This window comes from Rhodothermales bacterium (genome assembly GCA_034439735.1).
Lineage (GTDB): Bacteria > Bacteroidota > Rhodothermia > Rhodothermales > JAHQVL01 > JAWKNW01.
Genome location: JAWXAX010000167.1, coordinates 1 through 56148, shown reverse-complemented (window position 1 = coordinate 56148; position 56148 = coordinate 1). Strand labels below are relative to the sequence as shown.

General features: G+C 63.0%; 55 protein-coding genes (1 of these 55 only partly in view). 18 read left to right on the top strand and 37 right to left on the bottom strand.

From position 1 onward, the window contains the following. From SH809_13035 to SH809_12950, 18 genes are all read right to left on the bottom strand, one after another. Positions 1–1257: the 5' portion of a chemotaxis protein CheA gene (locus SH809_13035; GenBank protein MDZ4700626.1), read on the bottom strand. It extends 1038 nt beyond the left edge of the window; 1257 of the gene's 2295 nt are visible here — the first part of the coding sequence; the start codon lies at positions 1255–1257; the stop codon falls past the left edge of the window. A 36-nt stretch (positions 1258–1293) separates the two neighbouring features. Continuing rightward, on the bottom strand, positions 1294–2100 hold the full coding sequence (locus tag SH809_13030; GenBank protein MDZ4700625.1) for a protein phosphatase CheZ: 807 nt from the start codon (positions 2098–2100) through the stop codon (positions 1294–1296). Between the two features lies 1 nt (position 2101). Further along, a complete protein-coding gene (locus tag SH809_13025; protein MDZ4700624.1) occupies positions 2102–2473 on the bottom strand; it encodes a response regulator in 372 nt (123 codons plus the stop codon). A 173-nt stretch (positions 2474–2646) separates the two neighbouring features. Further along, positions 2647–3504 carry a CheR family methyltransferase gene (locus SH809_13020; protein ID MDZ4700623.1) on the bottom strand — a complete coding sequence of 286 codons (858 nt, stop codon included), beginning with the start codon at positions 3502–3504 and terminating at the stop codon, positions 2647–2649. 8 nt (positions 3505–3512) lie between these two features. After that, positions 3513–4004, bottom strand: coding sequence for a chemotaxis protein CheW (locus SH809_13015; protein ID MDZ4700622.1), 492 nt, complete (start codon positions 4002–4004; stop codon positions 3513–3515). Positions 4005–4172: 168 nt separating this feature from the next. Continuing rightward, positions 4173–5444, bottom strand: a complete 1272-nt coding sequence (locus SH809_13010) for a flagellar hook protein FlgE (GenBank protein ID MDZ4700621.1) — start codon at positions 5442–5444, stop codon at positions 4173–4175. A gap of 156 nt (positions 5445–5600) precedes the next feature. Further along, positions 5601–6272 (bottom strand): flagellar hook capping FlgD N-terminal domain-containing protein, encoded by a 672-nt coding sequence (locus SH809_13005; GenBank protein ID MDZ4700620.1) that lies wholly within the window; start codon positions 6270–6272, stop codon positions 5601–5603. A gap of 29 nt (positions 6273–6301) precedes the next feature. Further along, entirely contained in the window at positions 6302–7744 is a 1443-nt protein-coding gene (locus SH809_13000; GenBank protein MDZ4700619.1) for a hypothetical protein, read from the bottom strand. A 30-nt stretch (positions 7745–7774) separates the two neighbouring features. Further along, a complete protein-coding gene (locus SH809_12995; protein ID MDZ4700618.1) occupies positions 7775–8455 on the bottom strand; it encodes a hypothetical protein in 681 nt (226 codons plus the stop codon). After that, positions 8452–8913, bottom strand: coding sequence for a hypothetical protein (locus SH809_12990; GenBank protein MDZ4700617.1), 462 nt, complete (start codon positions 8911–8913; stop codon positions 8452–8454). Before SH809_12990 ends, SH809_12995 begins: the two co-directional genes overlap by 4 nt. Before the next feature lie 172 nt (positions 8914–9085). Beyond that, positions 9086–10414 carry a FliI/YscN family ATPase gene (locus tag SH809_12985; GenBank protein MDZ4700616.1) on the bottom strand — a complete coding sequence of 443 codons (1329 nt, stop codon included), beginning with the start codon at positions 10412–10414 and terminating at the stop codon, positions 9086–9088. A 6-nt stretch (positions 10415–10420) separates the two neighbouring features. After that, on the bottom strand, positions 10421–11311 hold the full coding sequence (locus SH809_12980; protein MDZ4700615.1) for a hypothetical protein: 891 nt from the start codon (positions 11309–11311) through the stop codon (positions 10421–10423). Positions 11312–11372: 61 nt separating this feature from the next. Continuing rightward, positions 11373–12494, bottom strand: a complete 1122-nt coding sequence (gene fliG / locus SH809_12975; GenBank protein ID MDZ4700614.1) for a flagellar motor switch protein FliG — start codon at positions 12492–12494, stop codon at positions 11373–11375. Between the two features lie 65 nt (positions 12495–12559). Next, a complete protein-coding gene (gene fliF, locus SH809_12970; GenBank protein MDZ4700613.1) occupies positions 12560–14203 on the bottom strand; it encodes a flagellar basal-body MS-ring/collar protein FliF in 1644 nt (547 codons plus the stop codon). A 91-nt stretch (positions 14204–14294) separates the two neighbouring features. Continuing rightward, positions 14295–14618, bottom strand: coding sequence for a flagellar hook-basal body complex protein FliE (fliE, locus tag SH809_12965; GenBank protein ID MDZ4700612.1), 324 nt, complete (start codon positions 14616–14618; stop codon positions 14295–14297). A 55-nt stretch (positions 14619–14673) separates the two neighbouring features. Continuing rightward, positions 14674–15054, bottom strand: a complete 381-nt coding sequence (locus tag SH809_12960; GenBank protein MDZ4700611.1) for a hypothetical protein — start codon at positions 15052–15054, stop codon at positions 14674–14676. Positions 15055–15097: 43 nt separating this feature from the next. Beyond that, the gene (flgC, locus tag SH809_12955) at positions 15098–15598 is read right to left on the bottom strand and encodes a flagellar basal body rod protein FlgC (protein MDZ4700610.1); all 501 of its coding nucleotides are present in this window, start codon (positions 15596–15598) and stop codon (positions 15098–15100) included. 34 nt (positions 15599–15632) lie between these two features. Beyond that, a complete protein-coding gene (locus SH809_12950) occupies positions 15633–15998 on the bottom strand; it encodes a flagellar basal body protein (GenBank protein ID MDZ4700609.1) in 366 nt (121 codons plus the stop codon). 732 nt (positions 15999–16730) lie between these two features. Here SH809_12950 and SH809_12945 point away from each other — a divergent pair. Together SH809_12945 and SH809_12940 are read left to right on the top strand one after the other, a co-directional pair. After that, positions 16731–18137 (top strand): sigma-54 dependent transcriptional regulator, encoded by a 1407-nt coding sequence (locus SH809_12945; GenBank protein MDZ4700608.1) that lies wholly within the window; start codon positions 16731–16733, stop codon positions 18135–18137. A gap of 196 nt (positions 18138–18333) precedes the next feature. Further along, positions 18334–18798, top strand: coding sequence for a response regulator (locus SH809_12940; GenBank protein MDZ4700607.1), 465 nt, complete (start codon positions 18334–18336; stop codon positions 18796–18798). Between the two features lie 64 nt (positions 18799–18862). Here the strand turns inward: SH809_12940 and SH809_12935 are convergent, their stop codons facing one another. The 4 genes from SH809_12935 to SH809_12920 all read right to left on the bottom strand — a co-directional run bounded on the left by SH809_12935 (position 18863) and on the right by SH809_12920 (position 21748). Then, the gene (locus SH809_12935) at positions 18863–19237 is read right to left on the bottom strand and encodes a hypothetical protein (protein ID MDZ4700606.1); all 375 of its coding nucleotides are present in this window, start codon (positions 19235–19237) and stop codon (positions 18863–18865) included. Between the two features lie 306 nt (positions 19238–19543). Continuing rightward, positions 19544–19885 (bottom strand): flagellar protein FliT, encoded by a 342-nt coding sequence (locus tag SH809_12930; GenBank protein ID MDZ4700605.1) that lies wholly within the window; start codon positions 19883–19885, stop codon positions 19544–19546. Between the two features lies 1 nt (position 19886). Then, on the bottom strand, positions 19887–21371 hold the full coding sequence (gene fliD / locus SH809_12925; protein MDZ4700604.1) for a flagellar filament capping protein FliD: 1485 nt from the start codon (positions 21369–21371) through the stop codon (positions 19887–19889). Between the two features lie 41 nt (positions 21372–21412). After that, on the bottom strand, positions 21413–21748 hold the full coding sequence (locus SH809_12920) for a flagellar export chaperone FliS (GenBank protein MDZ4700603.1): 336 nt from the start codon (positions 21746–21748) through the stop codon (positions 21413–21415). 392 nt (positions 21749–22140) lie between these two features. On the opposite strand from SH809_12920, the gene SH809_12915 reads away from it, so the two are divergent. Both SH809_12915 and SH809_12910 read left to right on the top strand, forming a co-directional pair. Next, positions 22141–22647 (top strand): hypothetical protein, encoded by a 507-nt coding sequence (locus SH809_12915; protein ID MDZ4700602.1) that lies wholly within the window; start codon positions 22141–22143, stop codon positions 22645–22647. Between the two features lie 75 nt (positions 22648–22722). Continuing rightward, positions 22723–23877: a glycosyltransferase gene (locus SH809_12910; protein ID MDZ4700601.1), complete on the top strand. Its 1155-nt coding sequence runs from the start codon at positions 22723–22725 to the stop codon at positions 23875–23877. A 128-nt stretch (positions 23878–24005) separates the two neighbouring features. On the opposite strand, the gene SH809_12905 is transcribed toward SH809_12910, so the two are convergent. The 12 genes from SH809_12905 to SH809_12850 all read right to left on the bottom strand — a co-directional run bounded on the left by SH809_12905 (position 24006) and on the right by SH809_12850 (position 34993). Beyond that, a complete protein-coding gene (locus SH809_12905; protein ID MDZ4700600.1) occupies positions 24006–24833 on the bottom strand; it encodes a flagellin in 828 nt (275 codons plus the stop codon). 211 nt (positions 24834–25044) lie between these two features. Next, positions 25045–25878 (bottom strand): flagellin, encoded by an 834-nt coding sequence (locus SH809_12900; protein ID MDZ4700599.1) that lies wholly within the window; start codon positions 25876–25878, stop codon positions 25045–25047. 234 nt (positions 25879–26112) lie between these two features. Beyond that, positions 26113–26964: a tetratricopeptide repeat protein gene (locus SH809_12895; protein MDZ4700598.1), complete on the bottom strand. Its 852-nt coding sequence runs from the start codon at positions 26962–26964 to the stop codon at positions 26113–26115. Between the two features lie 111 nt (positions 26965–27075). After that, entirely contained in the window at positions 27076–28023 is a 948-nt protein-coding gene (locus SH809_12890) for a flagellin (GenBank protein MDZ4700597.1), read from the bottom strand. A gap of 55 nt (positions 28024–28078) precedes the next feature. Then, positions 28079–29479, bottom strand: a complete 1401-nt coding sequence (gene flgK, locus SH809_12885; protein ID MDZ4700596.1) for a flagellar hook-associated protein FlgK — start codon at positions 29477–29479, stop codon at positions 28079–28081. A gap of 48 nt (positions 29480–29527) precedes the next feature. Then, positions 29528–30085, bottom strand: a complete 558-nt coding sequence (flgN, locus tag SH809_12880; GenBank protein ID MDZ4700595.1) for a flagellar export chaperone FlgN — start codon at positions 30083–30085, stop codon at positions 29528–29530. 4 nt (positions 30086–30089) lie between these two features. Then, on the bottom strand, positions 30090–30467 hold the full coding sequence (locus SH809_12875; protein MDZ4700594.1) for a peptidoglycan hydrolase: 378 nt from the start codon (positions 30465–30467) through the stop codon (positions 30090–30092). Between the two features lie 64 nt (positions 30468–30531). Beyond that, complete coding sequence (locus tag SH809_12870) at positions 30532–31668, bottom strand: flagellar basal body P-ring protein FlgI (GenBank protein MDZ4700593.1); 1137 nt, start codon at positions 31666–31668, stop codon at positions 30532–30534. Between the two features lie 217 nt (positions 31669–31885). Continuing rightward, complete coding sequence (locus SH809_12865) at positions 31886–32500, bottom strand: flagellar basal body L-ring protein FlgH (GenBank protein ID MDZ4700592.1); 615 nt, start codon at positions 32498–32500, stop codon at positions 31886–31888. Between the two features lie 3 nt (positions 32501–32503). After that, positions 32504–33304, bottom strand: coding sequence for a flagella basal body P-ring formation protein FlgA (locus tag SH809_12860; protein MDZ4700591.1), 801 nt, complete (start codon positions 33302–33304; stop codon positions 32504–32506). A gap of 10 nt (positions 33305–33314) precedes the next feature. Then, the gene (gene flgG / locus SH809_12855) at positions 33315–34100 is read right to left on the bottom strand and encodes a flagellar basal-body rod protein FlgG (protein MDZ4700590.1); all 786 of its coding nucleotides are present in this window, start codon (positions 34098–34100) and stop codon (positions 33315–33317) included. Positions 34101–34213: 113 nt separating this feature from the next. Next, positions 34214–34993: a flagellar hook basal-body protein gene (locus tag SH809_12850; GenBank protein ID MDZ4700589.1), complete on the bottom strand. Its 780-nt coding sequence runs from the start codon at positions 34991–34993 to the stop codon at positions 34214–34216. 225 nt (positions 34994–35218) lie between these two features. On the opposite strand from SH809_12850, the gene SH809_12845 reads away from it, so the two are divergent. From SH809_12845 to SH809_12805, 9 genes are all read left to right on the top strand, one after another. Then, entirely contained in the window at positions 35219–36235 is a 1017-nt protein-coding gene (locus tag SH809_12845; GenBank protein ID MDZ4700588.1) for a glycosyltransferase family 2 protein, read from the top strand. Positions 36236–36271: 36 nt separating this feature from the next. After that, positions 36272–37678 carry a glycosyltransferase gene (locus SH809_12840; protein MDZ4700587.1) on the top strand — a complete coding sequence of 469 codons (1407 nt, stop codon included), beginning with the start codon at positions 36272–36274 and terminating at the stop codon, positions 37676–37678. Positions 37679–37682: 4 nt separating this feature from the next. Continuing rightward, positions 37683–38102: a hypothetical protein gene (locus SH809_12835; protein MDZ4700586.1), complete on the top strand. Its 420-nt coding sequence runs from the start codon at positions 37683–37685 to the stop codon at positions 38100–38102. Between the two features lies 1 nt (position 38103). Beyond that, positions 38104–40050, top strand: coding sequence for a tetratricopeptide repeat protein (locus SH809_12830; protein MDZ4700585.1), 1947 nt, complete (start codon positions 38104–38106; stop codon positions 40048–40050). A gap of 130 nt (positions 40051–40180) precedes the next feature. Next, positions 40181–40549, top strand: coding sequence for a nuclear transport factor 2 family protein (locus tag SH809_12825; GenBank protein ID MDZ4700584.1), 369 nt, complete (start codon positions 40181–40183; stop codon positions 40547–40549). A gap of 81 nt (positions 40550–40630) precedes the next feature. Beyond that, positions 40631–42037 (top strand): phospholipase D family protein, encoded by a 1407-nt coding sequence (locus tag SH809_12820; protein MDZ4700583.1) that lies wholly within the window; start codon positions 40631–40633, stop codon positions 42035–42037. A gap of 29 nt (positions 42038–42066) precedes the next feature. Beyond that, a complete protein-coding gene (locus SH809_12815) occupies positions 42067–42447 on the top strand; it encodes a DUF1801 domain-containing protein (protein ID MDZ4700582.1) in 381 nt (126 codons plus the stop codon). 94 nt (positions 42448–42541) lie between these two features. Next, positions 42542–43246, top strand: coding sequence for a DUF1080 domain-containing protein (locus SH809_12810; protein ID MDZ4700581.1), 705 nt, complete (start codon positions 42542–42544; stop codon positions 43244–43246). A gap of 528 nt (positions 43247–43774) precedes the next feature. Further along, positions 43775–44278, top strand: a complete 504-nt coding sequence (locus tag SH809_12805) for a hypothetical protein (protein ID MDZ4700580.1) — start codon at positions 43775–43777, stop codon at positions 44276–44278. A gap of 117 nt (positions 44279–44395) precedes the next feature. Here the strand turns inward: SH809_12805 and SH809_12800 are convergent, their stop codons facing one another. The 3 genes from SH809_12800 to SH809_12790 form a co-directional block, all read right to left on the bottom strand. Next, positions 44396–47038 (bottom strand): glycosyltransferase, encoded by a 2643-nt coding sequence (locus SH809_12800; GenBank protein ID MDZ4700579.1) that lies wholly within the window; start codon positions 47036–47038, stop codon positions 44396–44398. A 244-nt stretch (positions 47039–47282) separates the two neighbouring features. Next, entirely contained in the window at positions 47283–49451 is a 2169-nt protein-coding gene (locus tag SH809_12795; GenBank protein MDZ4700578.1) for a TylF/MycF/NovP-related O-methyltransferase, read from the bottom strand. A gap of 3 nt (positions 49452–49454) precedes the next feature. Beyond that, positions 49455–50285, bottom strand: coding sequence for a class I SAM-dependent methyltransferase (locus SH809_12790; GenBank protein ID MDZ4700577.1), 831 nt, complete (start codon positions 50283–50285; stop codon positions 49455–49457). Between the two features lie 275 nt (positions 50286–50560). Between SH809_12790 and SH809_12785 the strand changes: the two genes are divergently transcribed. Genes SH809_12785 through SH809_12765 form a run of 5 tightly spaced genes read left to right on the top strand, consistent with a single transcriptional unit; the run spans position 50561 to position 56095 of the window. Further along, the gene (locus SH809_12785) at positions 50561–52561 is read left to right on the top strand and encodes an N-acetylneuraminate synthase family protein (protein ID MDZ4700576.1); all 2001 of its coding nucleotides are present in this window, start codon (positions 50561–50563) and stop codon (positions 52559–52561) included. After that, positions 52545–53003 (top strand): GNAT family N-acetyltransferase, encoded by a 459-nt coding sequence (locus SH809_12780; protein ID MDZ4700575.1) that lies wholly within the window; start codon positions 52545–52547, stop codon positions 53001–53003. Before SH809_12785 ends, SH809_12780 begins: the two co-directional genes overlap by 17 nt. Beyond that, positions 53000–53902: a TIM barrel protein gene (locus tag SH809_12775; GenBank protein ID MDZ4700574.1), complete on the top strand. Its 903-nt coding sequence runs from the start codon at positions 53000–53002 to the stop codon at positions 53900–53902. The genes SH809_12780 and SH809_12775 overlap by 4 nt, the downstream gene beginning before the upstream one ends. Further along, positions 53883–55373, top strand: coding sequence for an aminotransferase class I/II-fold pyridoxal phosphate-dependent enzyme (locus tag SH809_12770; protein ID MDZ4700573.1), 1491 nt, complete (start codon positions 53883–53885; stop codon positions 55371–55373). Before SH809_12775 ends, SH809_12770 begins: the two co-directional genes overlap by 20 nt. Before the next feature lie 5 nt (positions 55374–55378). Further along, on the top strand, positions 55379–56095 hold the full coding sequence (locus tag SH809_12765) for an acylneuraminate cytidylyltransferase family protein (GenBank protein ID MDZ4700572.1): 717 nt from the start codon (positions 55379–55381) through the stop codon (positions 56093–56095). The last annotated feature ends 53 nt before the right edge of the window (positions 56096–56148 follow it).

Sequence of the window (56148 nt, the reverse complement as noted above, 5' to 3'; positions counted from 1 at the left end):
CGTCGTGATGAAGTCCAGCTGTGCGCTCGTTTCGAGCAGCCCACGCAGGAGCTCGTCGCTGAGCGACGAGTTCAGGTCCTCGGTGATCTGGACGAGCCGGTTGCGGTTCAGCACCAGCTCGCCGACGAGGTTCATCAGCGTGTCGAGGCGGTGGACTTCCACGCGGATGGTCTCGGTCGATCGGTCGAGCGCGCGGTTCGGAGTCGCCGCGCCGGCCGGCCGGCCGGCCCCCCCATCCGTCCGCGATGCGTCGGCGGCAGGTTCGTGTTCTTCGGGGGCCGCATCATCCGAGGCGTCCGGTTCGCTACTTTTCCGGCGCAGTCCGGCGGCCTTCTCGGGCTTAAACGTGCCGGAGGAGATGGCGGATAATTTCTTGATGAGGTGCCCCTGCTTGACGACGGCGAGTTTCTGGTTCTTGACCTGGAGGGCAAGCACCTTCATCTGATCGTACGCCTCGAACATCACGTCCATCATGGCCGGATGGAACTCGATGTCGCCGCGACGCAGGCGATTCAGCACGTCCTCGAAGTGGTGGGTGATGTGGCTCAGCTGCTGCAGGTTCATGAAGCCGGCGGAAGCCTTCACCGTGTGCACGTCCCGGAAGATTTCGTCGACCAGGACCTTATCCTGCTGATGCTCCTCGAGGATGAGGAGCTTATTATCCAGGTTATCGAGGATCTCGGTGGCTTCCACCACGAAGCTTTCGACGATTTCGCGAAAGTCCTCCGAGTGGATCGGGTGCGTGCCGTCGACAAGTACGTTCTCGAGCTCGGGCGCGTCTTCTTGGTCGGGATCTACCGCCGGCTCGGCCGCTTTCGCCAGCGTCGCGTCCGGCGCGGGCGCCTGAGGAGCGCTGCGGGTTGGCAGGGCATCCAGGTCGGCGACGAGCGAGGTGATAAACACCGGCTCTTCGTTCCCGGTGCGCATGTGCTCGATCAGTTCGGCAAGGGCGTCGAGGGCTGTCAGGAGTGTACGAGCTTCGGCCTCATCGAGGCCGGCTCCGGCATCGCGCAGGGCCGTGGCGGCGTTGCAGAAGCTGCGGGTGAGCGTTTTGATCTGCTCGAGGTCGAACAGTTCGGCGGCTCCGTTCAGCGAGAAGATCGCCCGGGCGACATCGCCGAAAGCGCCGGCGGTTTCTACCCCCTCCGCGAGTCGGATGAGGACGTCGCGCGCGTGCTCGATTGTCGTGAGCGCTTCGTCCGCAAACCGATCTTCGATCGATGGGGTTACGTCGGTCTTCGGGTGTTTCTCAGCCATCGGAATCTCGTCGGCGTGCGCACAGCGGAAGGCCGATTACTGGTTGGCGAAGAGCGCGTCGATATCGCCCATCGTGGCGAAGTCGCCGGCTGAGTCGAATTCGGCTAGCTCCGGTTCGGTGACCTCGCGCAGCCCGGGGAGGTCGTAGCGGGCGTTGGAATCGAACGTGGCGCCGCTCTGGAGCCGGAGGTTGACATCGTCATACTCGTCGACCGACCGTGCACCGAGGTTCTCCGTGAGCTTGTTGAGCCGCTCCCGCGTGGTGTGGATCAGGTGGTTCACCGATGCGATCTGCTGGGACGTGATGTCCTGCACCTGGAGCGACATCATGATTTGCGTCATGCCTTCCTTGAGTACATTGACGGCTTCTTGCTGGGTGCCAAGGCTTTTTTCCATCGCGCGCAGCGAGGATTCCTGGACTCCGGCGTGGGATTCGTAGGCCGCGGCAACCGCCGGCCATGCCAGGCCGAGCGTATCCTCCAGCACCTTTTTGAACGAGAGGTTCTCGCCGCGCACATGGGCCACGTGGGCGCCGGTCGCTTCTATCCGTTTGCCCAGTTCGTTGCACTTCATCAGCGCAAGGTCGACCAGGTTGAGGATCTCCGTGGTGGCCATCTCGGTAGCCTGCGAGACGCTTTCGAGCTGAGAAGACGCGCTGGGAAGTTTGCTGGCGCTATCCTGTAGTGAGCCGTTGATGTTCTCCAGAAGGGGGGACATGTCCTTGATCAGGAGCACTACCTCTTCGATGAAAGGGACGGCACGCTGGCCCAGGACAAAGATCGATCGCAGCTCGTCGAGCCGGTCGAGGGTCCGCTGTATGTCTGTCGCGTTATTCATTGCCATCTCACGAACCGATTTTAAGAATCATGTCGATCTTGTCCCGCAGAATGTCGGGCGTGAAAGGCTTGATGACGTAGTTGTTCACTTTGGCCTGCATGGCGGAGAGGACATCCTCTTTCAAGCCGCGCGTTGTCACCATGAGGATCGGGAGATTGCCCAATGTCTCGTGTTTGCGGATGCTCCTTGTCAGCTCCAGGCCGTTCATGACCGGCATATTCCAGTCTGTGATCACGAAGTCGACCTCTTCGGAGGTCAATTTATCCATCGCCTTCTGGCCATCTTCCGCCTCGGTGAGGTCGGTGTATCCGATTTCCATCAAGGCATTGCACACAATTCGGCGCATCGTGGGCGAATCGTCTACGACTAGAAACTTCATAACTGTCTCCATTAACAGGGGTTCAGGCAATTCGTGATGGATCTCAGGCGATCACGGGTGGACGCTGCCGTGTTTCGACGCAGACGGTCTTCCATAGGACGGGTATCGGACGCTGGCGGGTTGGAATAACTTGTTTCGGGGACAATTCTGGCGCCGCCGCGCCGGCCGGCGCGTCAGCGTTCCCGTCGGTAAATCATGATGCCGTCCATGCGGAGCGGGACGAAGCCATGCTCGATCCCGTACAGATTTTCCGAGTAGCCGAGGAAGAAGCACCCTTCCGGGTTTATGCTGTTATATATGGAGGTGACGGCCTGGCTTTTGGACTGGCGGTCGAAGTAGATGAGCACGTTGGCGCAGAAGGCGATATCGATGCCGGACATGCCGAGCATCTCGGCCCGGTCGAACAGGTTCAGCCGGCGAAAACGCACCATCTTTTTGATCTCCGGCGAGAGGTGGTACAGGTCGTTTTCCTTCTTGAAATAGTTGGCCAGATACGCCGGCGGGACGTTTCGGATGGCATACGCGCTGTACACTCCTTCTTCGGCGCGGGCCAGCACCTCCGTGTTGATGTCCGTGCCGACGATGTCGAAACGCACCTGTGGGAAACGCGTCTTGAAGCGCTCGTTGAGAATCATGGCCAGCGTGTAGGCCTCCTCTCCGCTCGAACAGGCTGCGCTCCAGAGGCGCACCACATTTTTGGTTTGCTTGAGCCGCGAGGCGACGATTTTGGGGAGGATCTCCGTTTCGAGGATCTCGAACTGGCGGATGGCACGGAAGAAAAACGTCTCGTTGATCGTGAGGATGTTCACGCACGTCGGGATTTCTTGCGGGTTGTTGCGCCGGCTCAAGAGATCGAAATAGGTCTTGAAATCCGGATAACCGAGTTCGAGCAGGCGCTTGCCGAGGCGTGTTTCGAGCAGGTAGCGTTTGTTGTCCTGAAAATAGATCCCCGTCTTCGAGTAGATCAATTGCCGGAATTGCTCAAACAACTCGTCGGTCAGCGTGAGGGCCAAGTGGTCGAGTGTAGACATGAGGAATCTCAGGCGGCGGCGCGTTGCGGGACGGAATCTAGCACGGCCTGCGTGTCGTCGCGCAGCAGTACTTCGAGGTCGATAAGGGTGAGGAGACGATCGTCCAGGCGCGCCACGCCGCGGATGTACTGGGCGCCTTTGCCCGTGGCGAGTTCGGGGGGCGGCTCGATGGTGCCACGGTCCAGGCGGATGACTTGTCGGACCATGTCGATCATGAAGCCGACCACCTGGTCCTGGATTTCGATGACGACGATGCGGGTATTCTTGTCGCGTTCGCGCCGCGGCATCCCGAACCGTTTTCGCAGGTCGACGACGGGGACGATCTTGCCCCGGAGGTTGATCACCCCGACGACGAAGTCGGCCGTATTGGGCACCCGCGTGATCTCGACAGGGCGGATGATCTCCTGTACGTTGAGGATATCTACGCCAAACTCTTCTTCTCCGATGACGAAGCTGACGATCTGAAGGAGGTTGGAATGGTCGTCGGGATGCGGGCTCATAGGAGTACCTGGTAGGCGTCGTCCGGTTGTCCGGGGGTCGGGGGCATGATAACCGGGGGTATCGTCGGGGGTCGTGGACCGCTTAATGCGTCAGATGAGATTCCGCCGGCCATAAAAAAAGCCCCGCATCCCTGGAGATGCGGGGCCGGCCTGGCGCGAACGCCCGGTCTACCGCTTCAAGTTCACGATTTCCGTCAGCAGTTCGTCCGCCGTCCGGATCACACGCGCCGCCGCCTGGAAGCCGCGCTGCGTTTTGATCATCTCGGCGAATTCGTTCGTGAGGTCCACGTTGCTCATCTCAAGCGCCCCGGACACAATGTCCGCGCTCATTTCGACGCCGGCACGGCCGCGTTTGATAATGCCGGAGTTCTCGGTGGCGCTATACAGGTTATTGCCCAGGGTCTCGAGGCCCCTGATGTTGTTGGCGTTGCCCATCGCAAGCTGGAACACCTCCACCTGATGGCCATTGTCGAAGTTGAGCTCGAGTATACCATCGAGGTTGAACCCGAAGCCCACCAACTTGCCGGAGGACGTGCCGTTCTGATCGGTCACGACCACCGAACTGGTCTCACGGAAATGAGTTATGCCCGAGAGGTCGATCTCGATCGCGTCCGCGCCTGTGATGTTTACAAAGGCTGGGTCCCAGCCAATCGTCGGGAGGGCGAAGGCCGGGTCGGTCGTGGCGACGCCATCAACCGATTGGAGCAGGCCGTCTGTGCCGAACTCGACCGTGAAAACGGTCGATGCACCGCCAAACGGCGCCGCCGCTGGGTCGCCGGTGACGGTGACCTGGAACTGGTCGGGGTCCGCGCCGTCCGCGCTTATCTTCTCGAAGGAGAAGACCATCGGGTACTTGTTGCCCTGCTCGTCGAAGACGATGGTAGACATTTCGTACGTTTCCGGGGCGACGCCACCGTTGTCGGACATCGCGGCGTCCAGGTTGCCGGCGACGGACACCTCGGATGTGAAGCGCGGCGGCGATCCGGCCGCCAGGTCGATGGAGACGTCGCTCAACTGGGTCATGTCGGGGAGGCCGGTGGTCTTGTCGATCGCGAAGCCCTGTACTTTGAGGCCGCTGGGGGTGATCAGTTCGCCGGCGCGGTTAAAGGTGAAGTTGCCGGAACGCGTCAGCAGCTCGCGCGGCCCGTCGCGGACGATAAAGAAGCCGTCGCCGCTGATAGCGAGATCGGTCGGATTGTTCGTCGTCTCGAGTGCGCCCTGAGTCCAGCTCACGTCAATCGCGTTGAGTCCTATTCCGAGCCCGACGTACGAGGCGTTAAACGAATTGCTGGATACCTCTTGGGCAAGCATCTCATTAAATGCGGTGCGGCTCCGCTTGAACGCAATGGTGTTGACGTTCGCAATGTTGTTACCAACGACATCCATGCGTGTCTGGTGATTCACAAGTCCGGAGACTCCGCTGGTTAATGAACGTATCATGTGTATGGTGTTTTAATGGGTGAGGTGCGAGTTAGAAGAAGTGCAAAAGGGAAAAGGCAAAAGGCAAAGTGAAAAGTGAAACGTGCAACGTGTGAGTTGGTGTTATACGTTTAAACCTTAAACCTTAAACCTTAAACCTTAAACGTATTATTGCCGTCAGCCGATCACGGATCGTACGTTGCCCATCACGATGGACTCGTCGCCGATCCAGAGCAGAATGCCGCCCTGGCTGAAGCTGACGCGGTCCACGGTGCCGCGCATGAGCTGTGTGGCCGTAATGCTGGCGCCAGTACTATCGGTGGCGTTGACTTTGAACGTGTATTTCCCGGCGGGCACCGTCTCGCCGGCCTCGTCCTTGCCGTCCCAGGCGCCGCTACGTTCGCCCTTGCCTTGAGGGCCGGCGTCGATCGTCCGCACCTTCCGGCCCGCTTCGTCGAACACATCGATTGAAACGGCCGCCGCCGCATGTTCCAACTCGTAGTGCATCGTCTGGCTCTCCTCTCCGTTGAAGGTGAAGGTATCGCCGACGGCTTCGACCTCCTTGCCGATCAGGCCGGCGGCGACACCCGAGTTGATGCTCTGGGCCAGCAACCCGTTCAGCTGGGCGTTAGTCGCCATGCCGTCGTTGATGTTGATCAGCTGTTCGAGCGAGGAGAACTGCGCCAGCTGGGCCGCGAACTGTTGCCCGTCCATCGGGTTCAGCGGGTCCTGGTTGCTTAGCTGGGTCACAAGGAGCAACAGGAAGTCGTCCCGGTCCAGCGTGTCGTTGCTGACCGGCGAAGCGGCCGACCGCGGATCGAGCGAGTTACTCAATTCTGGGATTAACATGGGGATGATGTGTCTGTGATGAAAAGTCGTCAGCCTACCCACACGTACTGGCCGTCGATGCCGGCCCTGGCCGGTTCGGGTGTTTTCGCCTCGGGGCCGGCTGTCGCGCCGCGCTCGCTGTCGTGTCGCCCGGCCCGCGCTCGCGCCGGCGTCTGATCGAAGACCGATCCGCTACCCGACTGGGTGAACGAAAAATCTACATCGGCTTGATAGTGCATCTGGAGCGCATCGACGATCTGGGCCGTCTGTGCTTCACTCTGGGCCCGCATCGCCGGGTCCGAAAACTCGACGCTGACGACGACTTTCTCCGGGTTGCGCAACACGTTGATGGTGACGGTGCCGTCGCCCTGATCGAGTTGCATTTCGAGGGTTTTCCAGCCGCCGGCTGCCGCGGGCTCTGGCGTGCGGTCCAGCAATGCCTGCACCCACTCGGGCACTTGCGTGGCCCTGGCGCCACCCGAGCGAGCCGCTTTTTCAGTGCCCATAGGGGCCTGCAAGTCGCTGCCGCGTGAAGAGGACAGCGTGGATCCCGCCGGTCGCTCAGCTTGTTTTTCGCCCCGCGCATCCGGGCGTTCGGCAGCCATCGTTGCCCTGGACGCGTCCGCTGGCGTTTCCTTCGGCGCGGTGTGCGGCACCGGCGGCTGGGCGTGTTCGACGTACGGCGCGCGCCGGTCGTCTTCCACGCGCGAGACCCGGGGCTTAACAGATACGGAAGGGTCCGTCACCAGGGGCGCGGGCGCTTTATCCATCCCGGATTGTGGCCGCAGAGCCTGCGTCTCGGGCCGGCCACGTGCCAGCGCCCTTTTCTCGGATTGACCGTCGGGAACGCGTTTGGTCGTTCCGTCGGCAGTCGTTGTTGCATCGGGGTGGACCGGGCCGTGGACCATGGCCTCGGTCATGCGCGAGAGTGCCTGCGCCATGGGCATCGTAGTCCGCAGCGCTGCTAGCTGCCTGAGCATCGCGTTATCGTTCGGAGTGGCCACATCGCCTGTTGAGGGGGCCGTAGCAGCTTGTTCATGGGCCACTCGAATCGTGATGCCCGGGATGATGCGATCGCCTTCGCGTAACCCTCTGGTTTCACGCCATCCGGCAGCTTCACGCAACACGGCGCGAGCCTCCCTCAACGTGCTCTCCGTTGGAGTCAAAGGCGCCCCGGCGCGCGCGGCAGTTTTGTCGGGTGACGGACCCGCCGGCTCGCGCGTCGTGCGAAGCGCCTCGAGGAGGCTTTCAGGATTCTGGCCGCTCGAACGTTTCGTCTCGGGTGTCGCCTGTTTTGAGGAGGGCATGACGGATTCCCGAGCGGCGACTTCGGCCGCTCGTTTCGAACTCGTATCGGCCGGGATCGGAGGCAAGGCCTGGACCGCCTGGCCGAACAGGGCATCGAAGCCACCAGCCGGGGCCTCTTTTTGGGGCTCCGCCTGGCTGGAAGCGTGCGCCTCGTCGAAGGGCTGGAGGGGTAATAAGGAATCCATGGCGTATAAGGGACGGGAAGGGGAGGTCGGCTAATTGACCGGCGTCGTCGCCTGAGAGGTTTGCTCTGCAAGAGTCGGCTGGGGAGAGGCCAGTTTGTTGACGAGGATCGAGGCTTTCTCGGCCGGCAACATCTGGAGGAGGCGCGTTCGATTTCGGGCTGACGCCTCCAGGTATATGGCTTCGATGACGCCCATGTCCAGTTTGCCGAGCAGGGCGCCGAGTTCGCCATCCTCCAGCTTCACCAGGGTACCGCTCATCTGCCGCGCCTCATCAAATCGCTGTTGTAGCACTTCCCACCGGGCTTCCATCTCGCCGATCCGCTGTTGGAGCAGCTTCTGGGTCTCCTGCTCGATGGACAGTCGGAAATGGATATCCTGAAGAGAATCGCGCAGTGCAGCGATCACTGTGTCGAGCGATGGATCCATAGACGCTGGAAACGCGAAGGCCGTTGAGTCCAGCAGTAAATTGCCGAGTGAGTCCACAAGGACGTTGCCGAGCGAGTCCCTCAGGGCGACAGGCATGGGCATCGGATCGGGAGGATTATGGACCAGGTCGAGGCTTTCGTGGCGATCGATGCGGTCCAGGCTGTCGAGACGCGCCGTGCTTTCCTCGACGATCTTGGGCGCCAGGGCCGGCATGGCCATGTAGGTACCAATGAGCCCGAGCGCAAAAAAGGCGAGGCTTGCTACGACTGCAATTAAAATCTTCATGACTTATCAGCTACGTTTTTTCGCCGAAATACATCAAGGGCCTGCTCTTCCAGGCGTTTGTTGTCGGCGTACTGCTCGGCTTGTTGAAACCGTTGTTTTTCGATGTCTCGCAGGGTTTCGAGCGCCTGTTCCGCGCTGCGGCGCGTTACGAGGTCGCGACGCGCCTGTTGTTCTTCGCGAAGGCAATGTTTGAGGCGCTTCTCCTCGAGGCCGAGGCGCCGCTGCGCATCGAGTCGCAGACCGTCCGCCTGCCTCAACCAGGCCGCCGTCACGGCCGTTTGGAGTGAGACAGACCCCTGTTGGAGGCGGTCGATATCGCTTGCGGCTTCCGCTACCTTTTTTTCTTGCGCCATCCGCTTTTTCAGCGCCGCCGCGAGGGCCTTTTGGGCCTGGTCCGTTTCATGTGACCGCACACGCAGCACACTCGACAGGGAGAAGCGAAATTTCTTTCCGTACATAAGGACCGAAACGCCTGGAAAGCGGCGTCCTGCCGGTTAATAATGATTTGTGCAAATGGCCGGCCAATTGATTAGCGAGTAATGCGAATCGTGATTGGCGAGGGGGCAGGAAAAATTGACGCTACAGGCGAAGCGCAGAGTAGGGACATGAAATCTCGTGGCCTCACTGGTATCACCCGTTTGCGCCTTCCTGGAGGGCCTGCCGCAGGGCTTCGATCGGGCGGGTGGAGGCGGCTTCGTGCATACTTTGTTGCAGGAAGCGCTTGAGTGGGCCGTGGGCGGCGATGGCGCGGTCCGTCGTCGGGTCGGAGCCTTTTTCGTAGGCGCCGATACGCAGCAGGTCTTCGATTGACTGGTACGCGGCGAGCAGCTGGCGCGCGCGCGTGGCTACCGCCTGATCTTCACGGGCCGTCACTCGCGGCATGAGCCGGCTCACGCTCTGGAGCACATCGATGGCCGGGTAGTGGCCGGATTCGGCGATGCGCCGGCTGAGCACGATGTGGCCATCCAGGATGCCGCGGACGGCGTCGCTGATCGGGTCGTTCATGTCGTCGCTATCCACCAGCACCGTAAAGATGCCCGTTATGGTGCCGCGGGTACCGGGGCCCGCGCGCTCGAGGAGCCGGGGGAGCATGGCAAATACGCTGGGCGTGTAGCCGCGCGTCGTCGGCGGCTCGCCGACAGCGAGGCCGATCTCCCGTTGCGCCATCGCGACACGCGTGACGGAGTCCATCATGAGCAACACGTCCTTGCCCAGGTCTCGGAAAAACTCCGCGATGGCCAGCGTCACACTGGCGCCCTTGACGCGGTGCATGGCGGCCTGGTCCCCCGTGACGGCGACGACGACGGATCGCGCCAGGCCTTCTTCACCGAGGTTGTCGACGATGAATTCCTGCACCTCGCGGCCGCGTTCCCCGATCAGCCCGATCACGTTGACGTCGGCCCGGGCATTACGCGCGATCATCCCCAACAGTGTACTCTTGCCGACGCCGGATCCTGAGAAGATGCCGATTCGCTGGCCGCGCCCGAGCGTCAGCATGGCGTCGATGGCGCGTACGCCGGTCGGCAGCGCGGTGTCGATCATCCGACGCTCCATGGGGGAGGGCGGTTCGCGGTGGACCTGCTGTGCGTCGTCGAGGAGGAGGGGGCCTTTGTTGTCGATCGGGTGCCCGTTGGCATCGATCACACGCCCTAGCAGGGCTTCACCAACCTGGATCGTCAGTGGAATGGCCGAGCGTTGGACGAGGCAGCCGGCACGAAGCCCGATCGTCACCTCGAGCGGCATCAGGATGCTGGTTTCGCCGCGGACGCCCACGACCTCGGCCTTGATGCGCCGGCTCCGTGGATGATCGCTTTCGTAGATGTAACAGACCTCGCCGACGGCGGCCTGGACGGAGCTGGCTTCGATGAGGAGGCCTATCACGGACTGCACGCGCCCGTATGTCTGGATCGCCGGCCGCATCTGGCGGAGGCGCGCCTGGCAATGGGAAAGGAAGGACATGGAGCGTCAGGGAAGATCGGAGAGGGGTGCGGCGTCCGGGTCGCCGGCAGGGTCGCCCGTCGCCTGCGCGGAGGCTCGCGCCGTGCGGCTGTGGGGTTCGAGGAGCCCGAAGCGATCCTTCAGATGCTGTATGGCTTCCGATACGATGCTGCGAATCATCATCTCAGGCGAATGGGCGATCCAATCGCCCTCGCGATGGTCGGGCTGGGGATCCCACACAAGCTTTGGAAAGAGGTTGCCGACATGCATTACCAACCCGCTCTCCTGCAGCCGCAGGTAGTCGATCGAGTTGAGAGAGAGCCGGATCGGTATATCGCGCGAGAACACCTCGAGGGTGGTTAACAACGCATTTTCGACGATGCCCACGACCGGTTCGGGGAGCGGCTGGTGCAGGATGGCCTCCAGCAGATCGAGCGTCATCTCCAGGAGGATGGGCTCGCTTTTTTCGACGAGATCCCCCCAGAGCCGCTGGATGCGCGAGGTGTCGTCGAGCAGGGCCTGGCGACTGGCGGTGAAGGCGGTCTCCAGCCGCTCCGTCGTTTCGCGCCGGCCAGCTTCATACCCCGCGTCGCGCGCCGCCTCGACTTCTATCTTCAGCCTTTTTTCCCAGCCCGCCTCCTGTAGCGCCAGCTGTTCTTCGGTGCTGAGCACCACTTCCGCCGGCGGCCGATGCTCGCCGTGGCCTTTGTCCTGCGAAATCTCGATATACGTCATGGGCAGGGCGTCGAATCGCGCCTCCTCGCCGCGGATGATCCTCCGGTCCAGGTTAAATTCCCGCACCCCCGGGGATTCCATGACGCGTGCGCCCCGCAGGATCACGCTGGACCGCTCCGGCATGTCTTCAAAAGGCATGCTCCGCGCGTCTACACGGTCCTTCTTGATGATCGGGGATACCATTGGGGTTTAAGGTTCTGGGGTCAAGGTCTAATGTATAAAATGTTGACCTTGAAGCCCCCTGTTAGAGCAGTACTTCCGTCTGACCGCCACGCGAGAGGCTGATCTCTTCCTGTTCTTCGAGTTGCTGGGCGACTTCGATGATGCGGCGCTGGGATTCTTCTACATCGCTGACGCGGACGGGCCCCATGAGCTCGAGCTCTTCGCGGATGCCGTCGGCGGCGCGCTGGCTGATATTGCCGAGCATCTTGGCCTTGAGGTTTTCCGAGGCGCCTTTGAGGCTGAGGGCCAGGTCGCGCTGTTCGACCTCGACGAGGATACGTTGGAGGTCGCGGTCCGAGATGTTCACCAGATCGTCAAAGACAAACATGAGCGCCTTGATCGACATCGCGAGGTCGTTGTCGCGCTCCGTCAGGCCCTCGAGGATGTTTTTCTCGGCGGCCCGGCTGGTGTTGTTGAGGATCTGGGCTACGGCCTCGATGCCGCCGGCGGCGCTCAACTCGGTGCCGAAGAGTGATCCGATCTGCTGGCGTATGACTTCCTCGACGTCGCTGAGCAGGGCCGGCGAGGTCTTCCCCATTGTCGCGAGCCGGAAGATGATTTCATTCTGGACCTCCGCCTCGAAGTTCGAGATGATCTCGGCCGATTTACGCGGGTTGAGATGGGCGAGGATCAGGGCGGCCGTCTGCGGATGTTCGTTCTGCAGGAAGCTGGTCAACTGGCTGGTTTCGACCGTCTGGAGGAGGTGGAAGGCCGAGACCTCCATCGCCGCCTCGACGCGCATCATGATCTCCTCGGCGCGGCGCGTTCCGAGGGCCGCGGCCAGGGCGTCGCGGGCGAACGTGACGCCGCCCTGCGCGATGAACTCCTGCGCCCAGCCCAGGTCCCTGAATTCGAGCAGCACCCCCTCCACGACCTCGCTGGCCGTGTTGCGCATCCGAGCGATTTCCACGGAGATGCGCTCCACTTCGTCGTCGTTGAGGTGTTTGATGACGGCGCTGGCGGCCTCCGTGCCGATCGCCACCAGGAGGACGGCGGCTTTTTGCGCGCCGGAGAGCCGCTTGACGATTTCCGTGACCTCCGCGGGCGTCAGCTTGTTTTCTTCGCCTGCGGCGGCCGCGGCAGGCGCTTGAGGCTGGGGTTTTGCCGCTTCTTTTTTGGGTGGTGTCGCTGTAGCTGTTGCCATGTCCTATTCGCTGGAGGCGTTGCTCGGCCGGCCCCGGGGGCCGGTTCTGGCGTGATCGTCGTCCGTTAGGTAGCGGACACTTTGTTGTTCTCCTTCATCTTATCGGCCACCAACCAGTTGCGTAGCAGGTTCGCGGCTTCTTCGGGATTGGCCTTGATCGACTCGATCATGTCGGCCAACATCTTGTGTTTGGCTTTGAGGCGCGCCTTGGCTTCGGGGGACAAGGTGCTGGTGTAGACATCGTCGATGAGGATGAGGTCTTCCTGCTCGCCATTGGCGCCCGTTCGAGTGCGCTGCGCTCCGGTACCCGACGTCAACTGCGGCTTGCCATCCGGGCCGATGGCGTTCGATTGGCTAAGCAGCTGACCCTGTGGGCCGGCGGCTTGGAGGCCGGCGACCTCCTTTGCCTTCTGCGTCGCCGTCCGGATCAGCCAGAACGCGATGCCGAGCGCCAGCACCATGAGGCCGTACCGGACATACATCTCGATCTGCTCGCGCTTTTTCTCCTCGAGTAATTGCTGCGCCAGCTGGTCGTCCATCGTGGTGTCGAAGCGGAGCTGGCTGATCGCGAAGCCATCGCCGCGGTCGCCACGCCAGCCCACCGACTCCTTGATCAGCGACTCGATCTGCCCGATCTGGGCGTCGCTGTGGGGCTCATACGTGGGGAGCGCTTCAGGCGGATCCGCCGGCGGGGGGACTTTCTGGTAGTTGAGGATGACCGAGACGGACAGGTAGGCGATGTCGCCCACCGACTTCTCGATCGTCTGCACCGTCCGGCTCACCTCGTAATTCTTGACCGATGAGCTGGCATTGTCCGCATCCCCCTCCTCCTCGAGACGCTCTTCGGCGATGACGGTCTGGCTCTCGGGGTCGATCTGGTTATTCTCGGTGACCGACCGGGAGAAGTCGAGCTCCAGGTTCAAGCGGATGATGCCATTGCCGGCGCCGAGCATCTCGTCCAACAGGGACTGCGCCTTGGCGGCCAGATGCTGCTCCTTTTCCTGCTGCAGCCGCATCTGGGTGGACGTGAGCCGGGTATCGCCATCGTCGCCGTCCGGGTTCGAGAGCATCTTGCCGGCGGTATCGATAATGTTCACGTCCGACGCCTCCAACCCCTCGACCGCGCCGGCGACGAGTGCGGTGATGCCCTGGATGTTCGCCTCGGAAAGCCGCGCGCCCGGCTTCAGCTCCAGGACGACGGAGGACGTGGCGTTGTTTTGCGATTCACGAAAAGGGGACCGTTCCGGGATCACGAGATGGACGCGCGCCGCCTCGACCTGGTCGATGCTGGAAATCGTGCGGGAGAGCTCGCCTTCCAGCGCGCGCCGGAGGTTGAGCTTCTGCATGAAGTCGGTCATCCCGAGCGTGGTCTGATCGAAGATCTCATACCCCGTCACGCCGTCCGAGATGATGCCCTCGCGGGCGAATCGGAGGCGGAGGTCGTACACCAGTTCGTTTGGGACGAAGATCGCCGTTCCGCCGTCCTTGAGCTTGTACTCGATCTCCTCGTTCTGGAGGATCTCCACGACCTGGCTGGCGGCTGTTTCGGGCAGGTTGCCGAATAATAGCGTGAAGTTTGCCTGCTGAAACCAGACGGTGAGCCCCACCATGGCGGCGATCGTGCCGACCACCACCGTTCCGATGGCGATGCGTTGTCCGATCGAAAGCCGGCCGAAGAAGGCCGTTATGTTCTTGAGGAAAGTATCCATCTACTGCTGTCGTTCACCATCGATGTTCAATGTTCAAGGCTCAAGGCATGTCTTCATCACATTAAACCTTGAACCTTACCCTTTAAACCAACTAGATCTGCATCCTGAACAGCTCGTGGTACGCATCCACGAGTTTGTTGCGGACTTCCACCATGAGCTGGAAGGAGAGCCGGGCCTGGTTCATCGAGATCATCACCTCGTGTAGGTTTTCCTGTTCGCCGGCGATGAAGGCCTCGACCTGCTGGCCTGAAGCGGTGTGCGCGTCGTCCACCTGGTCGATGGCCGATTTCAGGGCGTTCGCGAAGTGGTGTTTCGGTTCGGTGTCCCCCGGGGTCTGGATGCGGGGGAGGGCGCCGGGTTCGTCGGTTCCGAAGAGATAGGCGTCGTGTAGGCGTTGGAGTTGGGCGACGAGCATCGCGATTCCTGGTCTAAGAAGGGATTATCGTACGGGGAAGGTGAGAGGCGTCGAATCAGCCGCGGAGGTCGACCCGCGCGCCGATAGCGCCGGGGTCGACTTTTCGGGAGGCGGAGGTCTGATCGTAGAGGCGCAGGGCGAGGCCTGGCGCTTCGGGGAAGTACCGCAGGATCATCTGCTGTTCGTCCGGCGTGAGGTCCGCCGCGTGGTCGGTGCCGGCGGCACGGTCCAGGGCGCCATCGAGCGCGGCGCCAAAGGCGGCGTCCGCGGCATCGGCGGGACGTGTACGCGCGGTCGGTGGGGCCGGCTCGGGGGCGGAGGTCGCTCCTCTGGCCACATCAGCGGCATCAGGTTCGGAGTCGGCGCCCGTGCGGGACGCCGGCCGTTGATCGAAATCGGGGCCGGTAGGTCGAAAGGGAGGGATGCCGTTGTTCATAGGATTGGTCGCGATACGGATTCACAAAAGAGGCGGCGGGGCGTTAGATCTCGAGCGTCCGCTTGATCACCTCCTTGGAGGTCTGGAAAGCCGAGAGGTTGGCGTCGTAGATGCGATTGGCCGAGATCAGACGGGCCATTTCCTCCACCACGTTGACGTCCGGATACAGGACATATCCGTTTTCGTCGGCATGGGGGTGCGAGGGGTCGAATTCGGTGCGGTAGACCGCATCGTCCTCGATGGAAGTCGTCGGGCCCATCTCCGCTTCGTGCAGCCGGCGGCGTAGGGAGGTGCCATCAAAGTGCTGGCCGTCCGGCGTCGCCATCGAGCTCTGCATCTGGTTGAGCATGTTGTCGAAGCGGCGGTACCGGTCGTCGGGCACTTCGTGTACGGGGCGCTTCATGGCATACATCGTACCGTCGGCCTTCCGCGTGGTCGTGGCGTTGGCGATGTTGTCGGTGGAGGCGCTGATGGCCAGCCGCTGCGCTTCGAGGCCACGGGCCACGGTGTGGAAGACGCTGAAGGTGTGTTTGTTGATAAGCATGGTCGTGCGGCGTACAGAGTGAAGGGAGGGGTGGTTAGCGGCCGGTGATGCCGATGCGGACCATCTCGAAGTGATCGTGGAGCGCCCGCGTGCTGAACTGGCCGCGCATCTGCACGTCCGCCAGGTTCATCAGTTCGTCCTCGATGATCGGGACATCGTCGTGGACCTGCATGCGGGGCTTTACATCCACCACATCGCGGAGGCCGGGAATGGCGTGGCGGACTTCCTGGAGCTTTTCCTCGAACGCCACCGAGAGGCGTTGATAGCCCGGCGTGTCGAGGTTGGCCATGTTGCTGGAGAGCGCCTTGAGCCGCCAGTTGTACGCCTGAAGGGCATTCCGCAGCAGGTGTACGCGGTCGGTCTCCATGAGCGGGGGGTCGATGATCTTTCCTGGTTCCATGATGGAAGGGCGTAACGTGTATGATTGGTGACGGTCCAGTGCCGGAATTCAACCATCGTGCCACGTACGGGGGTAGCCAGGGCCGGCCACGGGAGATGTCGGCAATCGCCCGCATCGGAGGGACGAATAATCCATAGAGGGCAAGTATCGGCCGGCTCCGGGCGGGCTTAAGCCGGCGCGAGGAAAAACATGGGGGCAGAAAACAGCCTGCTTCGGGGAAATAGTTGCCGATTTGCAGGTGGCTTCTCGGCCGGCCGGCGCCGGGAAGGGGGCGGTGGATTTTGAACGGCGTCGGAACAATAGCCGGGCAGATCGTTACCAGTCCCCCGACAACCGGGACCCGTCGTGGGGCATATCCTGCGTCATACTATTGACGCATCTTCGGCGGGATTCCGTGATCTGTTCATTTCGTTGTGACGGTATTTTAGCGATCGCGCAAGGAGTCGGGGGTTGGGCACTGGCCCATGGTTCAGCCTGACGTAACGCTCGAACACACGTGCGGGAGCTCTCCAGAGATGGCCCTGCGCCGGTCCGCCGCACCTCTAGCGATGGCGCATGTATTCGGTAGCGGTACAGGATTTGAACGCGGTCGTTCACACGCCGACCAAGCACGTCTTCTAGGCGGGGAGCCAGGCTGCCCGCCACAGTTCAATTCATAGGGATGGGTGCGCCGTTCACCAGCTGAACGCGGCCGCCATCTGAAGCTTTTTACTTAGCCACGGCAGTACCTAGATGGAGCAACAGGCACAGATACTATTTGTTGACGACGAGCAACTCTTGCACGGTCTTTTCGAGCGGTTGTTTTCACGCCATGGTATGCGCGTCAAATGCTGTTCGGACGCCGGCCAGGCCATCGCCGAATTAAAACGCCAGGCGTACGATTTGGTCGTGACAGACTTCATGATGCCGGATGTCGACGGTCTCGAGTTGCTCGCTCACATTCGCCAGGAGTACCCCCGTACCCGGGTGATCATGATCACCGCGCACCACAACGTCCAACACGCCGTCCGCACCATGCAGAATGGGGCGATAGACTACATCCCCAAGCCGTTCTCGACCACCGAGCTGGTGGAGCGGGTGCAGCAGTGCCTGGCCCGCTCCCGCGATGAGGACCAGGAGGAAGCAGACGAAACGCAGCCCCGTACCCGGAAAGGCACCGCGGCACGGGCCAAGGTTCGTCAGGTGCGATACATCGGCGAACACCAGTCGATTCGCAACCTTCGTAAGCTGATGCCGCGCGTCAGCCAGAACAAAGCCCCGGTGTTCATCCAGGGCGAAAGCGGCACCGGTAAGGAGATCCTCGCGAAGCTCCTCCATCAGATGAGCGACCGGGCGAACGGCCCATACGTCACGCTCAATTGCGCGAACCTGCCCCGCGAGCTCGTCGAAAGCCACCTCTTCGGCCACCGGAAGGGCGCCTTCACCGGCGCCATCGACGACATGGTCGGCGCCTTCGAAGTCGCCCACGGCGGAACCCTGTTGCTGGATGAGATCACGGAAATCGACCTCGTCGTGCAGGCCAAACTGCTTCGCGTGCTCCAGGAAAACGAATTTCAGAAGATCGGCTCGTCCGAGGTGAAGAAGGTGGACGTCCGCGTGATCGCGACGAGCAACCGGAACCTCAACGAGGCGATCAGGACGGGCATCTTCCGGGAGGACCTGTTCCATCGCCTCTCGGTCTTCCCGCTCACGGTGCCGTCTCTCCGCGAACGCCTTTCGGATGTGCCGCTGCTCACCGAGCATTTCATCGAAAAGTATTGCCAGCTGTACGACCTGCCGGCGAAGACGGCCGCCGAGGATCTGACCGCCAAATTGCAGACGTTCCCCTGGCCCGGTAACGTACGCCAGCTCGAAAACGTCATCCAGCGCGGGGTCATCCTGTCCGCCGAACGCACGGTGATCAATGCCGACGATGTGTTCAACGACTTCTTCCAGGATGCCGAGCCCCACGAAACGAGCGCTGGGGCGGGGCCGCAGGGCAATCCGCAGACGATCGAGGACATGGAGCGCATCATGATCATGAAGGCGCTCGCGGAAGCCAACAACAACCAGCAGCGCGCCGCCGAAAAGCTGGGGATCAGCGCGCGTACGATCCGAAACAAGCTCCGCCGCTACCGCGAAAGCGGGTTCATGGGGTGAGGATCGCACACCGTCATGGGATACCCATAAAAAACGAGGCGCTGCCGGAAATTGGCGGCGCCTCGTTATGTTTTGGGGGCTCGACGACGAGTGAGGGAATGGGCGGGCAGCGCGTCAGGATTAAGGGGTGCGCCGATGGTCGATACGTCATGTATCGGATCTACCCGTCCATACAGGCCTTCAACTCGCACGAACCATGGCTCAAGAAGCGCAATCCCAGGGAAAAGACGCCAGGCGGCAACGCGTCCTGATCATCGACGACGATCGCACGTTCAGGGAGGTCGTCGGACACTTGCTCCGCCAGCTCAACTACGAAGTGTTCACCGCCGAAGATGGCGCGCAGGGGTACGATGCCGCGGCCAAGAACTTGCCGGATGTTATCCTGTGCGACGTGCACATGAAAGGGATGCACGGCTACGCGACGACGGAAGCGATCAAGGAAAACCCCGACCTGAACAGCATTCCGATCGTGATGGTGACGGGATCCGCCTCCCGACTGGGCGAGATGCGCGGACGTAATTCCGGCGCCGACTACTACCTGGCCAAGCCGGTGCGCGCGAGCGAGCTGACGGAAATCCTGAACACCGCGATGAAAGATCGCGCCGGCTCCACCCCCGACGACCGGGGAGGCTCTCGATCGAAGGATTTTATCATGGGGTAAAAGGGTACAATGTTGCGGGTGTGAGGTTCAATGGCATGTAACCTCGAACCCGGAACTCGAAACCCTACGCCAGCGAGCCGTCGGAAGGGGCGCCGAGGTCATCCCCGAGGCGCGCAACGATCTGATCGATAACCGCCGGGTTTTTGTAATACTGCGACTGGATCCGCGCCATGATTTCCTGCCGGCGCTCGTCGGACAACGCGCCCTCGGCGTCATAGACGCGGCGTGCCATGTCCAGGTCCTGCATCTTGCGCTGCTCCTCCTCGAGGGCCCGGCGGCCGGCTTCGGAAATGGCTACGCTGTCGCGGTGCGGGGCTTCGTCCTTATCGTTGCCTGGCCGGGCGGGCTGGCGCCCTTCATGGTCCGTCTTCTCGATCTTCCGATGATTGAGCGGATTAGACTGGGAGAGGCCTCCTTTGTTGATGTTCCCGATGTTCATGATGGCATGTCGCTAAGACTACGAGCCCACCCGATCGCGTTCCATAACGGCCCGGGTGTCGACCGGAAGCGCCAGCATGTCGGTACGTGCGGCGAATTGTGCCGCATACATGAAAAACATGCCTGGCCAAGGGCTCAAAAAAACGCCTGTTCCGGTTCAGGGTACAGCAAAAGCCCGCATGGGGCGCGTTCCTGAGGGAATAGTTACATAAGATATGCCAGAAACAGGGCGAGACGCCACTCTTTTTGCCGGCGCGGTGGTGCGCCGTGTGGATCGATGAGCGCGGGCGGTCGGTAGGGGAGGCCGTTAGCCGGTCAGGCCGGGGTTGAGCCATTGGGGGGGCACACGGGGGGAGGCGTACGTGCGCCGGGCTTTTTTCTGATGCTGCAGCTCGTGGATCTGTCGCTCCTTTTCCTGTTCCTTGGCCGCAAGCGCATCGCCGATGGTTTGCTCCTGGCGTTCGAGTTTGCGCAGGAGGGCGCGGCAGGCCGGCGTCGAGAGGGCGCCCTCCGCGTCTTGCTCCGCCAGCGCCTCCAGCAGGTGTTCGCGCTGATCGAACAACAGGAAGAAGGTATCGAGCTCGTCGTTGTCCAGGGCGTGGAGGATACGCTGCCCGAGCCCCAGCATCTGGTGAAGGGTATACGTCATGTCAACGTCCGAAGGCCGACAGGCTGGCTGATTGGCCCTGATAGAGGGTGAGCGCTTGCTGGAGTCTCGCGAACTCGGCGCGCAGGCGGTCTTCGCGGCGCGCGAGGCGGTCGTCTTCGTCCGCTATGTCGTGGTTGAGGGAACGGATGCGTTCGTCCGTGCTGAGTTCACGTTGCTTGATGACGCCCCGGAATCCCAGGTATTCGTCCATCCGGGCGGCCAGGCGAGTGCCTACGCCGTCGTCGCCGGCGAAGAAGGAGCGCACGGCATCCGGGTCCTCCTCGACGGCCGCGATGAGCGCATCGGCGTCTTCGAGCTTCAGTGAGCCATCCGTATTGACCTTGATGCCGAGGTCGGTGATCTGGCGTGGGCTGCCGAGCGGCTGGCCGGGGACCAGCCTCACGAGGTCCTCGCGCATGTTGAAACGGAGCGAAGTGAAGGCCGTGTCGCCAGCAAAAGTGCCCCTCGCCCCCGATTCGCCATCCACCAGGCTTTTACTCTTGACGTAGCTCAAGATATCGTTATACTTCTGGATGAAGTCCGCCACCTCTTGCTCAATCCCCGAAGAATCAGGCGCTACCGTAAAGCCGCTGGGGTCGGTCGTGACCTGGCGCAGCGTGAACGAAACGCCTTCGAGGGCATCCGTGACCAGGTTGGAATCCCGGTAGATCGTCAGCCCGTCCAGCACGAATTTGGAGTTTAGCTCGGAAGTCTCCTCGCTGGTGCCCACGACGGTCGCGAATCCGCCGACGCCGCCCGCGGCCAGCGCATTGTTGCTGATGCCGAGCTGGGCGAGAAGGCCGTCCGGGTCGGCCGCGAACTCGAGTCGGTTCCCATATCCTGTCTGGCCGGCTCGTAACGAGAGCCGCGCGGTGCCGGTGGTCTCCTTGATGACCGAGGAGTAAGACCGGTTGTCGCGGTCGATGGTCTCGCTGTTGATGGCCCCGAGCATGGCCGTGTTGATCGCGCTTGAGATCTGAGTGAGGACTTCTTCGTCCGTGCTGCCGGTGATGTTGACCGAGATGGCGATAGACTCGCGGGCGTCCGGGTCGTCCTCGGTCGGGTTTGCTATGCTGATCGTGAAAGACTTATTCCCCGAGCCGAGGGCGTTGACGATCGAGGTAGCCGAGGCAATATGTTTACTTGAGAGCCGGGTGTCCGAAGAGGCCAGTCGGTTTACGAGTATGTTATGCGACCCGAAGGCCGCGTTATCCGTCGTGGTGGCCGTAAATCCGGTCGTGCTGTCTAGCGCGATCGACCGGCCATCGAAGGGATGTGAGATCGGGTCGGTCAGGCGTTCGAGGATGGCGTCTAGGGCGGACAGCCGGCTGCCGAGGTCGCCGAGGACGCTTTTCTGGGTTTCTCGAGCGAGTTTTTCGACTTCCAGGTTTTGCCGGTTCTGGCTTTCCAGCAGGATGATATTGGAGATGAGGACCTCGTACGGATCCGACTGGCGGAAGGCCTGAAGGGCGGAGCTGTTCAGCATAGTGGTGAGCGGTCAAGGAAAGGTCAATCGGGCAGAAGGTTTCAGCCGGCGGATTGAGGCACCGTCGCATTCACCAGGAAGCCCTGTTTCCACGTCGTCCGCAGGTCGTCGAGCATCTCATGGACCAGGTTGAGGTCGCCGGAGATGCTCTCGCGCATGCAGAATTCGTAGATCTGGGAGAGACGAACGGACAGATCGCCCCCGTCCTCGAAGTTGAGGGAGGAGATCAGTTCGATCAGGATTTTTCGCAGCTTGATACGGTCGCCCGTGTGGCACGCGAGGACCGCGAGGTCGTAAAGCTTGGCGATCAGCTGTGCAGGAGAGGCCGATAACACATCTTGCCTCTGATACTGAGCCGATGCGTGCTTACTGTACATATTCAGTACCCGTTAGGATGATGAGTCGCATACACGCCGGCAGCGCCGATAGCGCGCTGGAAATCCCGTATGGAGGGTCCGATTGTGGGGAAGAAATTTCCAGCGCCAACGCGTTTTCTACCGAAGTTCGCGGCGGTCTGCCAGGCGCACTAGAAAGCTATCGGATACGAAATCAAGTTCTTAAATGCAGCCCGCAACGATTCTTGCGCTCAAGGCCATGGCAAAACCCGGACAAGGAGGCATTCGGTGGCGGGTTCATCACAATTTGGCACGCTTAAGGCTTCAAGGCCCCATCAAACGCCCGGAATGCGCCGGCGGCTGCTCGAGGATTCGACGGCCGGGCAACCGATTCTCGGGTTCGTACTCTCTATAACACCAGCCCAAAGAGCACCATGGAAGATCGTTCGAAAGAAGCATTTGCACAGTTCAGCGCGGCGCAAAACGCCCTGGAGAGCGGCGACCTCGATCGCGCCGGCGAGTTGTTCGAGCGGATCGACTACGAGGCGATCGAACGCGTGGAGCCGGACGATGCCCTTGCGGCGCGCGTCCTGGCGCTGCAACTCTGCATCTTGCAGGAACGGTATAAACAGGCCATGTATCACGCGGACGCCGCGCTGGACCTGGCCGAAAACGAACCCCTCATTCACCACCTCGCCGGCCAGGCGTTGTGGGCGGAAGGTCATCACCGCAGCGGCGCTGAGATGCTGGTGTTCGCAGCCGAGCTGCTGGACGGCGAGGCCGAGCGGACCGAGCCGTTCCACTTCCAGGTCGACCCGGCCCAGGTCTACTACTACGCCGCCGAAGCCTGCCAAACGTTCGAGAAGGAGAGCGCTGCCGAGCAGTATTATCATAAGGCCATGCAGTTCTCGAACGAGCCGGCCGGTTTGTCAACGCTCTGATCAAGCAAGTCAAACGGCCAAACCGTTCAACGCGAAACGTCCAGCACTGAATAGATGATGACGCAACAGACCCCGATGCCACGCTCTGTCGGCGCCGCGCCGAGCCTGTCCCTGTGCATGATCGTCAAGAACGAGTCGAAGACGCTTGAAAAGTGTCTGGCGTTCGCCCGCCCGCATATCGACGAGATTGTGATCGTCGATACCGGGTCGACCGACGGTACGCAGGCCATCGCACGTCGTTATGCCGACGTATACGACGAGATTGTGTGGCCGGGCTCGTTCGCCCTCGCGCGCAACCATAGCCTGAACCTGGCGACGTCGGACTTCATCCTCATCCTCGATGGGGACGAGTACATCGAGCAGCCGGCGGCCTGGAAACGCATCCGCGAAAGCCTCGGCCTGCTCGACTACGCCGCCATGCTGCTGCCGGTCAAGAACCTGCTCGGCGAGGCGAATGTCGTCGAGGCCGATGTGTTCTGGCAGGAGCGGATCCTCCGGAATCATCCGGACATCCGGTACATGGGGAGCGTCCACAACCAGGTGATGGAGGCCATCGCCGCGCACGCCAAGCAGACCGGACGGCAGATCGTCCGCCTCGACGCCGAGATCGTGCACACCGGCTACGCGCTCTCCGAGCCCGAGATGGTCAAGAAATACAAGACGCGCATCGACCTCCTCCGCCAGGAATACGACCATCCCCGGTCGGACATCTACCGCGCCTACTACGGCTACCAGCTCGGCCTCATCTATTACATCATGCGGCGAAATGAAGAGGCTGCGCGGCTATTCCGCAGCATCGACTATTCGAAATTGACGCCCGAGAATGCCTATTACACACGGCTTCTGGGCGCCCAGACGGAGATGCGCCTCCAGCGGTACCCCGAGACGCTCGTGCACTGCAACGAAATGCTGGCCCTGAATCCGCGCGAGCCGGTAGGGTACTATCTGACGGGGATCGCACTGATCCGCGCAGGGCAGACGGAAGACGGCATGCTCATGCTGCTTCAGTCCTACACGATCAGCGAACAGACCGGTGCGTACATCCGATTTGTCATCAATCCGAGCATCCTGCTGCGACACCTGACCCTCGCATGCCGCGGCATCGGGCTGGAAAAACAGGCGCGTGCCTTCGAGGCGCTGAGCGCGGAAGGGGCGTACGATCCTCAGGTCGTCCAAACCTATATCACGGCGCTGCAAGGGGCTTTCGCCCGGGCCAGCGTGGGTGTTTGATGAGGCGTCCCCCTGAAAATAAAGAACACCCCCCCGATTTCTCGGAGGGGTGTTCTCGGCAGACCGGTGGGTCTGCCGACCCACGGGAGCATGCTTGCCAGAACCGTCCCGTTTCTGGGTTTAAACCCCTAGAGCAGGGACAGCACGATCTGCGGACCCGTGTTCGCCTGCGAGACAGCGGCGATACCGGTCTGCTGCAGGATCTGCAGCTTCACGATCTCGATCTGTTCTTTGGCGAAGTCGGCGTCCATGATCCGGCTGCGGGCCGATTCCTGGTTGATCATGTTGATGTTGAGGTTCTCCTCCTTGAAGGAGAGCGCCAACTGGTTGTCACCCAGGCTGCCCAGTGTGCTGGCGATGGAATCGATGGCGTTATCGATTCCGGAGAGCGATCCCGTCGCGGATGCTGCGGACGATACGTTCAACGAGGTGGACGATACACCGAGCGCGCCGGCCGAAATAGCTCCAACTGTCACAGCGAACGTATCCGAGCTGCTGGCGCCGACCTGGAAAGAGAAGGTGCCGGCGGTGAATACGGACACGCCGTTGAACGTCGAAGTACTGATAATCGAGTTGATTTCAGTCGAGAGCGCCTTGAGCTGATTGTTGATCAGCGTTCGCTCGAAACTACCGACCGTGTCGTTGGCGCCCTGGATCACCTTTTCCTTCATGGTCATCAGGATTTCCTGAATGGTGCCCAGGCTGCCTTCGGCAATTGTCAACATACTTTTCGCATCACCAATATTCGCCAGCGCCTGCGCCTGACCGCGGACACGCGATTCGAGCTTCGTGCCGATCGAGAATCCGGCCGAGTCCTGTTCGGCGCTGTTGATGCGGGTGCCCGTTGCGAGTCGCAGCTGTCGCATTCCAAGTTCGGAATTCGATTTCTGCAGCTCGAAGAGCGATTGCATCGATTGAATGTTGGTGTTAATGCGAGTTAAATCTCCGAATGCCATGTTCCTTCCTCCGTTTGTGTTGGTTATTGGCTAGGAGTGAGTGGGGTTCGGGGTGGTGGTGCGAGCACCGCCCCGGACTCACTTTGTTATTGGGTCCTTGTGTCCCCGCGTGCCGGCCTCCGTTTGCGAGAGAGGGATCGGCGGCGGGAACGGGTCCTCGGGGGTGATTTCAGGTTGGCGGCCCGAAGGCCGCCTTCCTCGTTTCATCCGCCTACTGGAGTAACGCAAGGATCGACTGGGGCGCTACGTTGGCGTTAACCAGCGCGTTGAGCCCCGTCTGCTGCAGAATCTGCAGCTTGGCGATCTCCATTTGCTCCTTGGCAAAGTCGGCGTCGGAGATACGACTCTTGGCCGACTCGTTGGTGATGATCGAGGTGGAAAGGTTATCTTGCTTATAGCTCAGCGCCAGTTGGGAGTTACCCAGGCCGGCCATGATGCTCGCAATGGTAGAAATGCTACGGTCAATTCCGCCCAACGACGCCGCCGCCGATTGGGCCGATGCCACCGCGAGGTTGGCCGAGCCTACGCCCAGTCCGCCGGCCGATATGGCGCCTACGGCCACCTGGAACAGGTGATTGCTGGACGGGCCGACCATAAAGCTAAGTGCGGTCGACGAAAAGATGCCGCGGCTCAGGAACAGCGCGCTGCTGATCACGGAGTTGATCTCCGTGGAAAGGCTGTTCAACTGGGACTTCACGAGGGAGCGTTCTTCGCTGCCCAGTGTGTCGTTGCCGCCCTGGATCACCTTCTCTTTCATCGTGGCGAGGATGTCCATGATGGTGTTCAAAGCGCCCTCGGCCACCGTCAACATGCTTTTGGCGTCGCCGATGTTCGAGAGGGCCTGAGCCTGACCGCGAAGCCGGGCTCCCAGCTTCTGCGAGATAGAGTAACCGGCTGAATCGTCCTCCGCCTGGTTGATCCTGCTGCCGCTGGCCAGCCGAAACTGCCGCATGCCGAGGTTCATGTTCGTGCGGTACAACTGATTCAAAGCGCCCATCGATTGGACGTTGGTATTAATGCGAGACAGATCTCCAAATGCTCCCATGGTCGTGTTGTTTGGTTTGTGAATGGTTCGGTTCTGGCGTGAAAGATCATTCTGAAAATTGTATCGTCGTGCCCTGTCCTGCCTTAAGGCGATGCTTACAAAAATGATTGTGTAGATGGATCGGCGTTGATGCGTTGCACGTTTGGGCGTTGAGCGTTTTGAGGAGAATCGCGGGGGAACGCAAAAAAGCCGGCACAGGGGGCTGCGCCGGCTTTCGTAACGAGTCGTAAGGAATCAGGAGCTCGCGCGGGCGTTCATATCCAGGGCGCCAGGCGCCGTCAGCCGGCGCGCTTCCTCGATGTTGCCTTCGCGAATACACAGCGCCACAAGGCGCCGGCGGAGCAACTGGTTCCGGGGGTCCTTGGTGAAGGCGGAGCGGTAGAGGGGGAGCGCCTGCTGCGTCCACCCCTGCTGCACCAGGGTCTGGAGTAATTCGTCATTGAATTCGAGTGTGTTGGTGGTCATGAGCGTCGCGGCGACGCGGCCGGCTTCGTCGGGCTGGTTGCGGTAGAGTGTGAGCCGGAAATAGTCCTCCAGGAGGGCGGCCGGCATCGATGCGAGCCCCTCCGGGAACGCCTCGGCCAACCGTTCGGCGACGGTGTCCCACGCCTTGAGCCGCCACGCGCAGGCCGCCGCGCATAAATTCCACTCTCGGAGCGGCAGCGCCCGGTCCCACGCCGCCGGTTTCGCGGGCGGCTTGAAGCCGGCGATCACCGCGGCTGCTTCTACAAACCCCTTATGCGCCATGAGTACGTCCACCAGGACCCGGTGCCCCGCCCACTGTTTGCGGTAAAACGCAACCGACTGCTCGGCGTGGCGGCGCGCCTTCTTCAGGTCGCCAGCCTGTAGGAACGACGCGGCGAGAGCGGCATGCATAGCGGCTTGATCCTGGTCTGGCAACGGGAGCTTGTCCCCGAGAATCATCCGCAGCGAGATATTGCGAGGGTCGGCGTCCTTGTGCATCACCGCCGGCAGGACGTCCGGCGCGATATCCGGCAGCCGGGTCGTCTCGGGAAGCGTCAGAACCGGAAGCCGGTAGGCCGACAAAAAGGATGGGCCGGTAGAGAGGGAGGAGGCGGAGCGCATGTGAGTAATGGGTTACAGGTTACGGGTTACAGGTGTCAGGTTCCTGGATGTGATAAGATGACGAGCTCCTGGAGCCACGACCCTTTCGCGTAACCAATCATGGAAGAGCCGCTAAATGTAATTAAGCAGCGAGACGCTGAGGATGCGGCCGGCGATCTGGAGCGAATTCTCGAGGTCGGCCTGGGTCTTCTGAAGGGCGATGATCGTCTCGGCGAAGTCGGCGTCCTCGATACGCGACCGGTGCTGGGCGATGGTCGTGCCGGCGTCCAGCAGCTGATCCTCGGCCAGGGTCAGTTTATTACCCCGGGTGCCAATCTCGGAGGTCAGTTCCACCAGGTGGTCCAGCGCTCCCTGGATCTTGCCGACGCTGCTGGCGATGGCCTCGGTGTCGTTCGAGCGCAGGGCATCGGCCAGGTTCTGAAGGGCCTCGGTGATCGTGAAGTCGGTGACCCCGTCGCCGTCCCGATCGACATTGACCACCTGGTCCCCGCTCACCGCGACGTCCATCGTGACGTCCGGCCCGATCGCCCGCGGGCGTGGCTGGTCGTTTCCGTAATACACGACGCCGGCCGTGTCGGCCGTAGGATCGGTCGCGTCGATGGCGAAGGGCTTGACGGTGGAGCGGGTGCCGGCGTAGAGGTACTCGTCGTCGATCTGCTCGTTCAGTAGGTCGATCGTGCTTCCCATCAGGGTGTCCACCAGCGAGGCGATCGTGTCGCGCTCTCCATCGTCGAGTGACTCATTCGTGGCGCGGACACTGCTTTCGTAGGCCTCGGCGAACAGATTGGCCAGCCCCTCCAGGTTGTCGCTCGTTTGGTCGACCCAGCTCCGGGCCACCCCCATCGAGCGCTCGTACTGGTCGTAGCGGTTCTGCAACTGCTCGTACTGCCGGGCCCGGGCGTAGCCAGCGGCGTCGTCGGATGCGCGGTTGATCCGGAGGCCCGAGGTGAGCTGCTCCTGCGCGATCGCCAGGTTGCGCTGCTTGTTGAGCAGGTTGCCCTGGAAGGCGACCGTCGAAAGGCTCATGGCGCGCGATACGGCGCTGGATTCCATACTCATGATGCGTTGGGATTCAGGGTTTAGAATGCAGAGGGTAATGTGCCGCGGAGATACGTCATGGCAGGGCCAGCAGTGTATCCATCATCGTCTGCGCGGTGCCCAGGACGCGGGCGGCGGCGGCGAAGGTCTGCTGATAGAGAATGAGATTGGCAAGCTCATCGTTGATCGACACGGCGGACACGCCGCGTTCGAGTGCGCCGAGATAGTTCACGACGGCCAGATGCCCCTCGTACTGATCGTTTGCGCGCTCCACCTGCGCGCCGATGCCGCTGGTCAAGTTAACCGCATGGTTTTCGAAGGTCTGGTTGCCGAGGCCAGCCTGATCGACGAGCCGTTCGGCCAGGATGGCCAGAGCGACGTCGTTATCGCTCTGGACAGTCGGGTCGGGGTCATCGGAGGCGGCGATGGCGCGGGGGTCGTCGATGTCGGCGGAAAGCGCGATCGAGCCGGCCGTTACGCCGGCCGGGTCAAAGAAGTTGAGGCCTGTGCTCCCGTTGATGCCGAAGCCCCCGGAATGAAGGGTGTTGATCCGGTCCACCAGCGCGGCCGCGAGATCGTCCAGCTCCTGGCGCGCATCCGGGTAGGCGACGGTCAGAGCGCGCATGAGGGCGCCGAGCCGGCCGTCATCGCCGGGCGTCGGGTTAAAGGAGATCCCGGTGGTCTCGTACGAGAGGGTCGGCAGCACGCCGGAGGTGTCCAGCTCGAGGTGTTCGACGGTATCCCCCTGGAGCACGACCATGCCCTGGATCGTGACGTTATACATATGCTGGTCGTCCACCCGAACCTGCAGGGGCGCCATCTCGGACATCTCTTTGATGAGCTGGTCGCGCCGGTCCTCGCCGGCCAGGTCGGGCGCGTTGCCCGCCCGCCCGCTCGCAATGCGCTGGTTGAGCCGGGCCAGCTCGTCGAGCCGGGTGTTGAAGTCCTCAACCGTCTGAGCGAGCTCTACGATGCTATCGTCCTGGAGGCGGTCGATGTCGGTCGAGATCCGATTCATCGCCAGCGCGAGGCTCTCGGCGCGGTTCTGAAGGGAAACGCGGGCCGACAGGTTGGTCGGCGTGTCGGCGACATCGCTCCACCCGTTCCAGAAGTTGTTGAGCAGGTTCGACAGGGACGCGTCGCTGTTGATGGGGAAGAGGTTCTCGAGCGCGCTCATGATGCGCGCTTCTTCATCGGACGCTCCGAGGCCGGCGTTCGCCTCCCAGGTCGCCGCGGCCAGCACCTGGTCCCGCACCCGGTCGATGTCGTTGATCGAAACGCCGATGCCCGTCGCGGACCCCATCGGGGTGTAAATCTGCACGCCCGCGCTCGCGCTTGACGCCGATTCGAGCGTCACACGCCGGCGCGAGAAGCCTTCGGTGTTCTCGTTGGCGATATTCTGGCCGATCGTGTTGATGACGGCGCTGGTCGTGCGGAAGGACCTCCGCGTGAGCTCGATTAGCTGGTTGATGCTCATGATAGGCTCTGCTTGGGCGTGGTGCGAAGGGCGGTCCGGACGGACGGCTTACCCCATTCGGTTGACGATGGGGCGCGTTTTACCGCCGATCGTGGTCTTACCGCGAGGCGTGTACAGGGAGATCGGGACGGGTTGATGGACGGCTTGCACCGCCTGGATCAGCTCTTTGCCCAGATGAAGGGCGTATTGCAGCGTATAGGCCAGCTCTTCGCTCTTTTCGCGTGTCACCGCGGCCAGCTCGGTGATGGCCGTGCGGGTTTCGAGCAGCGCCCGGGCGGTTTCCTCGCCGCCGCGAACCTGCTCGAGATGCGCGGCCAGCTTGACGATCGAGGGCCGATCATCCTCCCAGCCCAGCGACGCGGCGATGCCGGCCATCAGCGCTTCCTGCTCTTCGTACAGCCTTGTCAGGGCATGCAGCCGGTCGTTCGCCGACAGCGTCGTCTCGCGCACCTCGGCGGATTCACGCGTCCGCATCGCGGCCATCTGGGCCTCGATGCTGGCTTCGAGGGCGCGCAAGGCGGCCCGGTGCTCGTCGAGCTTCCCCGCGAGGCGCCGGGATTGATCGAGGAGCGTGTCGGTGGCGAGGGCAGGAGTCGGCAGTTCCATGGGATCAGGGCGTTAAGGGCTTGATAGAGGCCGCGCCGTCGGCGTCTGAGGCGGCGATGTCAGAAGGGTCTTCGGCGCCGGCCTGGCGTTGCCATTGCGATAGGAGGAGGTCGGCCAGGCCGAAGGTCTTCTCGTCGACCAGGTGCCCTGTCAACACGTCGGTCAGCATAGACCGCTGGGTGTCGCCGTAGGCCTTCATCCAACCCGGCCCCTCGTCGCCGCTGAGCGATGTCTTGAAGAGTGGATCCGTGAGGGTCTTCACGAATTGCTGCACGAGCACGTGCTCAAACGCCTTCGCCGCCTCCTCGGGGTTGGAAGCGCGGCCGAGCAAGTCCGGGCTGGCGCCGCGCGCCGGGTCGGGAGAAAGAGGTTGGATGGACATGGGGCGATGCGGTTTAATGTGTACCTGTGTAATGTTCAATTTTTAATAGGTAATAGTCCTTGACTCATAAGATGATCAGTTCGCCTTGCAACGCCCCGGCACGTTCAATCGCCTGGAAGATGCCGATCACGTCGCGGGCCGTGAGGCCGAGTTCGTTGAGGGCAGCGGCGAGCTGGTTGACGTCCGAGTTCGGGGCGAGAACGACGGAGCGGGTGCCACTTTCTTCGATGTTGGCCGTGCCGGCGGCGCCCTGGACGGTTTGGCCCTGGGCGAGGGGGTTCGGTTGAGAGACGAAGGGATCCACCTGCGTGGAGATGACGATGCTGCCGTACGTGAGCATCACCTCGCTGACGCGGACGTTGCCGCCGGCGACGATGATGCCGGACCGCTCGTTGACGACCAGCCGCGCCGGCACGTCGACGCTGATCCGCAAATCCTCCAGCGAGGCCATCAGACCAGGCACGCCGCCCACGTCGGGCGGCATCAGGACCCGCACGAGGCCGGCGTGCTCTACCGTCGCGGCGTCCGCATAAAGGCCGTTGATCGCCTCGGCGACCCGTGTGGCGTTGGTGAAGTCGGGCTCCTTGATGAGCAACCCGATATCCGTCCGGTTCGCGAAGTTGAGTGGCACCTGCCGTGACACGAGCGCCCCGTTGGGGATGCGGCCCGTGTTGGTATGATTGATCTTCACCGACGAGCCCAGGCTGGAGGCAAGCACAGAGCCGGTCGAGATCGGGCCCTGCGCCATGGCGAATACCTCGCCGGTGATCGGGTTCTGGAGGGGCGTCTGGATCAGGATGCCGCCCGAAAGACTCGTGGCGTCCCCGATGGCGGACACCGTGGCGTCGATGAGGCTCCCGGGGCTACTGAAGGGGTCCAGCACGGCGGTGACGATGACGGCCGCCGCGTTGCGGGAGGCGAGCTGCTCGGGGTCCACGGCGATCCCGAACCGCTGCAACATGTTGGCGATGCTGCGGATCGTGTGGGGCGAGCCGCGCTCCCCGCGGGCCCGGTCGCCGGTGCGGTCCAGGCCCACGACGAGGCCGTAGCCCGTCAACTGGGTCGGGGAGGTCGACTCGATCGAAACCAGATCCTTGAGCCGCACTTCGCCGGCATTCTGCGCCCGCGCCGCCGGCGCTACCGCCGCGAGCAGCGCCACGACCAGCACTACGGTCGGAGAGGATAAAAGGGGAATGTGCATTTTTTCGAAGGAACCGTTGAGAATTGCACTACACTCTATTCGTCATCCCCCGGTCAAAGCCGGGGGCAGGCTCCCGCGAAGGCGGGAAACGAGCGAAGCGACTTACGATGTAATCCATGGCACCATCCCGCCTTGAATGGATCCCCCCATCGAGTTGGGGATGACAGGCCTGAAGGGAATGTGCGGTCTTCAGGTAGGGACACGATGTGTCGTGTCCCTACTGTTGCATCCCGACATAGGCGGCCGCTCCGATGGCGATCACCGTCGCGATGCCCGTGATGGCGCCGGGGCCGAGGAAGGCGCGCTTGACGCCGCCGGCGCGTTTGTAGACGATGTTGGCGTTGGCCAGCTGGTACGAGAGGACGGAGTTGTCGCCGAGGATGTCGAACGGCCGCACCATCCCGCGCACCTCCATCAAGTGCGTCTCGCCGTTCACATTGAGGCTGCGTTCGCCCTGGACGACCAGGTTGCCCGAAAGCGAATCCACGGCGACGATGAGCGCCGTCATGGTGCCCCGGAGAAGGTCCGACTGAACGCTTCCGTTTCTCCGCTCGGCGTCATTCTGAAACGAGGCGTTTACGCCGAATTGCCCGTTCAGCGTGGCGCCGGCGTCGAGGCTGCTGCCGCTGTCGAGGTTGGACCGGCTGCTGCGCTCCCACTGGCTCTCGCGCTCGGCGGCGGTCCGCTCGGCCAGGTTGATCGTGATCGCATCCCCGATCCGATAGGCCTTGATGTCGGCGAACATGGAGCGCTGGGCCGCGGACAGGGAGGGGAAGAGGAAGGACAACGTCACGAGTCCGCTAAGGATCAGGATGCGTCGGGCGTTTTTCATGGGTTACTTCAAGGTTTCGATCCACTCCGCGGCGCCGGGGCCGGTGAGGCGGACTTTATACATGGTTTTGGTCGCCGGCGCATACAGCCGAATGCTGTCGCCGACAAAGCCCTGCGATCGGGCCTGGCCTTTGATCGAAAGGAGCAGGCGCTCCCGCCGGTACGTCATCTCCACCGGTTCTCCGGTGGTTGCCGCGTACGCCGGCCGCACGTCGTCACGCTGCAGGGCGCGGTCCGCGCCGAGGTGCCGATGTGCGAAGAGCGGTCCGACCGCCAGTTCGCGGAAGAGGGCCGGCGTAAGCGGCTCCCCGGCAAACCGTGTGGTTTCAATCCAGGCAAAGGCCACATCCCCGGAGTCGATCTTTTCGTCTTTGTTGACTGTACGGATCGGCGTGGCGACCGAGTCAAAATGGGCGATATAGATCTGCGCCCAGCCGCTTTCCAGCCAGATGCCATCAACCTCTTGTCGTTCGAGGTCGGCCTGAAGCCTGCCCCGGGGGAGGGCGTTGCCGGGGGGCAGCACGAGGCGGAGCGGGCCGTCGTCCGGGAGTTCGCCCCCTGTCCGCACCAGCCGTACGTCAAGCCGGCCGGCCTGCTCGGGATACGCGGCATCCAGCGCGGCCCGCGCCGCCGCTAGAATCCGCGCCTTGCCCGGCTGCGCCGGGGAAGGAAGGCAAAAGGCAAAAGAGGAAAGGAAAAAGGAAAAACAAGAAAGGCAAAGGGCAAAAGGCGCCCCACGAAGGGGGAAGTTCCACATAAACCGCGGACCCCGTACAAACCCGATTTTGCCTTTTGCCTTTTTCATGTTGCCTTAATTACCGCTTAATCTGGTTGGCCTGCTGCAGCATCTGGTCGGCCGTGGTAACCACCTTCGTGTTCAATTCGTAGGCGCGCTGGGCCGTGATGAGGTTGACCATTTCCTGGACCACCTGCACGTTCGAGTTCTCCAGATAGCCCTGGATCAACCCACCCAGACCCTCCTGGCCAGGCGTCCCGATGATGGGCTCGCCGCTGGCGTTGGTCTGCTCATAGAGGTTGCCGCCGATGGCCAGCAAGCCGCTGTCGTTGTTGAAACGAGCGAGCTCGATCTGACCGAGTTCTACGGGAGTAACATCCCCCGGGATCGTGGCCATCACCACCCCATCCTGCGAAATATCCACCCGGCTGGCATCTGGCGGGATCGAGATTTCGGGCTCCAGGCGGAGACCGCTCTGGGTGACGATGGTGCCCTCGGCGTTCAGCGTGAATGTGCCGTCGCGGGTGTAGGCCACCGTGCCGTCCTGCCGGGTGACCTGGAGGAAGCCCTCGCCGTTGATGGCGATATCGAGCGGATTCTGCGTCTCGGTCAGGCCGCCCTGTTGGAAATTGCGGACGGTGGCGATAGCCGTGGCGCCATGGCCCATCTGCAACGTCGCCGGCTGCGTCGTCCCCGAGTCTCCCTCACTCGGGGCGCGGACCGTCTGATACAGCAGGTCCTGAAATACGATCTTGGAGTGTTTGTACCCCGTCGTGTTCGCGTTGGCGAGGTTATTGGCGATGTTGTCAACGCCCTGTTGCTGGGCTTGCATGCCCAGCGCGGCGGTCCAGAGTGCTCTTAACATGTTGGTTGCAGGTTGGAAAGTTGCAGGTTTGCAGGTTTGCAGGTTGCAGGTTTACAGGTTGAAGGCAGCAAGTTTGAGAACCTGTAACCTGCAACCTGTAAACCTGTAACCAATCAGAACCGGCTCAATTCGCGCGTGGCGCGTTCGAGGTAGCCGTCGACGGTGGTCAGGGTTTTTTGTTGGGCTTCGAAGAGACGGCTGTAGGCGATGAGTTCGCTCATCTCGCGGACGGCGTCTACGTTGCTGTTTTCGAGCTGGCCCTGGATGACGGCCGGCTCGTCGATGTCCTGCGGTTCGACACCGTTCGCGAGGAACGAGGCCGCGTCGATGCGGGTCAGCTGTTCCGGCGCGTCGAAGCGGACGACGCGCAGGGTCCCTACCAGGCTGTCGTCCACGATCACGTCGCCGTTGCGGCGGATCTCGACGGTCACCGCGTCCTCGGGGATGGTGATCGGGCCGGCCTGGCCCTCGACGACGAGGCCGTTCGGCGCGCGGAGTGTGCCCTCCTCATCCGTGAGGAAATGGCCGGCGCGGGTATAGCGTGTGGCCCCGGTATCGGGGTCGGAGAGAACGAAGAACCCTTCGCCGTTCAGGGCCACATCCAGCGAACCGCCGGTCTGCTCGAGGCTGCCCTGCTGCTGGTCCACCCAGTGCCCGAGCTGGCGCGTGCTGTAGGGTGACTCTTCTTTGTCGAGCCCCTCGGCCAGCACCTCGACGAATGAGCGGTCCTTCCGGAAGCCGACCGTGCTGGCGTTGGCGAGGTTGTTCGCGATCCGCTCCACCTGGCGGACGTGCGACGTCATGGATTGATAGCTGTTTTCGAGTCGGAGCAGCATGAAGGTGACCGATGTGTAGGAGTTGCGTGGAGGGGGGATGTACAAAAGACTTGCCATGCCGGCATGGGGGGATCTGCGTCGCGCAGGGGTCCAATCACCTCCGGAATGCGGGCATAAGTTTCCTGAATCAGGGGCGGAAATTGCCCGACGATCGGCCGGCGAGGCACCGGCAACGGCCCGGTGTTCGTTACGGCGTGCGGCCGACGACCTGCCGCGCGACCTGTCGGGCGATGGCAGGGTTTTTGACCTCGGGGCCAACACACGTCTTGTATCGCCCTTCCTATGAACAGCATCCTCGAACTCCAGAAAGCCCGCGCCACGCCGCGAGGCGCCAGTCGACACGCCGACGTGACGTTTGTCATGCCGCTGTTCGACCGCCTCCGGTATTTCTCCCTGTACCTGGAGGAGGGGCTGTGGGATGGACTGCCGCTCCAGATCGTCTGCGACGGCGCCAGCGCCACGACGAGGGCGGACCTCGACCTGCTGACCGCTGGCCGGCCCGACATCCACATCCATCACTACGACACCAACCGCGGCGTCGCCTGCACCCGCGGCGCGGGCATCGCCCTGGCCGACACGCCCTACATGGGGTTCTGCGACGACGACGACTTCCTGAACGAGGCGGATGCGTTCCTGGATGAGGCGACGGCGCTGATGGACATGGACGCCCCGGCGCTCTTCACCGCCATGCCGGCGGTCTTCGCCTTCAACGAGTCCCTCCAGATGAACCTCCAGTACGACCGCCGCGGGTTCGACGGCAAGACCGGCTTCGAGCTGCTCTGTTACCTCGTGGCCACCGGCGAAATGCAGGTGCTGACCCTCGGCAGTCTCTTTCGGCCGGCCGACCTGCGGGGCACGGAGCCTGAATCGTTTTTTAAGGTGAGCGAAGACTATGTCTTCCTCGCCCGCCTCTGCGCCCGCTTCCCGGAGCGCCGGGTGCGGATCGCGCGCGCCGGCCGCTACATGCGGCTCGTCCAGCACGGCTCGCTGTCTTCCCGCGAAACCTACGGGATCGATAAAATCACCATGCACCTCGTGTCGATGTGCGTCGGAGCCACCTACCTGATCGAAATGAGGCGCCTGAGCCTGCCGCTCTTCCGAGACCTGCTCCGCAAGCGGGGCGACGTCCTTCAGGCTTCTTACACCCGCGGCCGCGAGGCGGCGGCGTTTATCGCACACCTCCTCGGCGGCCGGGAGCCCGTCGCGTCCGACGACGAGTCGCGGGAGGTGCTCCGCGTGCTCGAATCCAACCGAATCCTCCTGCCGGCCGAGTTCAAACGGCTCGCCGGCTGGAATTAACGCTACCTATTTCATCTCACAACACCCTCAATGGCCATGGATCAACGACAGTTTGACGCAAAAGAAACCATCAAATCCTGCATTCAAAACGGGCAGCTTTCGGAAGCGGAAGCGCTGCTGGCGACGTGGCGGAAGACCTACGGGCAGGACGAGCGCTATTACCTCCTGGGGGCGATCGTCGCGCTCGAACGGAAACAGTATCCCGAGGCCGAGGAACGCCTTTTCGCCGCCCTCGCCCAGGCGCCGGAGCGCTTCGAAGTGCTTTACCTGCTGGGCAATCTGTACGAGCAGATGGCCGATTTCCCGTACGCGCTCGAATGGTACCGCAAAGCGCGCCTCGTGGCGAACGCCAACCAGCTCGCCCAGATCGACGCCGTCCCACAGCGTATTCCCGGCGTCGAACCCGGTCTCTCGATGGGCAAACGGAAACTGACGCTGTTCGTCCGCGCCGGCTTCGACCAGTTCCTTGACGACCTCATCGGCGGTCTCAACCGTCATTACGACGTCACGAAGGCCGTCATCTCCCGGATCGAGGAGGTCGCCCCGCTTATGGAGCAGGCCGATATCTGCTGGTTCGAGTGGTGCGACGAACTCGTGGTCCACGCCTCGCGCCTCGAAGTCGCCCGCCGCAAGCCGATCGTCTGCCGGCTGCATCGCTACGAGGTCTTCACCCCGATGCCGGCGCAGGTCCAGTGGGAGAATATCGACACCCTGATGCTGGTCACCGACCACCTCATCACGATCCTCCGCAGCACCGTGCCGGGGATCGAGGACCGCGTCCAGGTGGCCGTAGTGTGCAACGGCGTAGCGATCGACCGCTACCGGTTCACGCCGCGCAGCCCGGGCTTCAACCTCGCCAGCGTGGGCTACATCCATTCCCGCAAAAACCCGACGTTGCTCCTGCAAATCCTCGCCAAGCTCGTCCGCTTCGACGCTCGGTACAAGCTGTATGTCGCCGGCCAATTCCAGGAGCCGATGGTGCAGATCTACTGGAACCACATGATCAAGGAGATGGGCCTCGCGAACAACGTCCAGTTCGACGGCTGGCAGAAGGACATCGGTGGATGGCTGTCGGACAAGCAGTTCCTCCTCTCCACCTCGATGCACGAGAGCTTTGGCTACTCGATCGCCGAGGCGATGGCCTGCGGCATCAAGCCGGTCGTCCATAACTTCCCGTTCTCGGGCGGCATCTGGCCGGAACAGGTGCTTTTTAATACGGTCGACGAGGCCGTGGGCATGGTCACGTCGCACATCTACAGTTCGAAGGCGTACCGCGATTTCATCGAGCAGCACTACTCGCTCTTCCAGCAGATCACCGAGACCCGCAAGGTTCTCTCGGCCCTGCCGATGGAGAAGCGGAGCGACCGCAAGGCGGCCCTGTTCCAGAAAGGCGCCCTCCGCGAAACGCTTGCGCAACTCATCCCGACGGAAACCACGGGTTGACCGCATGACCAGGGCCAAGATCTTTTCACCCGAGGCGACGATTCTGGGCATCGAGCCCCGCCGGCACGCCGCCTATCTCATCGTGCGATGCGCGGCGTGCCAGGCGGTGTACGCGGCGTTGTTGCCGACGGTGGCCGGCCTACCGGTCGGGGCGTGTACGTGCGCGACCTGCGGCAACGGCTGGCGGGTGACGCCGGCAGACATTGCCGCCGCGCTCGACCGCCACTGGTCCGAGGAGCCGCGTGACGTCGTTGCCGCCCGTGCCGCCGCGGCGCGGGAGGAAGCCCGGTCCTGGGCGGCGCATCCCGAAGCCCGGGCCGTACTGACCTACGAAGGCGTGCCGCTGGCCGAGTTGTTGGAGGAAGGATCCTTCCCGTATTTCATGTGGGCGCTGCATCGGCGAGAGGCCAAGGGGGATGCGTGAGATGAAAAAAGGCGTCGTGTTCTACGAGACGAGCGGCGTGGCGAACGCGTACATGTCGGTGCTCCGGGCGGCCTCCGAAGCCGGCTATGTGCCCATCCTCAAAGAAGCGGACGCCCTGCGCGACCGCCCGACGCTGCATGCGGCGCATGCGGCCGGCATCCCATGCATCGACTGGCACGCCTTTGCCTCGCTACCCTTGCGCGAGCGCGCCGCCGTCGAAAGCACGCGGCGCGTGAACGCCCTCCTGACACTGATGAAGATCGCGGAGGTGGCGCCCGGAGCCGCTTCGACGGACGGCGGGTTGCTCCACGAGGTGGGGCAACCGTTCTTCCGTTCGCTCCTCCGCCGGCTGGAGCAGCAGGTGCTGGCAATCGACACCCTCAAACGCGTCCTGCACGCGTATGATGTCCGCCTCATCGTCGTTGGCGACGACCATTCGGACGCTTCGCGCGCGGTGGTCCATTTCGCCCGCGAAGCACAGGTGCCGACGCTGGCCCTGGGCGAGTGGTGGTACGGCAGCGGCCTCGAGGCCGTGGCGGAGCCGGCACTGTTTGCCGATTTCGCCGCGGTGGGAAGCCGGCTCGACCGCGACCGACTCGTCGCGGCCGGCGTAGCGTCCGACCAGGTGTTTGTGACGGGCTGGCCCGGAAAGGCGGAGCCCGGGGCGGGCGGAAATGAGCAACGGACGCAGAAGCACGAGGCCCGACTACGGCTCGGGATGCCGCCGGACCGCCCGGTGATCCTCCTCCGGGTGCCTCCGTTTGAAGGCGTGTCGGCGGATTTTGCACGGCGCTTCCGCTTTTCCATGGCGCTGCACATAGCCGCTCTGCAAGCGACCCGGGCCGTGCAGGGCGGGTGCCAGCTGATCGTCGAGCCGGCCGCGGAGGATGAGGCTCTCCTTGTGGCCGCCGGCGCCGATGTGGCCGGCCTGGGCAAACACTACGAGAAGTGGCTGGATGAAGAAGGCTATGGGGATGTCTATCTCGTGCGATGCTCGAACGGCGATGCGGTGCGGGCGGCGGATATGGTCGTCTGCCTCGAATCCTCGCACGCCGTAGTCGAGTCCATGCTTCGGCGTCGCCCTGTGATTGCGGTGACGATGGATCCCGAAGCCGCGCTCGCGCACGAGGGGCTGGTGGGCCCGCTGGTGGTGCGCCGGCTGCCCGACCTGACCGCGGCCATTGAATCCTTACTGGCCGACCCCGGCAGGGCGCGCGCCGTCGTCCAACGCCAGAACCAGCATCTGGCCGATGTGAACCACAGCGCCGACGGCCTCGCGGCCGAGCGGCTGGCGCGGCTTGTGCTGGCGTTGTGCCGGCAGGGCGCCAGCCTCGACGCCCACGCCTGGGATGAGCCTATGCCGGACATTATCGCGGCCTGCGCGGCCATGAAGACGGCCGAACAGGAGCGCCTGGTGGAGGGGGTCCGGGCTGTGCGGAGGCTGCGAACGGCTCAGCCGGCCGAGGCGGAAGCGCTGGTGCGCGAACTGGCGCGCGTCTTTCCGCGGCACGCCCAGCCGGTGTGGGAGTTGTACGATATCCTGACGATGGCCGGCCGAACGGAGGAATCCGCCCGACTTCTCGAGCGCTTCTCTGCCTCGTTCGACGAAACCCACGCCCCGCTCACGGTGCTCGTGCGCCTTGGCCTCATCCGCCTCCGCGCGGGAAATCGCGAAGCAGCCCTAAATGCCTTCGAACAGGCCCGGCTCCAGGCGCCATACGAGCCGGCGGTTCTCACCAGCCTCGGCAAGCTCTACATGGATACCGGCCGGCATGCCGAAGCGCTCGATCTGCTCCGGGATGCCACCGGGCGCCTCCCGGAAGACCCCGACATCTGGCTCGCCCTCGCCCACGCTGCCCGGCAACTGGACGACCACGAAACGTTCAAAAAAGCCAGCGAAACCTACCATCTCCTCGCCGACAAGCCTGCGACGCCGGAGATGGAGTGAGGGAGCGCCCTCGGCGTTACATCGTACAGGAGCCCGGGCTATGTTTCCATGACGTTACCATCTCCCCCTTGCGTATATCGCCGCCGGCTCCGTCCTTGTCGGTCCGTTCAACCCATAGCAGGTAGCCTCCATGTCCACCCTCGACATTGCCCGCAAACTGGCCGACCTCTGCCGGCAGGGTCAAAATCTCGAAGCCATTAACACCCTCTTCGCGGAAGACGCCATGAGCGTCGAAGCCGGCGCGCCGCCGGGATCCGAGCGGGAAGCCCGCGGCCTCGAAGCCATCCGCGCCAAATCCGCCTGGTGGGTGGCCAATCACGACGTCCATTCCGCCACGGTCACTGGCCCGTGGCCGCACGACGACCGGTTCATCGTCGGCTTCCAGTACGACATCACCCACAAACCGTCGGGCCGGCGGATGCAGATGGATGAGGTCGGGCTCTTCCAGGTCAAAAACGGGAAAATCGTGCGGGAAGAGTACTTCTACCACATGGGATGAACGGTTTAAGGTTAAAAAGTTCAAGGTTCTATGAATGAGCGTCTTTGAACCTTAAACCCCGAACCTTAAACCCTGCAGCCCATGTTTTCCACGGCTACCACCGAACACGCCGGCCAGACGGGGATCTTCCCGCTTGCGGGCCCCCGTCAGGCCTTCGTTGCCCTCCACCAACTGGTGGATGCGGCGCAGGACACGATCGACGCCCTCTATTACATCTGGCGTGGAGACCAATCGGGCCTCCTTCTGTTCGAGGCGTTGTGGCGCGCCGCCGAGCGCGGTGTTCGCGTCCGGCTCCTGCTAGACGACGGCACCACGGAGGAACTCGACCCTACCCTCGCCGGGCTAGACACCCACCCGAACATCGAGGTCCGCATCTACAATCCGCTCCGCTGGCGCAAGCTGCGTTATATGAACGCGCTGACGGATTTCTGGCGCTCCAATCGGAGGATGCACAACAAGTCGCTCACGGTGGACGGAAAGGCGATAGTGACTGGCGGCCGAAACGTGGGCAACGAATACTACGCCGAGGGGGATGGAATGGCGTTCACCGACCTCGATGTGCTGGCGATCGGGGCGGTAGTGGAAGAAGCGGGGACGATGTTCGACCTCTACTGGACCAGCACCCTGGCCGCGCCCATCTCCCGGCTTGTCCCGCCGGCCGGCCCGGCCGAGGGCGAGCGGCTGTTGGATCAGTTTACGGCCAATCGGATGGATCCAGATTCGACCGGTTACATGCAAGCCCTCTACGAGACGCCTATCTTGACCGAATTGGAGGAGGGCAAACGAGCATGGATCTGGACAGAAGCCCACCTCCTCTACGACGATCCTCTCAAAACGCTGGGACACGATGAGCACCCCGAGGTGCTGCTCCTGACACAGCTGCTCGAACACATCGGTTCACCGGTGCGTCGCCTCGATCTGGTGTCGGCCTACTTCGTGCCGATGGCGGCGGGAACGGCGACGCTGAAGAGGCTGTCCGAACGTGGCGTCCAGGTTCGCGTCCTCACCAACTCGCTGGAATCAACGGACGTCACGGCCGTCCATGCCGGCTACGCCAAACGCCGCAAGGCGCTGCTCCGCGCCGGGGTTCAATTGTTTGAACTCAAACGCGGGTGGGGCGATACCACCGGTGCGCATGAGTCCATCGGCGGCAGTTCCGCCGCCAGCCTCCACGCCAAGACGTTTGCGCTGGACGACCGGCATGTGTTCGTGGGATCGTTTAACTTCGACCCCCGGTCCGCGCGGTTTAACACGGAAATGGGGCTGTTGCTGGATAGCCCTGACCTCGCGCGCCGGCTTAGCCATGTGTTCGACGCCGAGTTTGCCCTCACGGCCTACGAGGTCTACCTCACGCCGGAGGGCCGGCTCGAGTGGCTCGAATGGACTCCCGAGGGCAAGAAACGCCATACCATCGAACCGGGTACAACCGCATTCCGGCGTCTGAAGGTGCGTCTGCTGGCGCTCCTCCCGTTTGAATGGATGCTCTGAGGGCCACCAGCTCATCTATCAAAATCCCTATGAACGAACCCCCCGTCAAACCCGCCACCGTCGACGCCTACATCGCCGGCTTCCCGCCCGACATCCAGGAGATCCTGCGGACCTTACAGGCAACGGTGCGCAAAGCCCTTCCCGAAGCAGACGAAAAGATCAGCTACGGCATGCCGGCTTTCGCCCAACATGGTATGGTGATCTACTACGCGGCGTTTAAAAAACACATCGGCATCTTTCCTCCGGTAAAAGGGGATGCGCAGCTCCAGAAGGACATCGCCCGGTACCGCGGCGAAAAGGGCAACCTCCAGCTGCCCTTGAGCGAACCCATCCCGTACGACCTCATCGCCCGCATCGCCGCCGCCCGCCTCCACGAGAACCTGGAAAGGAAGGCGGCGAAAAAGCGATGACGTTGGGTTTTATGTGCTCATTGCCGGCCCGCACCCATTTCGTAGAGACGCTCCTGTGGAGCATCTCTACACACACACATTTGTCACCATCACCATGCACAACATCCTTTTAAAACCAGCCGGCATCCTGGTACTCCTCCTCGTCGCCGCCGGCTGCGAAGCCCCTCCCGAGTCGCGCGCACTCTTCAACGGGCGCGACCTGACGGGTTGGCACATCGACATCCCGGCGATGGACACAAGCGCCGTCGAGAACCCGTTCTTCGTGCGCGACGGCCTGCTCGTCAGCGCCGGCACGCCGGAAGGCCATCTCATCACGGATGACGTGCACCAGAACTACCGGCTCGAAATCGAATACCGCTTCGCCGGCGAACCCGGCAACTGCGGCGCGCTCGTCCACGCCTCGACACCTCGGGCCCTGTACGCGATGTTTCCGAAGTCCATCGAGGTCCAGATGCTGCATGAAAACGCCGGCGACTTCTGGGTGATCGTCGAGGACATCGAAGTGCCGGACATGGAGGCCCGGCGCGGGCCACGCGCCGAATGGGGGATCACCGAGGGCAAAGCCCGCCGTATCCTCAACCTCACCGACGGTTCGGAGCGACCGGTCGGCGAATGGAATGCCATGACGATCGAGACCGTGGGCAACACGCTGCGGGTCTGGCTGAACGGGGACCTGGTCAACGACGGCTTCAACGCCACGGTCGACCGCGGGCAGATCGCGCTCCAGGCGGAAGGGGCGGAGGTGGAGTTCCGGAAGGTGGCGCTAACGCCGATCACGCAGCTGTCGCCGGCCGAGTGAGAAGGGGGGCGCCGGTTGATTTGGTGTGTTATGACTCTCGGATCCTATCTCGCAAGTCATCCGGATTACGCATGCACCTGCCGGCGTGTATCGTTTCGCCTTGAGGGTTTCAAGGGACAAACGTTCTGAGGGCGATTGGGTGCGCTCGGTGCCGTTTGTGGTCGAGGGGGAATAAAAAACTGTTGGGATTTGCGCAATGCTGATTTTTAGTGGGTTTCCACTCTTTGCAATGTCGCTATTCTCCAGGTTCGTCGTCCTCGCGAAAGCGGGGATCCATGCAATGCTGCATGAATGGCTTGGATCCCCAATCGAGTTGGGGAAGACGAGACGGGAGAAACAGCTTTTTTCAACCTTTTCTGAAGTGCTTAAATGGATGGCGACGAGTGGTGTGTTTAAGCTGACAACGCGTTTTTAGTGTTCACACCACTCGGCGGCACACCGCAACTTCATGGCGTATTGGCGGCCGGTTTTCTCGAACTCGAATTACGGTCTAACGATCGGGCTTTCGATTGACATTAAATCAGTCTTATGCGATTTCTCGCTCATTCACTGCTCGTATCGCTCCTGACCACTCCCTGGGTGCTGGTCACTCTCGCGCAAGACTACGCGATTCAAACGTCGCAAGCCAGCTATGAGGTCGTCATCGGAGAAGATAGCCGGCGGTTTCTCTATGTAGCTATCCCGTCGGTGTTTACGAACACGTCTTTCGACGCCGTCTTTTTGCCTGGCTGTCACACCACATCTACGTCGTTAGTGCGCAAACAAGACGATACCTGGGTCATGGTGTATTCGCCCATCCACATATTGATGTGCAATCGTCCGCGTAAGAAGTTGATGCCTGGCGCTTCAATCGACTTGGAGGGGGAGATCAATGCATGTTTGCCGGACCAGAACTGCGGCCCGGAATTCGTCGGCCCAATCGAAGGGACGTTTCGGCTTCGCCTGATGGTGTACACTCAACCCGAGGAATTTTATCCGGCCCCGCTGGAATCCAGGGTGTCGAATCCATTTGAACTGCGTCTGGCGGATTGAAATGCGAATTTTGTAACGCCGGGTTACGCCTTGCTTCGATTGGGGTCGAGGGAGCGTGGAGCAAGCGCCGGGTTACGCTTCGCTAACCCGACCTACGTGATGGGGCGTGGATCGGCTTTACAACGCCATTTTTTCCACCATCGCGGCCCAATCGGGGAAGCGCTGCTTGAGGTAATCGCCGGCGCGGCGGGCCTCGGTGTGGTGTTCGGTGGCGAGGGAGGTCTGGATGAGTTCGTACAGCGCCTCGGGGCTTTCCTCCAGCTTCAACGAGGCCTCCAGCGCCTCGATCGCCGGCCCGAACTGGCCCTGCATCCGCGATGAAATGGCGCGGAGCACAAACGGATACGGCGCGCGCGGGAAAGCGTTCACGGCCTCGTCGGCGATGCGTGTGGCCAGCGCTAGGTCGCGGCGGGAGAGGCTTTCCTGGAACCGGGTGATGTACTCGGGGAGGGTCTTCGCCGGCGTGTATCCTCCTTCCGGGAAATACCGCTGGATGTGCGCCCGGGAGAAGAGCTGGCCATCGAGGATCGTCAACACGCCGCGGTCGAACATCCCGTATTCCTCCCAGATCCGGATCGTCTCGCGTTTGCCCGTCGCCGCGCCGTGTTCGATGCCGGCGGGGTTCCGATAATACAGCCCCAGCGTCCCCGGATACCGGTAAAACGGCTCGTGTTTGCCGACACGGAGCCAGAACTCGTAGTCGCCGGCCGAGATCAACTCCTCCCGAAACAACCCGTAATCGTCATGCAGCCGCTTCCGCCACATCGGCTGGGAGCCGATGATGCAGTGACGCTCGAGTTCGCGATAGGAGTACACCGGCCAGTCGAGGCGCTTCTTCGAGGACGTGGTAACAAACGTCTCATTCGGGACGCTGGTGTCGATCTGGCCCGGATACACCAGGGCGATGTCGGGGCTTTCGTCCAGGAGATCGGCCATGACCTCCAGGGCGTCCGCGCGGTGGCGGTCGTCGGTGTTGGCGCTGGTCAGGTAGCTGCCGGCCGCCATCCCGATGCCGCGGTTCCAGCTCGCGTAAAGGGGCTCGCGCGCCGGCGTACGCACGTAGCGGATGCGCTCGTGCCGGCGCTGGAAGGCCTCGACAACCGCCCGTTCGTTCTGGGGACTCGCGGCGTCGACGACGACGATTTCGAGCCCGCCTTTTGCGAAAAGGGTCTGGCCTACGAGGTTTTCCATACAACCCTGGATAAACGCCTCGGCGTTGTAAGTCGATACCAGCGCCGTCACCCGGGGCGGGGCTCCGGCGACGGCCGGCTTCGGCCGATACGCATCGTCACCCGTCATCGCATCGAACCCCTGCACGCCGGCCCGGAGGCGCTCGTAAATCGGCCGCGCCTTGTCGTGTTCGCCCATGGCGCGGAGCGTCCGCGCGAAATACCACTGGAGGCGGATGTCCTGGAGCCCGGCCTGGAACGCGGCGGCGTATTCGCCGATCGCCTGCGCCGACGCGCCGTTGGCCTCCAGGTAGAGACCGCACCAGAGGCGGAGGTGGCCATCGGTCGGCGCATGCCGGGCATAGCGGTAATAGCCGCTATTGTACATAAGGAAACTCGCGGCCCCGATCCGGCGGTCGGCGGCGAGCACCTGGGCGGACCAGCGGCCGGCGAGGCTCGTCGTCAGGTCCGCGCCCTCGTCTCCGAGCGAGTCCGCCAGCGTATGGGCCGTCGAAGGGGAGGGGCCGCCGGACCAGGCGTGGTGGCGGCGCGGTTGGGCCATCAGCCGCTCATAACAGGCATTCATCGCCACCGCCGCGTTTTCCGCGCCGAAGTGGGCGCGGGCGTGTGCCGCGGCGTTGCGGCCGAGGCGCAGGCGTTCTTCGGGATGATGGTAGAGGTGTTCGACGGCGTCGCGGTAGGCGGCCGGCGTATCGACAATCAGCCCGGTCTGTTCATGCTCGATGAGGCGGACGACGCCGCCGTACGGGAAAACGACAGGCGGCACGCCGGCGTACATCGCCTCCTGAAGGTTAAGCTCGGCCGCGGCATAGGTCTCGGGGCAAAGCGGGTAGCCGTAGACGTCCATCGTGGCCAACACGCCGGCGATATCCTCCACATACCCCTTAAAATCAAACCGATCCGCAGCGTTCAGCGCCGTCGCCTGTTGGCGGAGTTGCTCCTGGATCCCGTTGCCGCAGACGACAAAGCGCACATCCGGAATCCGGATCGACGCACTCATCGGGACGTATTCGGGGTGCATCTTGACGAAGCTGACGGTACCGATGTAGCCGACATTAAAGCCGGCGTGTGGCCGGGGCACGACATCCTTCACCCGGTCGAGGTCCGCCGGCGCGAGCACCATTGCCTTCTTTTCTTCCGGCAGCGTATGGAAGATCGCGTTGGTTTCGAAGGTGAACGGGTTGCAGGCGATCGTCAGGTCCGCCATCGCCGCAAGGGCCGGGGAGATCAGCTGGGGCGCGGCGGTACCGGCCACATGGTGCCACACAGCCAGCCGGCAGGCCGGGAAGTTCGAGCGGACGAATTGCATCACCGCCGGCGCATTCCAGCACTCGATCTGTACAACGTCCGCCGCCTCGATGGCGGCGTGCAGCGCCGTCGTGTCCGGCAGCGCCACCACCTCGACGCCGGCCTCCCGCGCCAGCGCCCGCGCCTCGTCCGACACGCCTCCGAGCCCCGCGATCCGGTGCGTATACGGCCCGAGCCGCGCGGACGCCCGTGCTGTCGTTAACGCCGCCCGCGTAGCCCCGCCGGCGTCCATGGCTTCAATGAGATGGAGGATGGAGGGCATGGAGGGTTTAAGGGTTAAGGTTCGATGTTCAAGGGGTGAAAGGGGATTTATATAGGGTTCAGAAACTGTTGAGATTTCCACAACCCAAGGCATAGTCATCCCCGCGCAGGCGGGGATCCAGCCCTCAGACTGACATTTTTCTGGGTCCCCGCCTGCGCGGGGATGACTTGCTCACTATGCAAAACGCAAATCTCAACAGTTTCTCAAGCCCTTGAACATAGAACATTGAACCTGGAACGCGAAGCTATCCCTTCAGCATCCACATCCCCTGGTTGTCGCCCGGGACGGGTTCAAGGGGGAAGGAGATGCCGCGGAATTGCTGAAATTCGTCGGTGGCTTTCTGGCAGCCTTCCCAGCATCCGTAGTCGTCGAATTGCATGACGCCGCCGGGGACGACCTGGTCGTAGAACTCGTTGAGGATCGTCATGGTGGACGAGTACCAGTCGGCATCCAGGTGCAACAGGGCGATGGGGCCGATGCCGTCTTTCTGGCCGGCCAGCGTATCCTCAAAAAAGCCCGGTACGAGGGAGACGAACTCGGCGACGCCGAGGGTTTCGCAGACCTCGCGGACGCCATCGACGGAGCCGGCGCAGGTGCCCGTGCCCCAGCCGGTTTCGTCCGCCGGTATGCCGTTCTGGGTGTCGTGAACGGTCGGCTCGGGCATCCCGCTGAACGTGTCGAACGCGTAGTGGTGCCGCTGCCGTTTGCTGTAGCGCTGGATGACGAGGGCGAGCATGGCGGTCGACCCGCCGCGCGCGACGCCACACTCCACGAAATCCCCCGGAATATCCTGCTCACACACCCGCCGCGCGATGGCGTACAGGTTGTAGAGCCGCTTCTCGGGCATCATGGTGTGGGGGCGGACGAGCGCGAGCAGCTCCTGGAACGCGGCGTCGCCGATGGCTTTTGTGTCGGGCGCGGTCTGCAGCACCTGCTGGAGCAAGGCACGCGCGTTTTCGTTGTCCGGGAAGTGGTGTAGTTCTTCGCGCAGCGCCTCGCGGGCGTCGAACGGCTTGCCCAGATGCAGCAGGCAGGCTGCCCGGAGGTAGTCCACATTGAGCAACGGCAGCCGCATGGCCTTGGCGCGCGAGGCGGCCCGGAAGGCGTCCTGGTACTGGCCGGTTTTAAACGTCTGGATCGCCGTCTGGAGCAGTGCCTCGAGCTCCGAAGGCGACGGCGCCTTGAATTCGGCGGCGGGCGTGGCTGCTGGCACAGCCGACGCCGCCGCTTGATCTTGCCGGGGGGCCGATTTGGCGGCCGGCAGATACATCCTCATAAGTCGGTCGAACACGCGGGCGCGCGCCCGCATGTCGTACTCGCGTTGGCAGCGCTCCTGGCCGCGCCGGGCGATGGCCTCGCGCTCGGCCGGATGCGCCAGGAAATAGCGGATCTTCTCGATCAGCTCGTCGGCGCTCCGGTAGGTCTCGATCTCATGGCCGGGTTCGAAGAAGCGATGCAGGTCGGGCACGTGCTGGGTCAGCAAAAACGCGCCGGCGCCGGTGGCTTCGAACAGCCGCATGTTGACGGTATCGCCCCCGCCAAGGTCGGTATCCCCCTTCGGGCTCCGCAGCTTATGATCCGCCCGTGCATCCAGCACGATGCGCGCCCGCCGAAGGGTCTGGTGCATGGCCTGGCCGAACACGGGCCGGCGCACAAACGGCCGCAGCGCCTCGGGCACGGGCAGATGGCCGGGGTCGGTGTGCAGCGCGAACGAAAACGGCGCCGTCGCCGAGGCCGCTTCGCGGGCCACGCGCTCGAGCATCCGGTTACGGGTGTCGTGTTGTTGGATCGTCCACGAGCCGGTGAAGAGCACATCTAGCTCGGGTTTGATGTCCGCCACGGACTCCACGATCCCCCCTGGCATGCCCGGGTAGAAGTAGGCTGTGTGCCGCGCCCCCATGGCGCGGACGGCATCCAGCAAAAGAGGGAGGCCGGAAAGGACGAGGTCATACCCCGACCAGTCCGCCCCCGCCGCGATGTCCGCCGCGCGCCAGCCGGCCACCAGCCGGGGGCGGTAGGGGAGCGAGGCGATGAAGGCGGTGTCGAAGAGCACGGGGTTGCAGGTATAAAAAATGTCCGGCCGGTAAAACCCGACCTGCCGGCGCACCACATCGTGCACCCACGTTGCCTGGTTAATGCCCCTCGCCTCTGCGGGATGCTCATTCAGCCATTGGATTTGTGCGTACGGGTTGTCCGCTACGACGAAGCGAGCATCGTAGCCGTGCTCCGTCAGATAGGGCGTGAAGATGTGCGCCGCCGCCACGCCGTCGTCGAGCACGGCCTGAATCTGGGTGTCGAAGGAAGTATCCTTCAGGGCGGGCTGCGCGCGGTAGAGCTGCTCGGTCGCCTCCGGGTAGAAGGTGTGGACGTGCAGCAGCCGCAGCCGCGGTTCACTCGGGCGTTCCGGGGTCATGGGTCAGATGGCGAGGTTCTCGATGGCGGAGGGGCGAGCGCTTTCGGCGTAGCCGTAGGCGCGGGCGATGCGTGCGGCGTGTGCCGCCTCATCCATGAACTGGGGGTTGCGGAAGACGCGATTCGGCCGCGCGAACCGCGAGCCCGGTTGGGTGACGATGGAGATGCAGTCGATCGTCAGCGGCGTATCCAGCCAGTTGATCATTTCCTGGTTGATGCAGGCCAGGCCGGCCTGCCGCGCCGCCTGCGCGAAACTCGTGGCGCTCACGCTATGCGCCCGCCAGTGGTCGACGGGCCGGACGATCCCGAGCGCCTCGAACTCCTGCGGCGACATCCCCTTGACCGACTGGATGTAGCTGTCGTAGGCGCCCACGTTCGAATGATGCAGGAACGCCACGCCGTCCTTCCGGAGCTTGCGGCGGAGCTGCTGGAGGTAGGCCGTGATCACCTCCTGCTCGGCGTGCACGAGCGAGTCGAAGCTGAACGCCAGGTCGATGCTGTCGTCGGCGATCATCGACAGCGACAGCCCGTCGTTCACGTGGTAGCCGATGTGCCGTTCGCCGGCGAAGCGTTGTTTACACGCGTCGATGCATTCCTGGGAGAGCTCGACAAGCTGCAGCTGCCGGCAGTGGTCCTTCAGAAAATGGGTCCAGCGGCCATATCCCGGCGCGATCTCGAGGATGGACGCAGCGGGAAGGAAGGGGTAGAGGCGCGGCATGAGGCTGGCCTGCCACTGCATCTCGGGGCCACCCCACGAGGCCGACCATTCGTTGCCCTTTTCTTGCCAGTTGTAGGATCCGTCCCACACCTGCTTGTTCTGCTGGATTGTTGCCATTGGATCGAAGTGTTGGATGCGTGGATGTGCTTATGCCAGGGCCCGAGCGCAAAAGCTATTCCGGGGCGCCGTCGGCGTGAAATCGCCGATTGCCGGGAATCACCCGGCAATTCTTTCCAGCCATCGGTCAAAAAAGGATGGCACCACGTCGTCTTTGCCCCCGCCTCGCGGCAACGGGCGCCGATTCTCCGACGGCGGTCCTGGTGGCATAGTCCTTGACCTCCCCGCCGGCGCGACGCCGTCATCCCACGGCGCGTCCTTTCATTTCGTGCGGCATGTCTCCAGTCATCCTCCATATCGGGTACCACAAGACGGCGACGACCTGGCTGCAAAACGCCATCTTCCCACGGATTGACGAGGTGCACTACGCCGGCCGACGCGCCCCCGACTACCTGACCGCCCGAGGCGGCGTAGACCCTACCGCGTTTGTCAACGACCTGGCGATGAACGACGTGGCGGATCTGTCGAAGCTTCAGCGGGCGTTCGACGACGTCTGCCACCCGGAGATGCCGACCCTGCTCTCCCACGAAAACCTGCTGCGGCCGTATCGCATGCGGCAAACGGCCGAACGCATCGCCGCGCTCACAAAAGGCCTGCCCCGCGCCATCGTGCTCTCCATCCGGCGGCAGGATCAGCTGCTGTTTTCGCGGTACACGCACGACCGGGGGAATCCGGCCTTTCCGCCCTATGCGATTGAAGACGCCCTCTCGACCCGGCCGCAGGAATGCAGTTTCCCGCGGTGCCAGCAGGATGCCGCCGGGATCTGTGCCTGCCTCGCCGCTGGCGTGAAGCGCATCCCCCTCTGGTTTTACGACTTTGCCGCTACCTACGACCTCTACGCGTCCGCTCTACCCGACGCCCGGATCCACGTCGCGGTCATGGAACGCTTATCCGACCTTGAGACGGGGGAAATGGCGCGCCTGCTGACGTTTATCGGGGCCGACGCCTCGCGGTACGACCTGGCTGACCTCACCCGGCAGCAGCGCCTCAATACGGCGCGCGTCGACCCCGGCATTGAGCGGGATCGGCAGCGGTATTTCAAGGCCGGCGGGATGGGGGATCGGCTCCTTCGCCATTTTCAATCGGGAAACCGGCGCCTGGATCACCTCGCCGGCCTCGACCTCGCTTCCGCCGGCTATTACGCACCTTCCCGTACGCCCGCGCGCAAACCGATTCACCGCCCGGGTCAACGCACAAGAACCATGGAAAAAACCCTCAACATCGCCGGCATCCGCCTCGGAGCCGGCCATCCTGTATTCGTGATCGCCGAAGCCGGCGTTAACCACAACGGCGACCCTCGCATCGCCGCGCAGCTGCTCTTCGCCGCGCGCGATGCCGGCGCCCGGTGCGTCAAATTTCAAACCTTCAAGGCCGAACGCGTCGCGTCGGTGGAGGCGCCGAAAGCGGCCTATCAACTGCGGTCGACCGATCCAGGCGAGTCGCAAATAGATATGCTGCGCCGGCTCGAACTGTCGTCCGACGCCTACGCCGAGTTGATGGAGATCGCGGAAGCCACCGGCGTCCTGCTGCTCTCCACGCCTTACAACGTAGAGGATGTGGACTTCCTGGACGACCTCGGGATGCCGGCGTTTAAACTCGCGTCCCTGCATGTCGCCGAGCCCTACTTCTTGAAATACGTGGCGCGTAAAGGCAAGCCGATCCTGCTATCAACCGGTATGGCGACACTCGACGAGGTGTCGAACGCGGTAGATGCGATCCGCGGCGCCGGCAACGACCAGCTCGTCCTCCTCCAGTGCACCACCAACTACCCATCGACCATCGAGGATACCAACCTCCGGGCGATGCAGACCATGCGCGACGCGTTCGACGTGCTCGTCGGCTATTCGGATCATACCCTCACCGACACCGCCTGCATCGGCGCAGTTGCCCTGGGCGCGTGCGTCATCGAAAAACACTTCACGCTCGATACCCGGATGCCCGGGCCGGACCACGCCAGCTCGGTCGACCCCGCGGCGTTTCGGGTCCTGGCAGACCGCATCGGCGAGGCCGAGCGTATGCTCGGGTCCGGGCTTAAAATTCCGTCGGAGGTGGAAAAAAAGAATGCGCCCGGCATGCGCCGCAGCGTCTACACGCGGACGCACATCCGCCAGGGCGACCGAATTACGCCGGAGATGCTCACCTTCAAACGGCCGGCGACAGGCCTCGCGCCGGTCTTCTTCGAACGCCTCATTGGCCGCGTGGCGCTGTGCGATATCCCCGCAAACGCCCCCGTTTCCGAGGACCAGGTGGCCATGGACGATGCCGACGCTCGCTGAACTCCGCCCGGCCGACGCCGCTGATCTGGCCGCCCTGCTGACTGCGGACGGGCCGGAGTATGGCAGATATTTTGTCCCCTTTACCTCAAATACACCGGCCGCCCTCGCCGAACGCCTCGCCTCCGCGCGGCGCGACCGGTATTGGGGCTTCCGGCAAGAACACCGGCTCGTCGGGTTTTTTATGCTCCGAGGATTCGACGACGGCTTCGCCCGGCCCTCGTTCGGGGTCTTTATAGCCCGTGAGGCCGCCGGCCACGGACTCGCCAGCCGCGCCCTCGCCGAGGCCATCGACTGGTGCCGGCGCAACGACGTCGCGGCCCTGATGCTGAAGGTGCATCCGGACAACGCGCCGGCCCTCCAGGCCTATCTCAACGCCGGCTTCTCGGCCTTCGACATCTGCCCGCGCACCGGGCACACCATGATGCAAATGCAACTCGCATGAAGGAAGTCTACCTCTCGACCGGTGCGTTTCGGACACGCTCGCTGGACGACATCGTCTTCCATTGCCTCCGGCACGATATCCGGCACCTCGAACTCAGCTCGGGGCTCGATCCGGTCGACCTTAAGACAGTCGGCCATCGCCTTGAGACGCTCGCACCATGCCTGGTCCATAACTACTTCCCGCCGCCGGCAACGCCCTTTGTGCTCAACCTCGCGGCCGACGAAAAGCCGGCCCTCGCCGCCAGCCTTGCGCTCTGCCACCAGGCCATCGACCTCTGCGCCGCCCTCGACGCCCCGTTTTACAGTGTCCACGGCGGCTTCGTGGCCGACCTCACGCCACAGCAGCTCGGCGACGCCGACGCCCAGGCCGTCCTGGCGCTAGGGATCGACACTGACGCGTACGAACGCGCGTTCGACCGCTTCTGCGAGAGCATGGCCACGCTCAGCACCTACGCCTGCGCCACGGGCGTTCGCCTCCTCGTCGAAAATAACGTGCAGGCCCGCCGGCCGATCGGCACGCGGCACCTCCTCATGGTCACCGCCGAGGACTTCGAGCGCTTCTTCGCGCGCCTCAACGACCGCAACCTCGGCGTCCTCGTCGATGTCGGCCACCTCATCGTCTCAGGTAAGACGTGCGACTTCATGCCGAGCGAGTTCTGCCTGCGGCTGGCCCACCGCATCGAAGCCTTTCACCTCAGCGAAAACGACGGCTGGGCCGACCAGAACCTGCCTGTTCGCGCCAATTCCTGGTTCTGGCCGATCGTCCGGCATTTCCCCGAGGCGACCCTTGTCCTGGAAGCCTACGGGCTGTCGATCAGCCAGATGCTCGAACAACGCGATCTCGTCGCCGGCATCCTTCACCCCGAACGTCATCAACTCCATGCGATCAATCACGGATAACCTGCTGCGGTATTCCGACACCGTCGAGAGCCTGCTCCGCGCCCTGAACCGGGGCATCTTCGGCGTCGTCTTTGTCGTCGATGACGAGGGGGTGATGGTGGGGCTTTTCACGGATGGCGACGTCCGCCGCGCCCTGCTTGCCGGCGCCACGCTCGATGAGCCGATCGAGCGCTACATGAACCGCACCTTCGCCGCCGGCTCGGCCGGCGCGGCCCGTGCCGACAACCTCAAGCTCCTCAACGAACGCGTCCGCCATCTGCCGCTCCTCAACGAACGCGGGCAGCCGGTGGACCTGATCTCCTGGGCCGAGATGTGGCGGCTCCCCGTCACCCAGCCGGCACTGGGCGGCAACGAACTCAAGTACGTCAGCGACTGCATCGCCACCAACTGGATCTCGTCGCAGGGCGAATACGTCAACCGGTTTCAGGAGACGTTCCGGGCGTATGTCGGCAGCGAACACGCGCTCTGTACCTCCAGCGGCACCACGGCGCTGCACCTCGCCCTCGTCGCCCTCGGCGTCGGGCCCGGGGACGAGGTGATCGTCCCGAACCTCACATTCGGCGCCTCGGCCAACGCGGTCATCCACGCCGGCGCCATCCCCGTCTTCGCCGACGTCGACCCCGACACCTGGACCCTCAGCGCCGCCGGCGTCCGCGAGGCCCTCTCCGTCCGCACCCGCGCCATCATGCCGGTCCACCTCTACGGCCATCCGTGCGACATGGACCCGATCATGGACCTTGCCCGCCGGCACAACCTGTTTGTCGTCGAGGACTGCGCCGAGGCGCTCGGGGCCGAGTACAAAGGCCGGCAGGTGGGCACGTTCGGCGACGTGGGCTGCTTCAGCTTCTTCGCCAACAAGGTCATCACGACCGGGGAAGGGGGGATGGTGACCACCAACCGCCGCAGTTTGCACGAGAAAATGGCGATCCTGCGGGATCATGGGATGGAGAAAAGCCGGCGCTACTGGCACCTCTATGCCGGCTTCAATTATCGGATGACCAACATTCAGGCGGCCATCGGCCTCGCCCAGATGGAGCGCGTGGACGCGTTTCTCGCGAAACGCCTCGAAATCGTCGACCGCTACAACCGGGGCCTCGGCGATCTACCCGGCATTATCCTGCCCCCGGAGGCGCCCTGGGCCCGGAATATATTCTGGCTGTACTCGATCCTGATCGACGAGTCGGTGCTGGGCCTCGACCGCGATACGCTCCGCAGCGTGCTCGCCGAACACGGTATCGAGACCCGCAATTTCTTCTGCCCGCTGCACGACCAGCCGGCGTACATCCCCTATGCCCACGGAGACTTCCCGGTGACGGCGTCCCTGGCCGCCCGCGGGATGAATCTGCCAACCTCAAACGACCTTTCCCTGGAGGATGTGGACCGCGTCTGCACCATCATCCGGCAGTCCGTGCGCGACGCACACCTCATCCGTTCCCGTTTCACCAAAACCCTGGCGGCGCTGCCGGCCTGACGCGTATGTCCAACATCCTTTGCCTCATTCCGGCCCGCGGCGGCTCACGACGCGTGCCCCGCAAAAACGTCCTCCCCCTCGCCGGCAAGCCGCTGCTGGCTTACACCCTCGAAGCCGCTATCGATTCGGGTGTGTTCGCGGATGTCGTCGTCTCGTCCGACGATGCCGAGATCCTCGCCGTGGCCCGAGAATGGGGCGCCGGCACGGACGAACGCGCCGCCAGTCTCGCCGGCGACACCGTTCCGATGGTTCGCGTCGCCGAAGAATACCTCCGGCGAGACGGCATGAACACGCGCTACGACCATGTGGCCGTCATGCTGCCGACCTGCCCGTTCCGGACGGCGGAAGACGTGCGCCGCGCCGCGGCCCTGTACGCACGGCAGACGGGAGACGTCAGTCTCATCGCCGTCACGAACTACGAGTTTCCGCCCCAGCTGGCGATGACAATCGCGGAGGACGCCGGCCTTGCGATGCGCGAGCCGGAAACCTACCTTCGGACCACCCGCAGCCAGTCGATCGACACGGCCTATCACCCCAACGGTGCGCTGTATATGGCCTCCGTAACGCGCTTCCTGGCCAACGGCACCTTCTTCCACGAACCGATGGTTGGCTATGCCATGCCGCCCGAACGGTCGCTGGATATCGATTATCCCTATCAGTTCCAGATGGCCGAGGCGCTCATGCAGGAGCGGCTGGCAACGGCCGAGTCTGAGAGCTTTTAAGGATGGGAGTTTTTTGAGTATGGGAGTATGGGGGTATGGGAGTCTCTGAATAC

Excerpts from the sequence above, each read along its gene's own strand:
- SH809_13030 (MDZ4700625.1), bottom strand. The coding sequence starts at position 2,100 with ATGGCAATGAATAACGCGACAGACATACAGCGGACCCTCGACCGGCTC.
- SH809_13025 (MDZ4700624.1), bottom strand. The coding sequence starts at position 2,473 with ATGAAGTTTCTAGTCGTAGACGATTCGCCCACGATGCGCCGAATTGTG.
- SH809_13020 (MDZ4700623.1), bottom strand. The coding sequence starts at position 3,504 with ATGTCTACACTCGACCACTTGGCCCTCACGCTGACCGACGAGTTGTTT.
- SH809_13015 (MDZ4700622.1), bottom strand. The coding sequence starts at position 4,004 with ATGAGCCCGCATCCCGACGACCATTCCAACCTCCTTCAGATCGTCAGC.
- SH809_13010 (MDZ4700621.1), bottom strand. The coding sequence starts at position 5,444 with ATGATACGTTCATTAACCAGCGGAGTCTCCGGACTTGTGAATCACCAG.
- SH809_13005 (MDZ4700620.1), bottom strand. The coding sequence starts at position 6,272 with ATGTTAATCCCAGAATTGAGTAACTCGCTCGATCCGCGGTCGGCCGCT.
- SH809_13000 (MDZ4700619.1), bottom strand. The coding sequence starts at position 7,744 with ATGGATTCCTTATTACCCCTCCAGCCCTTCGACGAGGCGCACGCTTCC.
- SH809_12995 (MDZ4700618.1), bottom strand. The coding sequence starts at position 8,455 with ATGAAGATTTTAATTGCAGTCGTAGCAAGCCTCGCCTTTTTTGCGCTC.
- SH809_12990 (MDZ4700617.1), bottom strand. The coding sequence starts at position 8,913 with ATGTACGGAAAGAAATTTCGCTTCTCCCTGTCGAGTGTGCTGCGTGTG.
- SH809_12985 (MDZ4700616.1), bottom strand. The coding sequence starts at position 10,414 with ATGTCCTTCCTTTCCCATTGCCAGGCGCGCCTCCGCCAGATGCGGCCG.
- SH809_12980 (MDZ4700615.1), bottom strand. The coding sequence starts at position 11,311 with ATGGTATCCCCGATCATCAAGAAGGACCGTGTAGACGCGCGGAGCATG.
- fliG (MDZ4700614.1), bottom strand. The coding sequence starts at position 12,494 with ATGGCAACAGCTACAGCGACACCACCCAAAAAAGAAGCGGCAAAACCC.
- fliF (MDZ4700613.1), bottom strand. The coding sequence starts at position 14,203 with ATGGATACTTTCCTCAAGAACATAACGGCCTTCTTCGGCCGGCTTTCG.
- fliE (MDZ4700612.1), bottom strand. The coding sequence starts at position 14,618 with ATGCTCGTCGCCCAACTCCAACGCCTACACGACGCCTATCTCTTCGGA.
- SH809_12960 (MDZ4700611.1), bottom strand. The coding sequence starts at position 15,054 with ATGAACAACGGCATCCCTCCCTTTCGACCTACCGGCCCCGATTTCGAT.
- flgC (MDZ4700610.1), bottom strand. The coding sequence starts at position 15,598 with ATGCTTATCAACAAACACACCTTCAGCGTCTTCCACACCGTGGCCCGT.
- SH809_12950 (MDZ4700609.1), bottom strand. The coding sequence starts at position 15,998 with ATGGAACCAGGAAAGATCATCGACCCCCCGCTCATGGAGACCGACCGC.
- SH809_12945 (MDZ4700608.1), top strand. The coding sequence starts at position 16,731 with ATGGAGCAACAGGCACAGATACTATTTGTTGACGACGAGCAACTCTTG.
- SH809_12940 (MDZ4700607.1), top strand. The coding sequence starts at position 18,334 with ATGGCTCAAGAAGCGCAATCCCAGGGAAAAGACGCCAGGCGGCAACGC.
- SH809_12935 (MDZ4700606.1), bottom strand. The coding sequence starts at position 19,237 with ATGAACATCGGGAACATCAACAAAGGAGGCCTCTCCCAGTCTAATCCG.
- SH809_12930 (MDZ4700605.1), bottom strand. The coding sequence starts at position 19,885 with ATGACGTATACCCTTCACCAGATGCTGGGGCTCGGGCAGCGTATCCTC.
- fliD (MDZ4700604.1), bottom strand. The coding sequence starts at position 21,371 with ATGCTGAACAGCTCCGCCCTTCAGGCCTTCCGCCAGTCGGATCCGTAC.
- SH809_12920 (MDZ4700603.1), bottom strand. The coding sequence starts at position 21,748 with ATGTACAGTAAGCACGCATCGGCTCAGTATCAGAGGCAAGATGTGTTA.
- SH809_12915 (MDZ4700602.1), top strand. The coding sequence starts at position 22,141 with ATGGAAGATCGTTCGAAAGAAGCATTTGCACAGTTCAGCGCGGCGCAA.
- SH809_12910 (MDZ4700601.1), top strand. The coding sequence starts at position 22,723 with ATGCCACGCTCTGTCGGCGCCGCGCCGAGCCTGTCCCTGTGCATGATC.
- SH809_12905 (MDZ4700600.1), bottom strand. The coding sequence starts at position 24,833 with ATGGCATTCGGAGATTTAACTCGCATTAACACCAACATTCAATCGATG.
- SH809_12900 (MDZ4700599.1), bottom strand. The coding sequence starts at position 25,878 with ATGGGAGCATTTGGAGATCTGTCTCGCATTAATACCAACGTCCAATCG.
- SH809_12895 (MDZ4700598.1), bottom strand. The coding sequence starts at position 26,964 with ATGCGCTCCGCCTCCTCCCTCTCTACCGGCCCATCCTTTTTGTCGGCC.
- SH809_12890 (MDZ4700597.1), bottom strand. The coding sequence starts at position 28,023 with ATGAGTATGGAATCCAGCGCCGTATCGCGCGCCATGAGCCTTTCGACG.
- flgK (MDZ4700596.1), bottom strand. The coding sequence starts at position 29,479 with ATGAGCATCAACCAGCTAATCGAGCTCACGCGGAGGTCCTTCCGCACG.
- flgN (MDZ4700595.1), bottom strand. The coding sequence starts at position 30,085 with ATGGAACTGCCGACTCCTGCCCTCGCCACCGACACGCTCCTCGATCAA.
- SH809_12875 (MDZ4700594.1), bottom strand. The coding sequence starts at position 30,467 with ATGTCCATCCAACCTCTTTCTCCCGACCCGGCGCGCGGCGCCAGCCCG.
- SH809_12870 (MDZ4700593.1), bottom strand. The coding sequence starts at position 31,668 with ATGCACATTCCCCTTTTATCCTCTCCGACCGTAGTGCTGGTCGTGGCG.
- SH809_12865 (MDZ4700592.1), bottom strand. The coding sequence starts at position 32,500 with ATGAAAAACGCCCGACGCATCCTGATCCTTAGCGGACTCGTGACGTTG.
- SH809_12860 (MDZ4700591.1), bottom strand. The coding sequence starts at position 33,304 with ATGAAAAAGGCAAAAGGCAAAATCGGGTTTGTACGGGGTCCGCGGTTT.
- flgG (MDZ4700590.1), bottom strand. The coding sequence starts at position 34,100 with ATGTTAAGAGCACTCTGGACCGCCGCGCTGGGCATGCAAGCCCAGCAA.
- SH809_12850 (MDZ4700589.1), bottom strand. The coding sequence starts at position 34,993 with ATGGCAAGTCTTTTGTACATCCCCCCTCCACGCAACTCCTACACATCG.
- SH809_12845 (MDZ4700588.1), top strand. The coding sequence starts at position 35,219 with ATGAACAGCATCCTCGAACTCCAGAAAGCCCGCGCCACGCCGCGAGGC.
- SH809_12840 (MDZ4700587.1), top strand. The coding sequence starts at position 36,272 with ATGGATCAACGACAGTTTGACGCAAAAGAAACCATCAAATCCTGCATT.
- SH809_12835 (MDZ4700586.1), top strand. The coding sequence starts at position 37,683 with ATGACCAGGGCCAAGATCTTTTCACCCGAGGCGACGATTCTGGGCATC.
- SH809_12830 (MDZ4700585.1), top strand. The coding sequence starts at position 38,104 with ATGAAAAAAGGCGTCGTGTTCTACGAGACGAGCGGCGTGGCGAACGCG.
- SH809_12825 (MDZ4700584.1), top strand. The coding sequence starts at position 40,181 with ATGTCCACCCTCGACATTGCCCGCAAACTGGCCGACCTCTGCCGGCAG.
- SH809_12820 (MDZ4700583.1), top strand. The coding sequence starts at position 40,631 with ATGTTTTCCACGGCTACCACCGAACACGCCGGCCAGACGGGGATCTTC.
- SH809_12815 (MDZ4700582.1), top strand. The coding sequence starts at position 42,067 with ATGAACGAACCCCCCGTCAAACCCGCCACCGTCGACGCCTACATCGCC.
- SH809_12810 (MDZ4700581.1), top strand. The coding sequence starts at position 42,542 with ATGCACAACATCCTTTTAAAACCAGCCGGCATCCTGGTACTCCTCCTC.
- SH809_12805 (MDZ4700580.1), top strand. The coding sequence starts at position 43,775 with ATGCGATTTCTCGCTCATTCACTGCTCGTATCGCTCCTGACCACTCCC.
- SH809_12800 (MDZ4700579.1), bottom strand. The coding sequence starts at position 47,038 with ATGCCCTCCATCCTCCATCTCATTGAAGCCATGGACGCCGGCGGGGCT.
- SH809_12795 (MDZ4700578.1), bottom strand. The coding sequence starts at position 49,451 with ATGACCCCGGAACGCCCGAGTGAACCGCGGCTGCGGCTGCTGCACGTC.
- SH809_12790 (MDZ4700577.1), bottom strand. The coding sequence starts at position 50,285 with ATGGCAACAATCCAGCAGAACAAGCAGGTGTGGGACGGATCCTACAAC.
- SH809_12785 (MDZ4700576.1), top strand. The coding sequence starts at position 50,561 with ATGTCTCCAGTCATCCTCCATATCGGGTACCACAAGACGGCGACGACC.
- SH809_12780 (MDZ4700575.1), top strand. The coding sequence starts at position 52,545 with ATGCCGACGCTCGCTGAACTCCGCCCGGCCGACGCCGCTGATCTGGCC.
- SH809_12775 (MDZ4700574.1), top strand. The coding sequence starts at position 53,000 with ATGAAGGAAGTCTACCTCTCGACCGGTGCGTTTCGGACACGCTCGCTG.
- SH809_12770 (MDZ4700573.1), top strand. The coding sequence starts at position 53,883 with ATGCGATCAATCACGGATAACCTGCTGCGGTATTCCGACACCGTCGAG.
- SH809_12765 (MDZ4700572.1), top strand. The coding sequence starts at position 55,379 with ATGTCCAACATCCTTTGCCTCATTCCGGCCCGCGGCGGCTCACGACGC.